The sequence below is a fragment of the Selenomonas timonae genome, assembly GCF_014250475.1.
Classification (GTDB): domain Bacteria; phylum Bacillota; class Negativicutes; order Selenomonadales; family Selenomonadaceae; genus Centipeda; species Centipeda timonae.
The window spans coordinates 115,344-173,014 of sequence record NZ_CP060204.1 but is presented as its reverse complement, the minus strand read 5'-3'; the positions used below and the strand labels follow the sequence as shown (position 1 = coordinate 173,014).

57 protein-coding genes and 1 pseudogene (2 of these 58 cut by a window edge) are annotated in these 57,671 nt (G+C 53.5%); 50 read left to right on the top strand and 8 right to left on the bottom strand.

Annotation, left to right across the window (positions count from 1 at the left end):
- Nucleotides 1-885: the 5' portion of an FAD-dependent oxidoreductase gene (locus tag H1B31_RS00775; RefSeq protein WP_185980513.1), read on the bottom strand. Its footprint begins 480 nt before the window's first position; only the first 885 of its 1,365 coding nucleotides appear in the window; the start codon lies at nt 883-885; its stop codon lies beyond the left edge, outside the window.
- 164 nt (nt 886-1,049) lie between these two features.
- Here H1B31_RS00775 and H1B31_RS00770 point away from each other — a divergent pair, with 164 nt between their 5' ends.
- The gene (locus H1B31_RS00770) at nt 1,050-1,745 is read left to right on the top strand and encodes a Crp/Fnr family transcriptional regulator (RefSeq protein WP_185980512.1); all 696 of its coding nucleotides are present in this window, start codon (nt 1,050-1,052) and stop codon (nt 1,743-1,745) included.
- A 79-nt stretch (nt 1,746-1,824) separates the two neighbouring features.
- Here the strand turns inward: H1B31_RS00770 and fumC are convergent, their stop codons facing one another.
- The 4 genes from fumC to H1B31_RS00750 form a co-directional block, all read right to left on the bottom strand.
- Nucleotides 1,825-3,189, bottom strand: a complete 1,365-nt coding sequence (fumC, locus tag H1B31_RS00765) for a class II fumarate hydratase (protein ID WP_185980511.1) — start codon at nt 3,187-3,189, stop codon at nt 1,825-1,827.
- Nucleotides 3,190-3,271: 82 nt separating this feature from the next.
- Nucleotides 3,272-3,760 carry a Gx transporter family protein gene (locus tag H1B31_RS00760; RefSeq protein ID WP_185980510.1) on the bottom strand — a complete coding sequence of 163 codons (489 nt, stop codon included), beginning with the start codon at nt 3,758-3,760 and terminating at the stop codon, nt 3,272-3,274.
- A 1-nt stretch (nt 3,761) separates the two neighbouring features.
- Nucleotides 3,762-4,100 (bottom strand): NusG domain II-containing protein, encoded by a 339-nt coding sequence (locus H1B31_RS00755; protein ID WP_185980509.1) that lies wholly within the window; start codon nt 4,098-4,100, stop codon nt 3,762-3,764.
- Between the two features lie 48 nt (nt 4,101-4,148).
- Nucleotides 4,149-4,637, bottom strand: coding sequence for a hypothetical protein (locus H1B31_RS00750; RefSeq protein ID WP_185980508.1), 489 nt, complete (start codon nt 4,635-4,637; stop codon nt 4,149-4,151).
- Between the two features lie 98 nt (nt 4,638-4,735).
- On the opposite strand from H1B31_RS00750, the gene H1B31_RS00745 reads away from it, so the two are divergent.
- The 8 genes from H1B31_RS00745 (at nt 4,736) to H1B31_RS00710 (ending at nt 12,281) form a co-directional block, all read left to right on the top strand.
- Nucleotides 4,736-5,569 carry a Cof-type HAD-IIB family hydrolase gene (locus H1B31_RS00745; RefSeq protein WP_185980507.1) on the top strand — a complete coding sequence of 278 codons (834 nt, stop codon included), beginning with the start codon at nt 4,736-4,738 and terminating at the stop codon, nt 5,567-5,569.
- A 3-nt stretch (nt 5,570-5,572) separates the two neighbouring features.
- Nucleotides 5,573-6,367 carry an HAD family hydrolase gene (locus tag H1B31_RS00740; protein WP_185980506.1) on the top strand — a complete coding sequence of 265 codons (795 nt, stop codon included), beginning with the start codon at nt 5,573-5,575 and terminating at the stop codon, nt 6,365-6,367.
- Nucleotides 6,368-6,376: 9 nt separating this feature from the next.
- On the top strand, nt 6,377-7,288 hold the full coding sequence (gene rapZ, locus H1B31_RS00735) for an RNase adapter RapZ (RefSeq protein ID WP_185980505.1): 912 nt from the start codon (nt 6,377-6,379) through the stop codon (nt 7,286-7,288).
- A 3-nt stretch (nt 7,289-7,291) separates the two neighbouring features.
- The gene (locus H1B31_RS00730; protein ID WP_185980504.1) at nt 7,292-8,587 is read left to right on the top strand and encodes a gluconeogenesis factor YvcK family protein; all 1,296 of its coding nucleotides are present in this window, start codon (nt 7,292-7,294) and stop codon (nt 8,585-8,587) included.
- Between the two features lies 1 nt (nt 8,588).
- Nucleotides 8,589-9,512 (top strand): DNA-binding protein WhiA, encoded by a 924-nt coding sequence (gene whiA, locus H1B31_RS00725; RefSeq protein WP_185980503.1) that lies wholly within the window; start codon nt 8,589-8,591, stop codon nt 9,510-9,512.
- 40 nt (nt 9,513-9,552) lie between these two features.
- A complete protein-coding gene (locus H1B31_RS00720; RefSeq protein ID WP_185981187.1) occupies nt 9,553-10,380 on the top strand; it encodes a polysaccharide deacetylase family protein in 828 nt (275 codons plus the stop codon).
- 26 nt (nt 10,381-10,406) lie between these two features.
- Nucleotides 10,407-11,636, top strand: coding sequence for a copper amine oxidase (locus H1B31_RS00715; protein WP_185980502.1), 1,230 nt, complete (start codon nt 10,407-10,409; stop codon nt 11,634-11,636).
- A 120-nt stretch (nt 11,637-11,756) separates the two neighbouring features.
- On the top strand, nt 11,757-12,281 hold the full coding sequence (locus H1B31_RS00710) for a methyl-accepting chemotaxis protein (protein ID WP_009439893.1): 525 nt from the start codon (nt 11,757-11,759) through the stop codon (nt 12,279-12,281).
- A 50-nt stretch (nt 12,282-12,331) separates the two neighbouring features.
- Here the strand turns inward: H1B31_RS00710 and H1B31_RS00705 are convergent, their stop codons facing one another.
- A complete protein-coding gene (locus H1B31_RS00705) occupies nt 12,332-12,784 on the bottom strand; it encodes a nitrous oxide-stimulated promoter family protein (RefSeq protein ID WP_009439892.1) in 453 nt (150 codons plus the stop codon).
- Nucleotides 12,785-12,943: 159 nt separating this feature from the next.
- Between H1B31_RS00705 and H1B31_RS00700 the strand changes: the two genes are divergently transcribed.
- The 28 genes and pseudogenes from H1B31_RS00700 to H1B31_RS00565 all read left to right on the top strand — a co-directional run bounded on the left by H1B31_RS00700 (nt 12,944) and on the right by H1B31_RS00565 (nt 41,886).
- A complete protein-coding gene (locus H1B31_RS00700; RefSeq protein WP_009439891.1) occupies nt 12,944-14,209 on the top strand; it encodes a sensor histidine kinase in 1,266 nt (421 codons plus the stop codon).
- Nucleotides 14,206-15,672, top strand: coding sequence for an aminotransferase class I/II-fold pyridoxal phosphate-dependent enzyme (locus H1B31_RS00695; RefSeq protein ID WP_185980501.1), 1,467 nt, complete (start codon nt 14,206-14,208; stop codon nt 15,670-15,672). Before H1B31_RS00700 ends, H1B31_RS00695 begins: the two co-directional genes overlap by 4 nt.
- Nucleotides 15,659-16,330, top strand: coding sequence for a dTMP kinase (locus H1B31_RS00690; RefSeq protein WP_185980500.1), 672 nt, complete (start codon nt 15,659-15,661; stop codon nt 16,328-16,330). The genes H1B31_RS00695 and H1B31_RS00690 overlap by 14 nt, the downstream gene beginning before the upstream one ends.
- On the top strand, nt 16,327-16,866 hold the full coding sequence (gene rnmV / locus H1B31_RS00685; protein ID WP_185980499.1) for a ribonuclease M5: 540 nt from the start codon (nt 16,327-16,329) through the stop codon (nt 16,864-16,866). The genes H1B31_RS00690 and rnmV overlap by 4 nt, the downstream gene beginning before the upstream one ends.
- Nucleotides 16,863-17,741, top strand: a complete 879-nt coding sequence (rsmA, locus tag H1B31_RS00680) for a 16S rRNA (adenine(1518)-N(6)/adenine(1519)-N(6))-dimethyltransferase RsmA (protein WP_185980498.1) — start codon at nt 16,863-16,865, stop codon at nt 17,739-17,741. The genes rnmV and rsmA overlap by 4 nt, the downstream gene beginning before the upstream one ends.
- A complete protein-coding gene (locus tag H1B31_RS00675) occupies nt 17,738-18,526 on the top strand; it encodes a histidinol-phosphatase HisJ family protein (RefSeq protein WP_185980497.1) in 789 nt (262 codons plus the stop codon). Before rsmA ends, H1B31_RS00675 begins: the two co-directional genes overlap by 4 nt.
- A 66-nt stretch (nt 18,527-18,592) precedes the next feature.
- Nucleotides 18,593-19,534, top strand: coding sequence for an AEC family transporter (locus H1B31_RS00670; protein WP_185980496.1), 942 nt, complete (start codon nt 18,593-18,595; stop codon nt 19,532-19,534).
- 80 nt (nt 19,535-19,614) lie between these two features.
- Nucleotides 19,615-20,397: a polysaccharide biosynthesis/export family protein gene (locus H1B31_RS00665; RefSeq protein ID WP_185980495.1), complete on the top strand. Its 783-nt coding sequence runs from the start codon at nt 19,615-19,617 to the stop codon at nt 20,395-20,397.
- Between the two features lie 16 nt (nt 20,398-20,413).
- Nucleotides 20,414-21,760 carry a GumC family protein gene (locus tag H1B31_RS00660; protein ID WP_185980494.1) on the top strand — a complete coding sequence of 449 codons (1,347 nt, stop codon included), beginning with the start codon at nt 20,414-20,416 and terminating at the stop codon, nt 21,758-21,760.
- A gap of 25 nt (nt 21,761-21,785) precedes the next feature.
- A complete protein-coding gene (gene wbaP / locus H1B31_RS00655) occupies nt 21,786-23,225 on the top strand; it encodes an undecaprenyl-phosphate galactose phosphotransferase WbaP (RefSeq protein ID WP_185980493.1) in 1,440 nt (479 codons plus the stop codon).
- Nucleotides 23,226-23,249: 24 nt separating this feature from the next.
- Nucleotides 23,250-24,347, top strand: a complete 1,098-nt coding sequence (locus tag H1B31_RS00650) for a glycosyltransferase family 4 protein (RefSeq protein WP_185980492.1) — start codon at nt 23,250-23,252, stop codon at nt 24,345-24,347.
- A 4-nt stretch (nt 24,348-24,351) separates the two neighbouring features.
- On the top strand, nt 24,352-25,410 hold the full coding sequence (locus tag H1B31_RS00645; RefSeq protein ID WP_185980491.1) for a glycosyltransferase family 2 protein: 1,059 nt from the start codon (nt 24,352-24,354) through the stop codon (nt 25,408-25,410).
- Nucleotides 25,411-25,809: 399 nt separating this feature from the next.
- Nucleotides 25,810-25,974 (top strand): annotated as a pseudogene (locus H1B31_RS11315) (acetyltransferase); the annotation flags it as partial.
- 54 nt (nt 25,975-26,028) lie between these two features.
- Complete coding sequence (locus H1B31_RS00635) at nt 26,029-26,997, top strand: DUF6625 family protein (RefSeq protein WP_185980489.1); 969 nt, start codon at nt 26,029-26,031, stop codon at nt 26,995-26,997.
- Nucleotides 26,998-27,012: 15 nt separating this feature from the next.
- Complete coding sequence (locus H1B31_RS00630) at nt 27,013-28,137, top strand: glycosyltransferase (RefSeq protein ID WP_185980488.1); 1,125 nt, start codon at nt 27,013-27,015, stop codon at nt 28,135-28,137.
- A gap of 2 nt (nt 28,138-28,139) precedes the next feature.
- A complete protein-coding gene (locus H1B31_RS00625) occupies nt 28,140-29,240 on the top strand; it encodes a hypothetical protein (protein ID WP_185980487.1) in 1,101 nt (366 codons plus the stop codon).
- 15 nt (nt 29,241-29,255) lie between these two features.
- Nucleotides 29,256-30,341: an O-fucosyltransferase family protein gene (locus tag H1B31_RS00620; protein ID WP_226372112.1), complete on the top strand. Its 1,086-nt coding sequence runs from the start codon at nt 29,256-29,258 to the stop codon at nt 30,339-30,341.
- Between the two features lie 3 nt (nt 30,342-30,344).
- Nucleotides 30,345-31,889 carry a lipopolysaccharide biosynthesis protein gene (locus tag H1B31_RS00615; protein ID WP_185980486.1) on the top strand — a complete coding sequence of 515 codons (1,545 nt, stop codon included), beginning with the start codon at nt 30,345-30,347 and terminating at the stop codon, nt 31,887-31,889.
- On the top strand, nt 31,886-32,917 hold the full coding sequence (gene gmd / locus H1B31_RS00610; protein ID WP_185980485.1) for a GDP-mannose 4,6-dehydratase: 1,032 nt from the start codon (nt 31,886-31,888) through the stop codon (nt 32,915-32,917). Before H1B31_RS00615 ends, gmd begins: the two co-directional genes overlap by 4 nt.
- A 16-nt stretch (nt 32,918-32,933) precedes the next feature.
- The gene (locus tag H1B31_RS00605) at nt 32,934-33,878 is read left to right on the top strand and encodes a transketolase family protein (protein WP_185980484.1); all 945 of its coding nucleotides are present in this window, start codon (nt 32,934-32,936) and stop codon (nt 33,876-33,878) included.
- The gene (locus H1B31_RS00600) at nt 33,871-34,701 is read left to right on the top strand and encodes a transketolase (RefSeq protein ID WP_185980483.1); all 831 of its coding nucleotides are present in this window, start codon (nt 33,871-33,873) and stop codon (nt 34,699-34,701) included. The genes H1B31_RS00605 and H1B31_RS00600 overlap by 8 nt, the downstream gene beginning before the upstream one ends.
- 19 nt (nt 34,702-34,720) lie before the next feature.
- Entirely contained in the window at nt 34,721-35,782 is a 1,062-nt protein-coding gene (locus H1B31_RS00595; RefSeq protein ID WP_185980482.1) for an NAD-dependent epimerase/dehydratase family protein, read from the top strand.
- 47 nt (nt 35,783-35,829) lie between these two features.
- On the top strand, nt 35,830-36,762 hold the full coding sequence (locus H1B31_RS00590; protein WP_185980481.1) for a GDP-L-fucose synthase family protein: 933 nt from the start codon (nt 35,830-35,832) through the stop codon (nt 36,760-36,762).
- Between the two features lie 410 nt (nt 36,763-37,172).
- On the top strand, nt 37,173-37,493 hold the full coding sequence (locus H1B31_RS00585) for a hypothetical protein (RefSeq protein WP_185980480.1): 321 nt from the start codon (nt 37,173-37,175) through the stop codon (nt 37,491-37,493).
- 26 nt (nt 37,494-37,519) lie between these two features.
- Entirely contained in the window at nt 37,520-38,716 is a 1,197-nt protein-coding gene (locus tag H1B31_RS00580) for a DegT/DnrJ/EryC1/StrS family aminotransferase (protein ID WP_185980479.1), read from the top strand.
- Between the two features lie 101 nt (nt 38,717-38,817).
- Complete coding sequence (locus H1B31_RS00575; protein WP_185981185.1) at nt 38,818-40,134, top strand: sugar phosphate nucleotidyltransferase; 1,317 nt, start codon at nt 38,818-38,820, stop codon at nt 40,132-40,134.
- 335 nt (nt 40,135-40,469) lie between these two features.
- Nucleotides 40,470-41,069 carry a hypothetical protein gene (locus H1B31_RS00570; protein WP_221933446.1) on the top strand — a complete coding sequence of 200 codons (600 nt, stop codon included), beginning with the start codon at nt 40,470-40,472 and terminating at the stop codon, nt 41,067-41,069.
- Entirely contained in the window at nt 41,062-41,886 is an 825-nt protein-coding gene (locus H1B31_RS00565; protein ID WP_185980478.1) for a macro domain-containing protein, read from the top strand. The genes H1B31_RS00570 and H1B31_RS00565 overlap by 8 nt, the downstream gene beginning before the upstream one ends.
- Nucleotides 41,887-41,938: 52 nt before the next feature.
- Here H1B31_RS00565 and H1B31_RS00560 read toward each other — a convergent pair whose 3' ends face one another.
- Complete coding sequence (locus tag H1B31_RS00560; RefSeq protein ID WP_226372170.1) at nt 41,939-42,397, bottom strand: IS30 family transposase; 459 nt, start codon at nt 42,395-42,397, stop codon at nt 41,939-41,941.
- Nucleotides 42,398-42,487: 90 nt separating this feature from the next.
- Here H1B31_RS00560 and H1B31_RS00555 point away from each other — a divergent pair, with 90 nt between their 5' ends.
- The 3 genes from H1B31_RS00555 to H1B31_RS00545 all read left to right on the top strand — a co-directional run bounded on the left by H1B31_RS00555 (nt 42,488) and on the right by H1B31_RS00545 (nt 44,847).
- Entirely contained in the window at nt 42,488-42,874 is a 387-nt protein-coding gene (locus tag H1B31_RS00555) for an RpnC/YadD family protein (protein WP_185980476.1), read from the top strand.
- A 137-nt stretch (nt 42,875-43,011) separates the two neighbouring features.
- Entirely contained in the window at nt 43,012-43,986 is a 975-nt protein-coding gene (locus H1B31_RS00550; RefSeq protein ID WP_185980475.1) for an SDR family oxidoreductase, read from the top strand.
- Between the two features lie 141 nt (nt 43,987-44,127).
- A complete protein-coding gene (locus H1B31_RS00545; RefSeq protein ID WP_185980474.1) occupies nt 44,128-44,847 on the top strand; it encodes an HI0074 family nucleotidyltransferase substrate-binding subunit in 720 nt (239 codons plus the stop codon).
- A 72-nt stretch (nt 44,848-44,919) separates the two neighbouring features.
- Here H1B31_RS00545 and mtnA read toward each other — a convergent pair whose 3' ends face one another.
- Nucleotides 44,920-45,975, bottom strand: a complete 1,056-nt coding sequence (gene mtnA / locus H1B31_RS00540; protein WP_185980473.1) for an S-methyl-5-thioribose-1-phosphate isomerase — start codon at nt 45,973-45,975, stop codon at nt 44,920-44,922.
- A gap of 239 nt (nt 45,976-46,214) precedes the next feature.
- On the opposite strand from mtnA, the gene gap reads away from it, so the two are divergent.
- From gap to secG, 10 genes are all read left to right on the top strand, one after another.
- Nucleotides 46,215-47,228, top strand: coding sequence for a type I glyceraldehyde-3-phosphate dehydrogenase (gap, locus tag H1B31_RS00535; RefSeq protein WP_185980472.1), 1,014 nt, complete (start codon nt 46,215-46,217; stop codon nt 47,226-47,228).
- A gap of 132 nt (nt 47,229-47,360) precedes the next feature.
- Complete coding sequence (locus H1B31_RS00530; RefSeq protein WP_185980471.1) at nt 47,361-48,554, top strand: phosphoglycerate kinase; 1,194 nt, start codon at nt 47,361-47,363, stop codon at nt 48,552-48,554.
- Between the two features lie 27 nt (nt 48,555-48,581).
- Nucleotides 48,582-49,331, top strand: a complete 750-nt coding sequence (gene tpiA, locus H1B31_RS00525; RefSeq protein ID WP_185980470.1) for a triose-phosphate isomerase — start codon at nt 48,582-48,584, stop codon at nt 49,329-49,331.
- A gap of 107 nt (nt 49,332-49,438) precedes the next feature.
- Nucleotides 49,439-50,995 carry a 2,3-bisphosphoglycerate-independent phosphoglycerate mutase gene (gene gpmI / locus H1B31_RS00520; RefSeq protein WP_185980469.1) on the top strand — a complete coding sequence of 519 codons (1,557 nt, stop codon included), beginning with the start codon at nt 49,439-49,441 and terminating at the stop codon, nt 50,993-50,995.
- Between the two features lie 123 nt (nt 50,996-51,118).
- Nucleotides 51,119-51,478, top strand: coding sequence for a YkvA family protein (locus H1B31_RS00515; RefSeq protein ID WP_185980468.1), 360 nt, complete (start codon nt 51,119-51,121; stop codon nt 51,476-51,478).
- Complete coding sequence (locus H1B31_RS00510) at nt 51,475-53,607, top strand: DNA topoisomerase III (protein ID WP_185980467.1); 2,133 nt, start codon at nt 51,475-51,477, stop codon at nt 53,605-53,607. Before H1B31_RS00515 ends, H1B31_RS00510 begins: the two co-directional genes overlap by 4 nt.
- Nucleotide 53,608: 1 nt before the next feature.
- A complete protein-coding gene (locus tag H1B31_RS00505) occupies nt 53,609-54,712 on the top strand; it encodes a DEAD/DEAH box helicase (RefSeq protein WP_185980466.1) in 1,104 nt (367 codons plus the stop codon).
- 45 nt (nt 54,713-54,757) lie between these two features.
- The gene (locus tag H1B31_RS00500; RefSeq protein ID WP_185980465.1) at nt 54,758-56,101 is read left to right on the top strand and encodes a hemolysin family protein; all 1,344 of its coding nucleotides are present in this window, start codon (nt 54,758-54,760) and stop codon (nt 56,099-56,101) included.
- A gap of 2 nt (nt 56,102-56,103) precedes the next feature.
- The gene (locus tag H1B31_RS00495; RefSeq protein WP_185980464.1) at nt 56,104-57,396 is read left to right on the top strand and encodes a hexokinase family protein; all 1,293 of its coding nucleotides are present in this window, start codon (nt 56,104-56,106) and stop codon (nt 57,394-57,396) included.
- 91 nt (nt 57,397-57,487) lie between these two features.
- Nucleotides 57,488-57,671, top strand: the 5' portion of a protein-coding gene (gene secG / locus H1B31_RS00490) for a preprotein translocase subunit SecG (RefSeq protein WP_185981183.1). The gene runs 29 nt beyond the window's last position; the window shows 184 of its 213 coding nt (coding positions 1-184); it begins with the start codon at nt 57,488-57,490; the stop codon falls past the right edge of the window.

The following is a 57,671-nucleotide window of genomic DNA, read 5'->3' as shown; positions in this document are numbered from 1 at the left end:
GTGTTCATCGACCTCCACCGCGCCGCGCGCCGTCTGCCGTACACCTGCCGCCGCGAGGTTCAGCGCTTCCGTGTTCGGGCGGCGTCCCGTGGCGATGAGGATAGCGTTTGCCGCAAGCGTCTTTTCACCGTCCGCCGCCTGGATGACGACGTTTGCGCCCGCAGCGCCGTCCTCGATGCGCATGATCTTTGCGCCCGTCAGGACGTGGATGCCGCGGTCGTTCATCTGCTGCAGGACGCGTGCGGAAATCTCTGCATCTTCACGCGGGATAAAGACATCGCCGTCCTGCACCACTGCGACGGAGGAGCCGAAGTTCTCGTAGTAGGAAGCGAATTCCAGCCCAATGTAGCCGCCGCCGATGATGACAAGTTTCTCCGGCAGTTCGTCCAACTCCATCATGGTCTCGCTCGTGTGGACGTGTGTGCTCTCTGCCGCTCCTGGGATCGGCGGGACGAAGGGGACTGCGCCCGTGTTGATAAAGATGCGCTCCGCTGTGATCCGCTGCTCCCCGTCTGCCGTCGTCACAGAGACCGTGTGCGCATCGACAAAGTGTGCCTCTCCGTCGATGACGACAGCACCTGTGCCCGTTACCTTCGCGTAGTTCTTCTCGCGCAGCATTGCAGTGAGGCGGCGCTTCTCCGAGATGGCGGCGCGATAGCGTTCCGCTTTTGCAGCAAAGCCTCCGCCGATCTCGGCCGAGAGACGCGCGCTGTATTCGAGGGATTTCGACGGGATGCAGGCAACGTTGATGCAGGTGCCGCCGTAACGCGCCTTTGACCGCTCGACGAGGGCGACCGTCTCGCCTTTCTTTGCGAGGAAGCCCGCGAGTGTCTTGCCCGCCTTGCCAAAACCGATGATGAGATTTTGATATGATGTGTTCTGCATGGTATGCTCCATTTCTGTTGAACGTTGTATGACTGCTGCCATTATAGCATTTTTTGACACAATGAAGAGAAATATTGTGGAAAAAATGTGCGTCTCATTTACAAATTCGTGGATTCCTCCTATAATGATAGAGAATTATTCTCTGTCATGGAAAGGAGCGGACTATGCTGACGCATGAAATACTGGCACCGCACACGGAACTCCTGCTGCAGCACGATCTGTTTGAGGGAATCCCCGCAGAAGCTCTGCCGGAACTTCTGAATGCGCTTGGCGGTGAGATGAAGCGTTATGCGGCAGGCACGGATATCATGCGCATGGGGCGCGCGCCGATTGTGACGGGGATTATCCTCACGGGTGCGATTGAGGTGTCCTTTCTCAATGAGAATGCCGACCAGATCGACATGAATATCTTTGAGGCGGGCAAGAGTTTCGGCGAGACGATGGAGGGGGCGAATCTCGCGGCAAGCCGTATGTTCGTCAAGGCACTCAGCGATACGCTGATCCTGCGCCTGCAGTTCCGACAGCTCTACGAGCGTACCGCGTGCAGCGACCCGCATCTCTGGCGGTTCACGCTGAATATGCTGCGCAGAATTTCGCAGAAGGGAACCTTTTATCAGCACAAGATCCGCATCATGGGGCAGAAGAGCATCCGCGCAAAGCTCAGCGTCTACCTGCAGGCAATCCCCGTGGAGGGGGATGGTACTGCCGTGCGTGAGCTGAACCAGACGCAGCTTGCGCGCTATCTCGGCGTGGAGCGCAGTGCGCTCAGCCGCGAGATGAGCCATATGCGCGACGAGGGGATCATCGACTACGACCGTAAGACGCTCCGCGTGCTCAATCCGGATTTTTTGGCGATTTAGGGGGGCGCAAAAATGGGCCGTTGCACGAAGCTGGAAAACTTCGTGTGACAGCCCATTTTCTCATGAGGAAACGTAAATTTTACACCATCTCTTCGGGATGGAAGACCTCATCGAATTTCTCAGCGGTGAGGAAACCGAGGGCGACGCACGCCTCCTTGAGGCTGATGTTCTCGTCGAATGCCTTGTGCGCGGTCTTTGCAGCGTTCTCGTAGCCGATGTATGGGTTCAGCGCCGTGACGAGCATGAGCGAGCGATGCAGGTTCTCGTGCATCTTCTCGCGGTTCGCCGTGATGCCCGTGACGCAGCGGTCATTGAACGACTTGAGGGAGTCGGTGAGCAGCCGCGCGGACTGGAGGAAGTCGTAGATCATGACGGGCATGAAGACGTTCAGTTCGAAATTGCCCTGCGAGGCGGCAATGCCGATGGCGGCATCGTTGCCCATGACCTGTACGGCGACCATCGTGACGGATTCGCACTGGGTTGGGTTGACCTTGCCCGGCATGATGGAGCTGCCCGGCTCGTTCGCGGGGATCGTGATCTCGCCGAGACCGCAGCGCGGACCTGCGGCGAGCCAGCGGATGTCGTTTGCAATCTTCATCATGTTTGCCGCGAGCCCCTTGAGTCCGCCGTGTGCAAAGACGATCGCATCCTTGCTCGTGAGTGCGTGGAACTTGTTCGGCGCAGTGACGAAGTTCTTGCCCGTCAGTTCGCTCGCTGCCTTGGCAACGGCGACATCGAAGCCCTTCGGCGTGTTCAGCCCCGTGCCGACCGCTGTGCCGCCGAGCGCAAGCTCGTGGAGGAAGGGGAGCGCCGCCTGCAGCTGCTTCTTCGATTGCTCGAGCATGGCGAGCCAACCGCTGATCTCCTGCGTAAAGGAGATGGGCACGGCGTCCTGCAGATGGGTGCGCCCCGTCTTGACGATGCCCTCGTTTTCTTTCATCAGGCGGCGGAAGGTGTTCGCAAGGAGATCGATGCTCGGGAAGAGTCCGTCCTCGATCGCAATGACGGCGGCAATGTGCATGGCTGTCGGGAAGGTGTCGTTCGAGCTCTGCGACATATTGGAGTGATCGTTCGGATGGAGGATCTTCTCGCCCGCGATCTCGTTGCCGCGGTTCGCGATGACCTCGTTGACGTTCATGTTCGACTGAGTGCCGCTGCCCGTCTGCCAGACCGCAAGCGGGAAATGCTCTGCGAGTTTGCCCGCGATGATCTCATCGCATGCCGCCTTGATGGCATCGAGGCGCTTCTCGTCGAGCTTGCCGAGCTTGTTGTTTGCAATCGCGGCGGATTTCTTCAGAATGCCGAATGCGTGGATGATCTCGGCGGGCATCTTCTCAATGCCGATGGGGAAGTTCTCGAAGCTGCGCTCCGTCTGCGCCGCCCAATACTTGTCTGCGGGCACCTTGACTTCGCCGAGGGAATCATGTTCGATGCGATACTCCATTTGGATTGTCCTCCTTAAATTCATAGTAGAGAGAAAAATCTGCTAATGACAGTATAGCATAAAACGATGAAAATAAGAATATTTATCTTGATGTTTTCTGTAAAATTCCGCGTGCGGTGATGCCGATGAGTATGCCCGTGAGTATGCCGACGATGCCAAGCATGGGCGCATAGACGAAGAGTGCCGTGGTTTCCAAGACTGCGGCGGCGACAAGCAGCTGCGCCATATTGTGTAGGAAGCCACCCGCCGCACTGATGCTGACGATGGAGAGCTGCGTGTATCGTTTCAGCAGCACCATCGCTGCAAAGCTCGCCGCACCGCCTGCGAGACTGTAGAGCATGGGGGCAAGTCCGCCGCCGAAGGCGGAGGCGAGGATGATGCGCAGTGTGAGCATGAGTGCCGCGTCGCGTGCTGGCAGCATATAGAGTGCAATCAGTGTGACAATGGCGGCAAGTCCGAGCTTTGCACCCGGGACGGGAAGCGGCAGAGGGAGGAAGCCCTCGAGGATAAAGAGAATGAGCGAGAGCGCCGTGAGCAGCGCAATGCGTGTGATCCGTTGAAGTCCGTTCATATCATTTCACTTCGATCAGGAGCTTGTGCGGCAGGCAGGCAATCACGTCGCCCTTTTTCGATGCCGCACCCGTATGCACACAGACGAGATCGGGGCAGTCGGCGTCAATGACAGCGATCGTCTCGCCCTCAATGCGGATGATATTCTCGCCGTCCTCGTCAGAGATGCGGATCTCCTCCGTGCCCGTATGTCCTGTGAGTGGGATGTCATAGAGCTCGACATTGTTCTGCGTAATGACGGCGTGGCGCGCCTCACTGTCCGCGTGCGTGAAAAAAAATATGGCGCCGATCCCGCAGAGGAGGAGCAGCGCGCCGATGAGTACGAGGTCGTTCTTCTTCATTGGAGTTCCCTGCCTTGACGAATGTTTTCAATAACAGTACAATAGCTTTTAGATGCCGCGTCCGAGTTCGCGCTGCCAATAGGCGAGGTCGGGTTCGTTCAGCGGCAGGTCTATGGTCTGGCCGTTGTCGTAGTAGAAGCGCACGCGGATGCCCGTCGCCTTGCTGATGGCGGGGAGGCTCGCGCGCGGCAGTTCGACGAAGAATTTGTTTTCGTTCTTGTATGGGCTGTCTGCATCGGGAACGGGACGCGGCGTGTATTTCGTGACTGCCTTCATCTCCCATGCGGCGCCGTCTGTGTAGAGGACGACGTCGGGCAGGAGTTTTGCCTCGTCGAAGCGATAGTCCCAGAGCGTGAGTGTCGCGCCCTCGAGCCGTCCCTCGCCCGTGTAGGATGCCTGAAAGTCGATGCGCGCGTATGCTGAGAGGCTGCGCGCGCTGCGGTGGTCGATCTGATAGGTGTAGGAGAGACCGAAGATGCCGACGAGGATGAGGAGCAGGGCGACGAGGATAAGGAATTTGCGGACGATGTTCTGCAAGGCGCGCCTCCTTTCGATGAATCGTTTCGGGGTATTATAACATAGGGGAAAGCTCTTTGTCAGCAGATAAAACACAGGGAATACAGGAGGGGGACGAAATGGCGGTCAAGCTGTTTGTATCGGATCTGGACGGGACGATGCTGCCGGACGGCAATGTGGTCTCGGCAGAGAATATTGCGGCGGTGCGCCGTGCGACGGAGGCGGGCGTCGTGGTGACGATTGCGACGGGGCGTATGTTCGAGGCGGCGCTGCCCGTTGCACAGGCGCTTGGCGTCGATGTGCCGATCATCTCGTACAACGGCGGGCTCATCAAGAGCCCGAGCGGGCGCGTCTATGAGGAGCATACGATTGACGCGGCGCTTGCGCATGACATCATCGCGTTCTGTCAGGAGCGCGACTGGTACATCCAGACATACAGCGGTGGCGTTCTGCGCTATGTCGAGGCGTGCGACGAGTCACGCTTCTATGAGAACTCACAGAAGCTCACAGGCGAGGCGGTCGGGTGGGACGGCATGTTTGCACATACGGCGGGCAACTGCAAGCTGCTCCTCGTGACCGAGGGACGCGATGTGACGCTCGTACGCTCGGAGGCGGTGCTTGCGGCATTCGGCGATCGGGTGGATGTGACGCGCTCGGCGGACTGCCTCATCGAGATCGTGCCGAAGGGGATCTCTAAAGCATCGGCACTGAGGTCGCTTGCGAACAAACTTGGCGTCGCGATCGAGGAGACGATGGCGATCGGCGATGCATACAATGATCTGCCCATGCTGAAGGCGGCGGGCAAGAGTGTTGCTATGGGCAACGCGTTCCCCGAGGTCAAAGCGGTGACGGACTACGAGACCCTCTCCTGCACGGAGAACGGGCTTGCGGCGGCGATCTATCACTATGTGCTCGGCATGGGGGCGGATGCGCCCGTGCCGATGAAGGGCTGAGTCATGGCAATCAAACTCATTGCGCTCGATCTGGACGGAACGCTCTTGACATCGGACAAGAAGATCACGACACGCATAAAGGACATTCTTGCTCGCGCAATGTCGCGCGGCGTCACTGTGACGATTGCGACGGGACGCATGCTGCGCTCGGCGCTCTACTTTGCGCGCTTGCTTGCCTCGGATGCGCCCGTTATCTGCTGCAACGGCGGCTATGTTGGAAAAGCGGAGGGGGCTCCCGTCTTTGCACGCTATTTCGATCCCGCTCTGACGCGCGAGTTTCTGACATTTGCCTACGAGCGTGACTGGTACGTGAACTGGTACATCGGCATGGAGATCTACGCACCGGAGTACCGTGAGGAATACTTTGCCGCCTATCGAACGACGGCGCATTTCGTGGTGAACGGTGTCGGGCGTGACTTTCTGCGCTATACGGAGAATGTCCCGCAATTCGTCCTGCGCGAGCTGGACGAGGGCATCGACTCCTATGTGCGTGCGGTGCAGGAGCGCTTCGGCGATCAGCTCGTGCCGCAGCAGAATACGGGCACGAGCGTCGACATCAACCCGCCTGGCGTGAATAAGGCGGTCGGTGTCAAGGCACTCGCGGATGCGATGGGGCTGACCCTCGATGAGGTGATGGTCGCGGGCGATGCGGACAATGACTATGAGATGCTCGAGATGGGCGCGTTCTCCGTCGTGCCCGAGAACGGGCTTCCGGGTGCAAAGGAGCGGGCGCGCTATATAACGGCGTCGAACGACGCGAACGGGATTGCGCTTGCGATTGAGAAATTCGTACTGTGAGGTGATACTATGGCAGACGTGAAACGTGCGGTGGAGAAGTTCCGCCCCGTGATCGTGACGGGGCTGTCTGGCGGCGGCAAATCGCTTGCCGCACGCTATATGGAGGATTTGGGATATTTCTGCGTCGACAATCTGCCCCCCGTCTTCATTCCGAAATTCATCGACCTCTGCCGCGAGACGCACGGGCAGATCAGCCGCGCGGCGATCGTTGTGGACACGCGCAGCCGCGAGTTCTTCGACGACTTTGTGCGCATTCTCGGTGAACTGGATGCGGGGGATGTTGCCTATGAGCTCCTCTTCATTGAGGCGTCCGACGACGTCATCATCCGCCGCTACAAGGAGACGCGCCGCCCCCACCCACTCGCACCGGATGCGCGCATCTCGGAGGGCGTGACGCGCGAGCGTGGACAGCTCGCAGAGATCCGTGCACGCGCGACGCAGCTGATCGACACCTCCCGTCTGCGCAAGGCTGAGCTGCGCGAGATCATCCGCCAGCACTACGATACGCCGGGCAAGGACGCGGAGATGAATGTCAATATCCTTTCCTTTGGCTTCAAGTATGGCATCCCGCTCGACGCCGACCTCGTCTTTGACGTGCGCTTCCTGCCGAATCCGTTCTATGTGGACTCACTGCGCAACAAGAGCGGCACGGTTCCGCAGGTCTCCTCCTACATCGAGTCGTGGGATGTGACGCAGAAATTCGAGCAGCAGCTCGACGGGATGATCGATTTCCTTCTGCCGCAGTACGTGAAGGAGGGCAAGAGCCAGCTCGTCATCGCCATCGGCTGTACGGGTGGCATGCACCGTAGCGTCTTTATCGCAAAGCACCTCTACGATCGGATCAAGGGGAGCTATGCGGCGCATCTCGAGCATCGCGACCTCATGAAGAATGAGGTGCATGAACACGTGAGCGAGGGCTAGTTCATGCATCTGATGAAATGGCTCTACCCCGGCATGGGCTTCAAGCGCTGGCTCTTCGTCTTTGCGATTGGAACGCTCTGCGTCGGCCTCGGGGTCGCCCTGATTTTCAACTACAAATACATCGACAGCATCGAGGAGGCGATCTTCCGCTTCGTCTATACGTGGCAGGGTAGCTATGACTACGGCTTCACGGCGATTGCGGGGACGGCGGTTGCACTTCTCGGCAGCGGGCTCATGCTGCTCGCGACGCGGCACATCATCCGCTCCGTCATCACGGCGCTGATGCCTGAGGGGACATCGGCGCGCCTCGTCGATCTCGTCTATGAAAAGACGCGCCTCAGCCGAGGTCCTGCGGTCACGGTAATCGGCGGCGGCCACGGACTCTCCGTGCTCCTGCGCGGAATCAAGGAACTGACGAGCAATGTGACGGCGGTGGTGACGGTCGCAGATGACGGCGGCTCATCAGGACGTCTGCGTGAGGAGCTGGGCATCATCCCTCCGGGCGATCTCAGGAACTGCCTCGTTGCGCTCGCCGACACCGAGCCGCTGATGGAAAAACTCTTTCAGCATCGCTTCGAGGGGCGGAGCAATCTCGCGGGTCACAGCTTTGGTAACCTCTTTCTCGCGGCGATGGCGGAGGTCACTGGCGATATGGAGACGGCGCTGCGCGAGTCCTCAAAGGTTCTCGCGGTCAAAGGGCGTGTGCTCCCCGCCTCGAAGCAGTCCGTGCGCCTCGATGCGATCCTCGAGGACGGCACCGTCGTCGAGGGCGAGTCCCACATCCCCGAGGTGCCGGGGCGCATTCGCCGCGTTCGTCTTCATCCGCAGGATGTTGCGCCCGTGCCGTCCGCACTCGAAGCGATCCGCACGGCGGATGCAATCATCCTCGGTCCCGGCAGTCTCTACACGAGCATCATGCCGAACCTTCTTGTGAACGGCGTGGCGGAGGAGCTCCGCAAGAGCCGCGCGCTCAAGATCTACATCTGCAATGTCATGACGCAGCCTGGCGAGACGGACGGCTATACGGCCTCCATGCACGCGGAGGCAATCATCAAGCATGCGGGGCGCGGCGCGATCGACTTTATGCTCGTCAACAGCGCACCGATCTCGGATGAACTGCGCGAAAAGTATGCGGCGGAGGGAATTGTGCCCGTCGCCGTGGACGAGGCGGCGATCAACGCGCTCGGCATCGGCTTTGTTGCGGCCGACATCATCAATCAGTCGGATGCTGTGCGGCATGACCCCGACAAGCTGAGCCGCAACGTCATGCGCATGATCTACGATTTTCGGGTGAGCTGAGATGCCCTCGTTTGCCTCGGATGTAAAGAATGAGCTCTCGCGTACGGATACTGAGCGTGAGTGCTGTCAGACGGCAGAGCTTGCCGCACTCCTGCGCATGGGCGCGTCGATGGTAACGGACGGGGAGCTCGGCCTCGGGCTGCGGTTCGAGGCGGCGAGTGCCGCCGTTGCACGCCGCGTGATCCGTCTCCTGCGCACCATGGACGCTGCGATCGAGACCTCGGTCGCAATGGAGCGCACACCACAGCTGCGACGGCGCACATACATCGTCAATATTGCAGCAGGAGAGGCTGTCACGCCGCTCCTCACCCGCCTCGGCTTCCTCGAGGCGGGGACGCTGCGCGCGGGTACGGATATGGAGCTGATCCGCAAGAAATGCTGCCGTGCGGCGTATCTGCGCGGTGCATTCCTCGGCGGCGGCAGCGTCAACCGTCCCGAGGCGAGCTGTCATCTCGAGATCACGGCGAAGAGTGCGACGATGGGGCGTGCGCTTCACACGCTCCTGCGGCGGTTGCATTTCCCCGTCGGCTTGACCGACCGGCGTGATACCTACGTGGTCTACCTCAAGGAAGGCGATGCCGTCATGGACTTCCTCGCGCTGATCGGTGCGGAGGAGGCGGCAGAGGAGATCGAGGTCGCACGCAACCTCAAGGAGGTGCGCGCGCAGGTGAACCGTCTCGTCAATGTGGAGACAGCGAATCTGCAGCGTGCCGTAGACGCTGCGGCGGGGCAGCTTGCGGCAATCGAGCGCCTTGCAGCAGCTGGACGTCTCGTATCGCTCTCCGAGGATCTACGCGAGACAGCAGAGATGCGGCGCGCACATCCGGAGATCACAATGGCGGAGCTCGCGGCGCTCTGCCACATCAGCAAGTCGGGTATGAGCCATCGTCTGCGGAAGATCTGCACGTTGGCGGAGGAGGTATAGCGTTTTGATCAGAGGAATCGCGCGGTTGCTTTCAAAGGGGATGCCGCTGCCCGTGCTCCTGTTCTTGGCATTTGTGGCGTGGGTGCTGACCGCAGAGCCGCCGGCGGGTTTTCCCATCCTCGAGTATCACATGGTTACAGAGAACCCGCGTCCCGGTGCAGAGAAGTACGTTGTGTCGCCCGCTGACTTTGCCGAGCAGCTCGACTACCTCGCGGCAGAGGGGTATACGACGATCACGCCGCAGGACTATGCACGTGCGCGCAAGGGCAAGCAGACGCTGCCGGAGAAGCCCATCATCCTCTCCTTTGATGATGGATACGAGGACAATCACCGTGTGATCCTGCCGATGCTCGAAGAGCGCGGCATGAAAGCGGTGTTCTATGTGGTGACGAATGATATCGGTCTCCCTGGCTATATGACATGGAACAATCTCTTTGACATGGAGCGGCGTGGTATGGAGATTGGCAGCCACACGGCGAACCACATTCCGCTGACGACACTGCCCCCCGAGAAACAGCGCGAGGAGCTGCGGCTCTCGAAGCTGATGCTCGAGTGGAAGGGGCTGAAAACCATCTATAGCTTCTCCTATCCGACGGGGGCGTATGATGCGGGGATTGTTGCGATGCTTGCCGAGGAGGACTACCTGACGGCGGTGACGGGCGAGGCGGGGCTGAACAATGTGGAGACGAATCCGTATCTCCTGCACCGCGTGAACATTCCGCCGCCGCATTTCGGGCTGACGGAGTTTCGTCTGCGGCTCATGAAGGCGGATATCGCCGCGCGTCTGGATGTGCGACTCGCGCAGCTGCCGGACGGCGTGCGTATGGGCATCGAGACATTGCGGGCAAAGCTGCGCGGAGATGAATGAAAACGAAGGGAATGCAACAGAGGGAAATGAATAAGGGAATGTTTCAGAAAATGGCGGCGCTGACGCTCGCCCTCGTCTGCACGGCGGGGCAGGCACTCGCTGCACAGCACGGGGAAGGTACAACGATCATGCGAGAGCGCGGTACGGCACAGGCGAATATCCGCGACCGTGTTGCGAGCATTCTCGGCTCGACGGAGCTGCCGCGCAACCGCATCTTCTCGCCGGGTACATCGCGCCTCATGCACAGATGGGACGTGGAGTCCTACGATACGGGTGGCACGCTGCTCTTCTCGGACAGCCCGGAGTACGTGAAGGAGGTCGGCATTCTCTACCGCGATACGGTGACGGGTGACGCGCGCGTGCTCTACTATCATCTGAACGATACCGCGCAGCCGAAGAAGGTTGCGGTCGTCCTCGAGACGGAGGCGGATCTCGCGACCGTCACGGTGACGCGTGGTGCGGCGGCAGCGCCGAGCTCGGACTATCTGCACGTCGGCAAGACGACGCAGATCGGATATTTTGACACGCGCGAGATGAACGAGCACATCTATGTGACGAAGGAGCGCCCGCGTCTGCTCGTGCCCGCGATGAATGAGACGGTGCTTGCGCCGGGGCAGCTCGTCTACGGCGTCTACGATTTCCACGCGAACGCGCCCGTGCGCGTCTCGGTCATCATGTACGGGGCGGATGTTGATCCCTTTGCCTTCCTGCGCATCGCACGCGTGCTGCCGCGTGATGAGATCGCACTGCGCGGGACGTTCCGCGGGATGAACCGCGTCATCACCTCGCAGAAAACCTACCGTCCGACGATGGACGGCGCGGTCTATTTCCCGATCGGCGACAATGTCCACGATGTCTACCGGCGCGGCATCGACGCGACGGACGGCTCGCCCGTTGTGAATTATGGCAACTACGGCATTCTCTATCAGATCAATATTCCGACGGCGGGTCGCGAGAATACGCGTTACTTACTGAGCCCGCTGGGCGGTGTCTATGCAGGCGCCGTGCGCGCAGAGAGCGGCGGCAAGCGAGCGCTCGTTCAGACGCCCGCAACGCGTGCCTATTTCGGCGATCAGACACTGCCCGAGACGGAACAGGTTGCACAGGCGCGTGAGGAGGGGCTGCTCTTCCTCACGCAGTATACGGAGCTCGCCGATCTCGGTACCTATACAAGCGCGCAGCCGGTGTCCTTCGAGTATTCACCGCCGGGTGCATCGAACCTTCCAGTGAACATCATTCTCATGCCTGAGAAATGAAGAATTTGCACAGATAAATTTTTCATCTGAGAAGGGTTTTTCTTATGTACGTTGAATAAAAACATAGCAAGCGTACAACGAAATCATTCATATCCGGGTGGATCAGGGAGGAAGCAAAACATGGCAGAAGAGACAAAGATTGACCACGAGCGCCTGCTCACCGCGATTGAGCAGATCGCAACCTCGACGCAGACGGTCTACGAGGCGATCGAGCAGGTCGCAAAGAGTGCGACGGAGCTGGCGAGTGCAGGACAGGAGTCCGTGAAGCAGGCGAAGTTCTTGCAGGAGCGCAACGCCGACACGATCAAGGTCATCGACTTCATCACGAATATCGCGGGTCAGACGAATCTGCTCGGACTGAACGCGGCCATCGAGGCGGCGCGCGCGGGCGAGCAGGGGCGCGGATTCGCAGTTGTCGCAGAGGAAGTGCGCAAGCTTGCCGAGCAGTCGCGTGAGGCGACGGAGCGCATTCAGGTGACGCTGAATGAGATGAACCGCGCCGTCGAAGATATCTCGAAGTCGATCGAGACGACCGGCTCCATCAGCGAGCAGCAGGCGGCATCGACGCAGGAGATCACGGCGAACCTCTCGCGCGTGACCCGTGCGGCGGACGAGCTGAAGGACTATATCAAGAATCTCGCCTGATACGGAACAAAAAAACCTCCCGCAATCGAACGGGAGGTTTTTCTATGCCCTTACTTCTTCTTCTCTTTTTCCTTTGCGCGCGCCTTTGCCGCCTTTTCCTTCGCCTTTGCCTTGTCGCTGACCTTCTTATCCTGCTGGTACTTCGCGTAGTCAACGCCCATGCTCGCCAGCTTGTGCTTGATCGTCATGATCGGGTGGCGCAGGAACATGCCGCGCGTGCCCTTCATGATCGTGAGGAAGTCCTGCGTCGCCTTTGCCCCGAAACACGGGCGGTCGCAGCGGTCGCAGATCGGCTTTGTGATGCCGTAGGGGCAGCGGTCGATCTTCGTGAAGACCGTGGCGAGGAGCGCCGTGCAGGAGGGGCAGAGCTTGCCGCCCTTCGGGCTGTGGTGCTTGCTGCAGTATACGCCGAAGGTCTTGCGGATGTTCTCCTTCTCCTTCGGGATGTTGTTCTTGAGTTCGGGCGGTTTGCGCTTCGGGAGGAAGCGTGAAAAGATGCTCATGCGATTCACCTGTGCTTTCGTCTTATCTATGTTTATGATGCGTTTCTCTCCAATTTGTCATTTTACCGATTTTTTAAGGAAAAAGCAAGGGAGAAGTCTGCGTGACTTTTGCGGGGAAATGGGGTACAATGCAAATATATGGGTGTTTAGGAGGGTACGATGCGGACAGATGAGAGACGGCGCGCACAGGGCTATCAGCGTGTGGATGACCAGCCCGTAGAGGGGCTCGAGGAGGGGCAGCTGCGCAGGCTGCTGACGAATACGATCGACACGATCGAGGACAATAAGACGCAGATCTTCGACATCTACCAGAATACGCGCAATGAGGTGGACGACGCGCGGCAGCGGCTCGCGGAGCTGAAGCAGCGCGTTGCGGAGAGCATCGAGCGCGTGGATGCGCTCGCGGCGGACGAGCAGCGGGCGAAGCAGAAGCTCGCCGAGGTGAGTCGGAATTTCGCGGAGCATACGGAGGATGAGATCCGCAAGACCTATGAGGCGGTGTCCATCATCCAGATTAATCTTGCGATCGAGCGCGAGAAGGAGCAGTCCATGCGCGTGGAGCGCGACAAGCTCGAGATCCGCCTGCGCTACCTGCACAATGTCGTGGCGCGCGCGGAGCATATGGCGCTCTCCATCGGCTCCGTGCTCAGCTATCTCAGCACACAGGTCAGCGGCGTGCTCTGGAAGATTGAGGCGGTGCAGAAGGACAAATTCGTCGGCGCGCGCATTATCAAGGCGACGGAGGAGGAGCGATACCGCATCTCCCGAGAGATACATGACGGCCCTGCGCAGGATCTCGCGAATGTGCTCTTCACAACGACGATCACAGAGCGTCTGATGGATCAGGATATGGCGGAAGCAAAGAAGACCCTCGTGGAGCTGCGCGAGGAGATTCGCAAATGCCTCACGGGCGTGCGTCAGATCATCTTTGATATGCGCCCGATGGCTCTTGATGATCTGGGGTTGCCTCAGGCGGTGGAGCAGCTCATCCGTCTCTTCGGCGAGCGCGGGAAGCTGCGCGGGACATTCAGCCTCGAGGGGACGCACTACACACTGCCGAAGCATGTGGAGATCGCGGTTTTCCGCATTGTGCAGGAGGCGCTGAACAACGTCGTTCACCACGCCAAGACGGACAAGGTGCGCGTGCGCATGCGCTATACGGAGCAGGCGCTGTCCGTGCTGATTGCCGATGACGGGGTCGGCTTTGATCCGGATCGTCTGCCCGAGGAACCTGAGCAGACAGATGAGATGGATGATGCACTCGATATGGAGACGCAGCGCCGTCTGCGCGGGCGTCATTTCGGTGTGATCGGCATGGAGGAGCGCGCAAAGCTCATCGGCGCGGCGATTCAGATCATCTCTGCGCCGAATCAGGGGACGAAGGTGCATCTGCGTGTCGAGAACCGCATGGTAGAGGGCGAGTGAGCGCGCCTCTGGCGGAGGCTGTGCTCCACTATGCGAGGCTTGGTGTTCTGCCGCTGCATACGCCGGGACATAAGGGCGGGCGCGGGGCGCATCCCATGCTGCAGTGCTTCTTTACGGAGGAGGGGCTGCGTGCCGACGTGTCGCTCTCGGCGGAGCTGGACGACCTGCATGCGCCGACGGGCTGTATCCGTGCGGCGGAGACTCTGGCGGCAGAGGCGTACGGTGCGGATGCGGCGTACTTCATGGTGAACGGGACGACGGGTGCGATTCACACGATGCTGATGGCGACGCTCGCACCGGGCGATGCCCTGCTCGTGCCGCGCAATGTGCACCGCTCCGTCGTGGGCGCGATGATCCTCACGGGCGTGCGCCCCGTCTACATGCAGCCTGAGATCGATACACGGCTCGGCATCGCGATGGGCGTATCTCTCGTTGCGGTGAAGCGCGCCGTGCGGGAGCACCCCGAGGCGCACGCGGCGCTCCTCGTCTATCCGACGTACTACGGTGTGGCGACGGAGCTGGCGGCAATTGCGGACTTCCTGCATGAGCAGGGCAAACTCCTCCTCGTGGATGCAGCGCACGGGCCGCACTTTGCGTTCTCCGACGAACTGCCGCCGTCCGCGATGGCGGCGGGGGCGGATCTCTCGGCAGAGAGCACACATAAGCTGCTCGGCTCGCTGACGCAGACCTCGATGCTCCTCGCACGCGGCGGGCGTGTGCCGACGGAGCGGATTCGTACGGCATCGGGCATTGTGCAGTCGACAAGTCCAAATGAGATCCTGCTCGCCTCGCTCGATCTGGCGCGCGCGCAGATGGCGGAGAGCGGCGCGGAACGTCTTGCCGCTGCAATTTCGTGTGCGCATGATCTGCGCCGCCGTATCAATAAGATCGAGGGGCTGTGGGTGTTCGGTGCAGAGCATATGGGCGCTCCTGGGATGATGGCGCTCGATCCGCTGAAGATCACCGTGCAGGTCTCGGGGCTTGGCCTTACGGGCTTTGCGGCGGAGGAGGAGCTGCGGCGGCGCGGTATTGCCGTGGAACTTGCCGACGCACGGAATGTGCTGCTCCTCCTCTCCTATGCGGACGGGGCGCGCGAGGCGGAGCAGCTGCTTGCGGCGCTGCGGGATATGGCGGCAACGTGCGCGCCCCTGTGCACGTCGCGCGGGGCGGCGGCGTTTCTCTCACTGCCGCCGATTCCTCGGATGGGGATGGAGCCGCGCGCGGCGTATTTCGCCCCGCATGCGTGCGTGCGTATGGAAGCGGCTGAGGGGCGGATTGCGGCGGAGACGATTGTTTTCTATCCGCCGGGGATTCCCGTGCTCGCGGCGGGCGATGTGATCGACGGCGCGACGCTCTCGTATCTCTCTGCGATGAAGGCGGTGGGCGCGCGCGTCGTCGGCGCGGCGGATGCGTCGCTCGGGACACTCTTGGTGATTGCGGAAGGTTCGTATGGCAAAGGGTAAACTATTTATCATCGAGGCGGGGGACGGCTCTGGCAAGGAGACGCAGACGCGGCTCCTCACGGAGCGGCTTGTGCGCGAGGGGAATCGCGTCGTGCCCGTTACATTTCCGGACTACGAGGCGGACTCCTCCATGCTCGTGCGGATGTACCTGCGCGGGGACTTTGGCGCGCACGCGGACGATGTGAACGCCTATGCGGCGTCTACGTTCTTTGCCGTCGACCGCTACGCCTCCTATCGCATGAAGTGGGGGCAGGACTATGAGGCGGGCGCGATTGTCCTCGCCGATCGCTATACGACCTCGAATATGGTGCATCAGGCGGTGAAGATTGCGGATGCGGCGGAGCGCGATGCCTATCTCGATTGGCTCTATGACCTTGAGTTTCGGAAGATGGGGCTGCCAGTACCAGACGCGGTCTTCTTCCTCGACATGGAGCCGTGTGCGGCAGAGCGGTTGATCGCGGCGCGTGCTGAGGAAAAGGGGGCCGCACCCGACATCCACGAGCGCGACGCCGCCTATCTCGCACGCGCCCACGATGCCTACGTCCTCCTCGCCGTGCGCTACGGTTGGGTGCGGATTCCGTCAAGCACGGATGGAGAGCCGCTGCCGATTGCGGAGATTCATGAGAGCCTGTATGGGGAAGTTGTGAAACGGCTGTGATTAAAGAAGTCATCATTGTCGAGGGGAAGATGGATGTGCGGGCGGTGCGGCGTGCGGCTGAGGCAGACTGCATCATCACGGATGGGTTTCGCCTGCGCAGTGCGGCGATTAAGAATATCCGCGCCGCGTACGAGAAGCGCGGCATCATCATCCTGACCGACCCCGATACCGTAGGCGAGCGTATCCGTGCACGCCTCACAGAGATGTTCCCCCACGCGCGCCACGCCTTTGTCCCCGCCGAGGAGGCAACGAATTTCAATGACGGCGACATCGGCATCGAACAGGCAAGCCCTGCGGCAATTCGTGCCGCACTCGAAAAGGTACGGACGCCGATGGAGCAGCCCGCAGAGATCTTTTCAATGAGCGATCTGGTGGTGCATGGGCTGACGGGCACAGAGGATGCCGCCCTTCGCCGTGCACGGCTCGGACGTCGCCTCGGACTCGGCTTTGCGAATGCGAAGACATTTCTTCGTCGTCTCAACACCTACGGTGTGACGCGCGAAGAGTTTACATCTGCCATAGAGGAGCTGCAATGAACGCAAGTACACCCATAATCGCCGACCCGAAGGTCACACGCCACATCCTCAGCGCCTTTCACCTGCGCGCGAGTAAGCGGCTCGGGCAGAACTTTCTCGTGGATCGGTCGGTCGTGCAGGGGATTGTGGATGCGGCGGAACTTTCACCTGCAGATATCGTGCTCGAGATCGGTCCCGGCATTGGGACTCTGACACAGGGGCTCGCAGAGACAGGAGCGCGCGTTGTCGCTGTCGAACTGGACAAGAAACTTCCTGCCGTGCTCGCAGAGACGCTGAAGGGCTACGACAATGTGCAGATCGTGCCGGGCGACATCCTGAAGCTGAATATCCCCGAGATATTGGAACTGCGCGCGGGCGAGCGCTTCAAGGTGGTCGCAAATCTTCCCTACTACATCACAACCCCGATCATTATGACCCTGCTCGAGCAGCGTCTGCCCATCGAGCGGCTCGTCACAATGGTGCAAAAGGAGGTCGCTGTCCGCATGACGGCGCGCCCCGGCTCGAAGGACTACGGTGCGCTCTCCATCGCCGTGCAGTATTTCACCGTGCCGCGCATGGTGATGGATGTGCCGCCGCGTGCATTCATGCCCGCGCCCGAGGTCACGAGTGCCGTCGTCGCCTGTCATGTGCAGGACGTACCCACGGTGCGCCCGCAGGATGAAAAACTCTTTTTCCGCCTCGTCAGTGCCGCGTTCGGACAGCGGCGCAAGACCCTCCTCAATGCTCTTACGGGCGCGGGGCTGACGAAGGAAGAGAGCCGCGCGGGACTTGCGGCGGCGGGCATCGCGGAGAATATGCGCGGTGAGCAGCTCTCACTTGTGGCTTTTGCGCGTCTGTCCGATGCTGTGGGCGATCTTGCAAAAGGGGCGGAATGATGATGTACTTTGACAGCCATATTCACACGGAGTTCTCCGCTGACTCGGAGATGAAGGCGGCAGAGGCGCTCAGAGAGGCGGAGAAGCAGGGGCTCGGGCTCGTCTTTACCGAGCATCTCGACTATGAATATCCTGCGGCGGGCGAGGAGGAGTTCATCTTTGACCCTGCGGCGTACTGGGCGACGTATGAACCGCTGCGCGCAGAGGGAAAACTCTCGCTCGGTGTCGAGATGGGGATGATGGCGAGCGCGCGCGAAAAGAACGCCGCATTCCTGCGGCGTGCTCCATTTGATTTTGTGCTCGGTTCGATTCATTTTCTGGACGTGAAGGATCTCTACTATCCCGAGACGTTCGAGGGGCGCGAGAAACGGGAGATGTATTACGAATACCTCACCGTCATGCGCGACGAGATCTATGCGCATCCGTTCATCAATGCGCTTGCACACATCGACTATATCGCACGAAATGCTACCTTTGACGATCCAGAGCTTTCTTATGGCGATTTCACCGACGACATCGACGCCGTGCTGCGCGCCCTCGTCGAGACGGATACCGTCATCGAGATCAATACGCGCCGCCTCGGTACCCCGCGTGGCATCAAGGACCTCGCCCCAATCTACCGCCGCTACCATGAACTCGGCGGACGATATGTTACCATCGGCTCCGACGCGCACGTTACGGCGGGGGTCGGCCGCCACTACGCGCGTGCGCACGAGCTTGCCCACGCGTTTGATTTGCAGGTTGTCACGTTCCGCGAACGAAAGATGCAGCTTTGTGAGACGTGAATCTATCCGTTGCCTCTCCCCCTCTTTCCTGATATAATACAGTCGAATGGGTGGGGAGGCTTTTTTGTGCTCAGCAATTTTTTTGTCGCACTCGGCGGCGTCGTTCCCCTCTTCTGTCTGATGGCGGTCGGCGTTTTCGTGAAACGTTCGCGTCTTCTCAGTGAGGAAGAACTTCGGCATATGAATCGCATGGTGTTCCGTGTGTTCTTCTTCTTTATGATGTTCTACAACATCTACATCTCCGATCCGGGGACGGCATTCCAACCCACGCTCATGCTCTTTGGTGCGGCCGGTGTGCTGCTCACGGCACTCGTCTTTACTGGCATTGTCTGCCGCATTGAGTCGGACAATGCCCGACGCGGTCCGATGATCCAGGCGGCCTTTCGCGGCAATTACGTCCTCATGGGCATTCCGCTCGTCAGCAACATCTTTGGCGATGCGGCGATTGCGATTCCGACCATGATGATTGCAGTCATCGTTCCCATCTACAATATACTCGGTGTGCTCGTACTTGAGACCTTTCGCGGCGGACGATTTGACCTCCTGCCGATCCTGCGCAGCGTTCTCATGAATCCCATGATCTTGGGAGCAATTACGGGGGCTCTGTGCCGTCTCGTAGAGCTGCCGATTCCTGCGCCTGTGCTGAAGCCCGTCGCGCAGATCGCGGCGGCGACCACGCCCGTTGCACTCATCATTCTCGGTGCATCCTTTCACGGTGGAAGCTATCACGCACATCTGCGTCAGCTCATCTTCTCGGTCGCCTCGCGGCTCATCATTGTGCCTGTCATCGTGCTTTCGCTTGCGATCATCCTTGGCTTTCGCGGTGTCGAGCTCGTGACGCTCATTGCCGTGTTTGCCACACCCTGCGCCGTCGCCGGCTTTGCCATGGCGCAGCAGATGCAGGCGGATGCGGAGCTTGCGGGCAACTGCGTTGTTTACAGCAGTGCGCTTTCTTGCTTTACCATCTTTGGATGGGTCTTTTTGCTCAAGACATTGGAATTATTTTGACGAAAGCCAACGGCTTGACAGTTTATTTTAATTTTGTATAATTAGGACTAGGTTCTCATAGGAAAAGGAGTCAGACGCTCATGATATGGAAGAAAAGTCTTGCAGCTATTAGTGCAGTTACGATTGCAGGCTGCGTTGGAATTATGGCGCCGTCTGTGTATGCGGCGGTGGACTCCTCTGAAAAAATGGATGTGCCGAGCAATATGCCTTATCGCGTCGTTGAAGGCGGCGACTTTCAGATCGCGACCCTGAAGGGCGATCGTCTCCTAGATACCTATCGTTTGACGAAATATGATGTGCTTGAGATTCAGATCGTCGGTTTCTCCAGTTTTGAGTCGAGCGATTCTGCAAAGACGAATGGGCTGAATAATGTTGTGATTGGCCCTGATGGCTATGTCCAGCTGCCCTATGCCGGTTCGGTCAAACTTGCCGGACTCACACTGGATGAGGCCAAAGAAGTTGTTTCTGAGAGGCTGCGCCAGTATCTGCGCTTTCCAGACTTGTCAATCCTCGTCAAGAGTTATGGTGAGCGTAAGATCTATGTGATGGGGGAGGTTCAACAGCCAGGAATACATGAGCTGAAGGTAGACACATTGAACGCCTATGCAGCAATCTCTTCGGCAGGTGGCTTTACAAAGCGTGGACGCAGTACAAAGGTGCAGGTGCTCCGCGTCGATGGCGATACCATGTATTATAAGCAGATCAACATCAAAAACTATATCAAGAAACATGATCTCACACAGAATGTCGCACTACAGGACGGCGACATTGTGTACGTACCACGCTCTGATGGGATCAAATTTAATGAAGATATCCTGCCGTATATCAATGTATGGGCGACGTATAAGGCGTTGACAGACTGAGGGAGAGGAATAGATCATGGAACACAATGAAGACACGATTGACCTCTCACGGCTCTTTCGGGTGATGGGCGACCACAAGACGGTTGTTTTCGGGATTGTGGGAGCCTGTACCCTTGTTGCTCTTGTGATTTCGCTTATTCTGCCGAAACAGTATGAGTCCACAACCCTCGTTCAGACCAGAACAGCTACAAAAGTTGATATTTCAGGCGCAGCTGCCGCGATGGCGGCACTTGGCTTTGGCGGAGGGAGCGTTTCCTCGCCAACGATGAACTACATGGAGTTGATGAAGTCCCGTACTGTTCTGGAACCAATTATTGACAGCTTGGACTTTGATTCAGATGAACGTCCGGATACAAAAAAATTTGCTAAGAAATATCTGGATATAAAAAACACAAAAGGAACAAATCTCATTGAGGTCACTGCACTTGGTGATACACCTGAGGAAGCACAGCGTATCTCACAAGCTGTGGTAGATAACTTCCTCCTCATGCAGACGGATAAGAATCAACAAACGCAGTCTTTGCTGATGCAGTTCCTCGATGACCGTATCAGTGGGACAAAGAAGGAAGCTGAGGAGGCGGAGGCGAAGCTTGCGGCGTTCAGTCGTGAGCACAAAGTCTATAGTCCAGACGATCAGGCAAAGGCTGCGATTGAACAGATGGCAGCCTTTGATAAAGCAATCAGTGAAGTCGTGGTGGAGGCAAAATCAGCGCAGGCATCCCTTGACGTTGCAAATGAAAAACTCGGCGAACAAAAATCTGCGAGCAGGGCGTATAGTATCTCTGACAATACAACCGTGCAAAAGATTCGCGACCAGATTGTTGCCAAGCGTGTCGAGATTGTAGGTCTCGAGCAGAAGTATACGGATCTACACCCCAGCGTTCAGCAGGCACGCAAGGAACTCGAACAGCTGCAGAGAAGCCTTGATGCAGAGGTGCTCGCGACAGTTGAGTCCAATGCGACGACATTGAATCCAACACAGTCACAGCTCCTCAGCAAGGGGGCGCTCGCTGCAGTCAATCTTGCCGTTGCCACGGCGAGTGAGAGCGCTCTGAAAGAACAGCAGGCGAAGAAGGAGGCGGAACTCGGCTCCTTCCCTGATGATGTCATGGATTACATGCGCCTCAGCCGTGACTCGAAGGTCAAAAATGAGGTATATCTGAACCTCGTCAAACAGTATGAACAGAATAAGATTCAGTCAGCGATGGAGAGCATGGACATTCAGATCATTGATCCGGCGAATCTGCCGGATATCGAGAAGCCCGTTGCTCCGCGCAAGAAGTTGATTACGGCGATTGGTTTTGTCGTCGGTGTCCTGCTTGCCATGGGATACAGTCTGCTTGCCTATCGACGTGAAGCATAATACAGAAAAGGAGGGGAGCATATTCATGCAAACGAGAACACGGATTCCCACGCGCATTCGTAGAATATGTGCACCTCTCCTTTTTATTGTTTTTGATTATCTCGCTATCCTCGTTGCGGAGAAGATGGCGTTTGGACTGCATGACCTCTACGGCCTCTTGATAGGGACATCCTATCACGTTCCCGATGCCTATCTCTACTTTTGGATTCCTCTTGTATTCATTGCATTCCTTGCCATCTCGCAGACCTACACAAAGATGCAGCCAATATTGGAGACAGTACGCCAGATCTTCTACGCCGTTCTGTATGCACTCATTACCTGTATCCTAGCTCTTTACTTTATGCAGGCAAGTGTGCTTGCCTCGCGTCTCTACGTCGTCTTGTTTGGCGTGCTCGCATTGTTCAATGTCTATGCTACTCGATACGCTCTGTTGAAGTTCCTTAAGGGAACGAACACGTTCATGAAACCTGTTATTCTCATTGGTGCAGGAAAAACGGCGGAGCAAGTCCTGCGTTCCTTTGAACGGGATCTGGGCTATCGGTATAAAGTGATCGGCATATTGGACGACAACCCCGTTTCGCAAACACTGCCGCAGAAATTTCTTCTGATGGGCACATTGGACAATGCGGCAGAAATTGTGCATGACTCTGGTGTTAAGACGGTCATTGTCACAGTGCCGGGGATGGAGAAGGAGAAACTGCAAGCACTCTTAGAACACATACAGCCTTATGTAAGGGATATTATTTTCGTTCCCGATCTCATCGGTGTTCCACTTTACAATGTAGAGGCGCAGACACTGTTCAATGAGCAGATTATGATGCTGTCCCTCCGAAACAATCTGGCACGTCGTAGGAATCGCATGTTCAAACGATTTTTTGACATCGCTGTCGGCGGTTTGCTGTGTGTTTCTATTCTTCCCATTCTGCTTGTTATTGCAATTTGTATTACCCTTGATTCGAAGGGGTCTGCGTTCTTCAACGCTCAACGAATCGGCAAGCATGGGAAAACATTTACCTGCTATAAGTTTCGCTCCATGCATACGAATGCCGGCGAGATTTTGAAAGAGTATCTTGCGGCGCATTCCGCAGCACAAGAAGAGTGGAATACATTTGCGAAACTTCGAGATTACGATCCCCGTGTGACGAAAGTTGGAAGATGGATTCGGAAGTACAGCTTAGACGAACTCCCGCAGATTCTGAATGTCATCAAGGGGGACATGAGCCTTGTCGGTCCTCGTCCCTATCTTCCGCGGGAAAAAGAGGATATCGGTGAATATCTTTCCACAATTACGCTCACCGTTCCTGGAGTCACAGGCTTTTGGCAGACCAGCGGACGAAATGATGTTAGCTTTGCGGGGCGTGTCGCCATGGATACATGGTATGTGCGTAACTGGTCGATCTGGCTTGATTTGATGTATCTGTTTAAGACGGCTAAGATTGTATTGACTGGAAAAGGTGCTTATTAAAATTTACATCGAGGTGGGAATGTATTGAAGGTATTGCATATTGGGGAGTACGTGAAAGGCGGAGTGGCGACCTATTTGCATACACTGTTTTCAGATGAAACATCAGCTGTAGATAATTATTTAGTGTTGAGTCGACCTATGTCAGATACAAATTGGGAATTGCCGTCATCAAAAGTTTATTACTATCCCTATATAAGAAAAATTTCGGATATTCCTCTGGCGATAATTCGCATTCAGAAATTGATTTATCGGATAGATCCTGATATATTGATGGTTCACAGCACGTGGGCAGGAGTTTTTGTTCGCTTTCCATATTTATTTATACCAAAAAAAAAGAAAAAAATTATATACAATGCTCATGGCTGGGCTTTTTTGAGAGATACATCTGCTATATACAAAAAAATATATGCGCTTATTGAAAGATTGCTCGCAAACGTGACGGATTGCATCATCAATGTTTCGGATTATGAACAAAATGCAGCTCTTATATACGGATTACCAAGAGAAAAGATGATGCGAATATATAATGGTGTGGATGCTCCGAAGTCGGGGGTGACTGCGATTGGCGGGTTTGATCCCAATAAGATCAACCTTCTTTTTGTAGGACGTTTTGATCGCCAAAAGGGACTAGACTGGCTACTGCAGCACTTCCAACATGATATAAAGAGAAGGGACGTTCATTTATATATCATTGGTGCATCAGTAATAGATAATCAGACCATATCTATATCCGATGAACGTGTTACGTTTTTGGGGTGGGTTGATCGCCAAAAGCTTGACGGATATTACAGGCTTTGTGATGCTCTTATTATGCCATCTCGTTGGGAGGCGTTTGGTCTCGTTGCAGTAGAAGCAATGCGTAATGGGATGCCTGTGATTGCAAGTAGGCAGGGGGCACTCCCGGAGATCGTTCGTCCCAATGAAAGCGGTTGGTTATTTGATATGGATTCGGATGGAAGTTCTTTGAATGAGGTTTTGTGTTCCTTAAACAAAAACAGCATGAGTGCCGTTGGAAAACAGGCAAGAAAGCTGTATGAGTTGAATTTTACCGGAATTGGAATGAGGCGTAATATTGTTTCTTTGTATGAGAGGCTTTATGTAACGACCTTAGAAAGAAAGTGAAAGATTGTCATATAAGGTGAGCATCGTCATTCCTGTCTATAATGTAAAGCAATACCTCCCGCGCTGTATGGAAAGTGTCTTTTCACAAACGTATACGAACTATGAAGTCATTCTTGTTGATGACGGGTCTACCGATGGCAGTGGGGAACTATGTGACAGCTATGCGCGAGAGCATGTATCTTGTTTGGCTATTCATCAGCAAAATGGTGGGCTTCCTGCTGCTCGAAATACTGGTCTCTCAAGAGCGAGGGGCGATTTGTTGATGTTTTTGGATTCTGACGATTGGTTGGATGGATCTTGTCTTGATATTTGTGTAGCGGCATTTAAAGAAAATAATGATACTGATTGCGTAATTTTTCCATATATAAGGGAGTTTGGGGATGTGATCCCAAAAACGTATATCTTAGGAGAAGAGGAGCGTGCTTTTTTAGACGAAGAGGTGAAAAATCTTCTTCATCGACGTTTTTTTGGGCTTACCAATAATGAAGTTTATAATCCTGTAGCCTTAGATGAATTGAATACTGCATGGGGAAAAATGTATTATGCTAGACTTGCAAAGGATCTGCGTTTTACAGATGTTGATGTAATTGGCTCAGCTGAGGACGCTTGGTTTAACGCGCAGCTTTTTGCACGCTTTTCGCGTGTAATCTATTTGCCGAATGTTTTTTATCACTACAACAAGCAGAACGCTACATCGATTGTTCATTCGTATAATGATAAACTTGTGCGAACAAGGAAAAACTTTCATAAATTCTTAGCGGACTATATCGTTGAACATGGTCTGGGGCAGGATTACGAAGAGGCACTTCGTAACCGCAAGGCGCTTACCTGCTTGAATTATGTGAGAAACATCCTGAACTCCTCGGAATCGTTGTTGAGGAAACATCAACTGATTGCGGAGCTGTTGGGAGATGATGAACTGCGAAGCGCACTTGCGCAGCTGCCATTATCACGATTGCAGATGAAGTGGCGTGTTTATTATGCACTCTGCAAATGGAGATGTGCGTTTGGTGTTATGGGGATGACATGGCTGGCAGAGCGGCTGAGAAAATATTTGCGATAAGGTGGAGGCGGCATGAAGGAGTTCCTTTTTTTTATCAAACGGCTCTACGTATGCAAGGTCGTTATGAAGTTCGTCTACATGTTTATCTTTGAATATCTGTCGAATCATATCGTTAATAAGATTCCCGTTCATCGACTGCGTTGGCTTTTTATACGGTATGTTCTGCGGCATAATATATCCTATCATACGTACATTCACATGAATGTATATATTTATCCGAATCTGTTTTCTCCAATTAAGATCGGTCGCAACACCGCAATCAACCGTCTCTGTGTCCTGGATGGCAGGGGAGGGCTTGTGATCGGGGACAATGTGAATATATCTGCCGAGGCAGCGCTCTATACGGGAGGGCATGAGATAGATTCACCGGATTTTGCGTTTTATTCCAAGCCTGTTTGCATTGGGAATCGCGTGTGGATTGGTACGCGTGCAATGATTATGCCGGGGGTGACCATCGGTGAAGGGGCAGTCATTTTGCCCGGCGCCGTGGTAGTAAAGGATGTAGCCCCCTATGCGATTGTTGGCGGTATGCCGGCTGAGCAGATTGGTAAACGCTCGTTTGATTTGAATTATGAATTGACATGGCGGACGATGTTCCTTTAGGAGGATTTTTTAGCTGTGAAAAAAGTTGCCTTCATCATCCCGTATTTTGGTCGATTTAATAATTATTTCCCGTTGTTCTTGGAATCCTGTGCGCATAATCCGGACTGTGATTGGCTGATTTTTACGGATGATCGCAGAGCTTTTTCTTGTCCACCTAATGTTATTATACATTACATGAGCTTTGCTGAAATGCAGGCAATGGTGCAGAGTAAATTTGATTTTCCGATTGCCTTGGAACGCCCCTATAAACTCTGCGACTTCAAACCTGCTTATGGATACATCTTTGAAGAATATCTCACTGGATATACTGCATGGGGGCACTGTGATACCGACCTTATTTTTGGGCGGATTCGCGATTTCATTTCGGAACAGGATATCCGAGACTACGATAAAATCGGCATTTTCGGACACTGTACGGTCTTTCGCAATGATGAGGAAAATAATCGTATCTTTCTGCAGCCTCTGAACGGTCACAGTCGATATCGTGAAGTCTATACAGATCGTAAGAATCACAGCTTTGATGAAGAATTCAAGGACAGTATCAATACAATCTTTGAATCGTGCGGAAAACGTATTCGTACAACAGAGTATCAGGCAAATATCTATACGAAGTCCTCGGATTTTCGCTTGACTTCTTGGGATCCTGTGGAGAGGTGCTATCATAATGAAAAGTTGAAGCGTGCGATTTTCGTGTGGGACGATGGTATTCTGTCACGTTATTGGATCGAACGGGGCGAATTGCAGAAGCAGGAATATCTGTATATCCACATGCAGGCTCGTCCAATGGATGTTCGCTTGGAAAAAATGGAGAATGTGCAGCGATTTAAGATTATTCCTAACACCTTCGAAGCCTTAGAAGTGGAAGAAATCTCCGTGGATAATTTTGCACATATTCGCAGCAAGTATTTTAACCTGCATTACTTCCGATTGCGCAGTAAGAATCTTTGGGTTAAGATCAAGAAAAAAGTTGGGCTTGCATATTGAGAGGAGTGATGGTTTGTGCGGATCGCGATTGTCACATCAATTCCACCCGATCGGGAGAATAGGGGAGGTCCCTCCGGTCTGATCTGGGAGATTGAGCAATTTTTGACAAACAGTACTGCCCATGATGTTACGACAATCATTGTGCCTGTGTCTGGAAATAAATATGTACGACAGCTTCATACATGGGGGCGGGCTTTGCGCTCTTTGGATATCCCCTTGGATGTGTATGATAAGATTTTGGTGTATCCGGATTTTTTGCTTGCGCGCTTACCAAAGAGATACTATAAAAAAATTACGGTGTTGGCTCCCGATGCAAGCAGCATGGTAGGAAGGCGAAAGTATAAGCAGTATCGAGGGGATGCGTCCGTTTCGTGGATCAAGATATGGTATCAGTATCTTTATGCGAAGAACTTTCTTTGTTTTGAAAAAGAGTATATTCCTGCCGTAGAGCATTATTTAGTTGTGGGTAAGAAGGATCGCCTGTGGCTTCGACGACATTTACGAGATTCGGATCGGGAGATTGTCAAATTCCTCTTGCATCCGCTCTTATCGCATTCCCTCCTGCCTCTTGATATAAGCTCTATGAAAAGACCGCATGGACGACGTTTTGTCTTTAGCGGTGATATGCGGTATTCTTACGTCGGTAAGAACATCATTGCGTTAGCACAGTATTTGAGTGAGGAAGATTCTTCCCTTGTGTCAAAACTTCATATCTTTATCGTGGGGAAAAACAACAAATGGCTTGCAGATTTATTCTCTAAGGAAACGAATGCACAGATTTCGTATGAAGCGTGGGTCGAGCGTTATCAGGATATCTGCGTTATGGGGCAGGACATTCACTGTGTCCCCTTAGTGGCAGGTGGTGGAACAAAGAACCGTGTCGTAACGGCACTGGCAAACGGAGTGGAGCTGATTTCTACATCGGTTGGGGTGGAGAATATTCCAACTTCTACGGGGCAGAATATATATGTATGTAACTCTATGCGAAATTTTGCGAAACAAATGATTATATCACAACAAGAGTCTGTGTGGGATGAGCAGACGATGGTATGTGCAATAGAAGAAGCCGAGCAATTTCGCCAACGTGTTACTTGTGGTTTTGCTGCTTTATGGCCACAAATATGGAATGAGGGAAATTAGCGATGGAGGTTGGCAGTATCTTTTTTTTAGCAATAACACTGTTGCTGGTGTTAGGAGGAATGCTTGAAAAGAATTCTAAGTTGTTGTTTCTTTTACAAGTAATATGGATGTATATACTGCTTGCAGGGAACACTTTCTCCATTGATATTACGGTAAATCAGGATATTTTTGATTGGGCGCAAACAGAGCAATTTACGTTATATGATTACATTTGCTATATTGCGGGTTCGTATCTGGGAATGAAATATCTGACCATGAATGCGTGGCTATGTCTATGTATTTTTACACTGTTAGCAATTCTATTGTGGAAATATACGACAAATCCATGCTTTATCTTAAGCTTGCTTTTTTGTTATCCCTTTGCAGATATGGTCATTCAAAAACGATGGTTCATTGCATCCGCTCTTGTGTTAGTAAGTTTTCTGTTTTTGTTGAAGGGAAATAAAAAGGGAACAATAATTTTTACTGTATTTGTACTGATCGCTGCTGAGATTCATGCAGCAGCTTTGGGGTACTTGGTGTTTTTAAGCCAGCCGCTCCTTCATCGTCTCCGTCATAAAAGAGTTCTTTTGGCAGTCTTCATTGGTTTGACAACTGTGATTATGCCGTACCTGCCAGCGCTGTTGGCTCAGATTCCGTCGATTGGCGAAGTGAAAGTCGCATTTTACTTTGAGGTATTACATGAAAAGATAAAGTACCCATTGCTAAATTTTTCCTTGTGGACGGGGTTTCATGTGTTATGGGTGCTTTTGTTCCGATTTGTCTATTTTCGAGCAAAAAAAAATATGAGCCAACCAACCTCTAAATCGTTGGATATATTATATGAGTTGAATCTTCTGTCTCTCGTCTTTATCCCCTTTTATTATTGGGAGCCAACCTTTTGGAGAATCCCGCGAAATTTACTGTTGTTGGATTATGTCTTTTTAGCAAAAATGCTGCCAGTGGGATATGTTTATACTCAAAAGGAATTTAGGGATTATATCCTGTATACCGGATACGCTGGTTTAGCCTTTTTTGTGATTTATTTTGGAGCAGGTGCCGGGTATGAGGCGCTTATACAGCCGATTTTGACGAACAATGTCCTTTTAGAACTTTTTTTCTAAGAAAGGGAATATGGGATGCTTGATTTGAAGCGAATGGGATATTTGAAATATCTATTGCAATCAAAAATTCGATGCTTTTTGGAGCGGAAACCAAAGTTAAATTATCTTCAACGAGTTATTCGCCACATCAATGATGATGCTTTTATCGATAAAGTCCTTTTGCTGGGCAATGATCCGAATGCCCTCTATATGAAATCATATGGAGAAAGAAACTCGGAGAAGAATATCCTTTTTATTGAGATCAATGCGATGATGGGATATGCATATCGTTATATTCTGTATGCTCTTTGGGAAGCCGAACGCCTCGGTTTTACCCCTGTCATACGTTTCAATGAGGAATGTGCATATTTAGAAGGTCATCCCGTCAATGGAACGAGAAATCCATTTGAATATTATTTTCAGCAACCAGCAGATATTTCTCTTGATGCGGTATATGAGAGTAAACGAGTATTTTTCTTCGAAATAGCCCATCTATACAGAATTGAAAAAGAGTTAGGAAATCTAAATCCAGAGACTCCCGTTGGCTATATCGTAACGGAAACTTATTTGAGCGATTTGGCGCAGGTTGCTCGTAAATATATACGATTGAATGCAGTAACAAAAAAAATGTTTGCAGAGAGTATGGAAAAGCTATTTCCTGTAGATTTTCGTACGAAGCGTATTTTAGGTGTGCATGTTCGTGGTACGGATTTTGCCCTAAATTGGAAGGATCATCCTAATATGGTAACGCCGGATGAGTTTTTTTCTGTTACAGATCATCTGCTCGATGGTGACGAGGCTTTTGATTATATTTTCCTTGCAACGGATGACAGTTCTCGCTTGAACACCTTCAAAGAGCGGTATGGGGAGAAACTTCTCTATTATGAAGATGTCCATCGCGAGGATGGGACACAGAATGTTGCTCTTAGCACGCTGGATCGTGAGAATACGCATTATCTGGACGGACTTGAAGCTTTGCGGGATATCTACACCTTGGCGGAATGTAATGGACTGATCGCAGGACTTTCTCAAATATCAATTGCATCGCGGATTGTCAGGTTGGCTGAGAAAGGGCCGTTTGCTTATATGAAGATTTTGGACAAGGGAATTTACCAGGGATAAACAATGCGAGTAGCTAATGTATTGCGCAACAGTATGTACTCCATGATGCTTTATGTTGTACTGGCTGTTCTCGGCATATTGATACGGCAGGCGTTCACACGAAATCTGCCCATTGAGCTCCTTGGCCTTGAGGGGCTGTTTACGAATGTGATATCCTTGCTGTCCATCGCTGAAATGGGCATCAGTACCGTGATCAGCTATGGACTCTATCGGGAAATTGCAAACAAGAACGAAGCCGAAGTCAATATGCTGATGAGTATCTATCGATATATTTATCTCATCATCGGTACAATGGTTGCTCTGATTGGCGTTATCCTGTTTTTCTTTTTGCCGTGGATTGTACGGGATAACAGTATCGCGTGGAGTTATGTTCAACTTGTTTATGTCATCCAGATTTGTACCGTACTTAGCACCTATTTTCTGGCATATCGGCGCACTTTGTTTGCAGCGGATCAGAAGGACTATATCTGCGTTCGTATCGATCTGGTCTGCACATTTGCGGCGAATCTCGTGAAGTTTGCTGCGATTGTTGTCTGGCAGAGCTATACGATGTATGCGCTCTCTGCGCTTGGGTTCAATATCTTGGCGAACTTGATCATCTCGCATCGCCTAGGGAAGGAGTATCCATTTCTCCATACTGTCAAGGTTACAGTACAAGATCTACGGCAGAGAAAATTTTTTGTGGATGTGAAAAATTTTCTAATTCATAAGCTCTCCTATGCCGTTTATTTCGGAACAGATGCGATTGTTATTTCGTCTATTCTTGGACTTAGAACAGCGGGCTTGGTAGCGAACTATGTCCTTCTTTGCGATGGTGTCTATAAACTCTTGTATAAAATGTTGCAGGGAATTATTCCCTCTGTCGCGAATCTTGTCTATACGGACGATAGGGAAAAGAGCTATCGCGTTTACCGCATGTTGGATTTTGCCTACTTCTTGATGGGAGGATATATTGCCTGTATCTATTTCATCGTGCTGCAGCCTTTTGTGGCATTGTTTTTTGGGACGGAATTCCTGCTTGACGACGCCTATGTGATGGCCTTGGCTGTAAATGTTTTTCTTGGTATGCAGTTTGAAAATGCATACAATTTCCGAAGCACACACGGTGTCTTTGAAAATGATCGCGGCTATATGGTTCTGTCTGCTGTGACGAATTTGATTCTATCGGTGATATTGGCTCAGTATCTTGGTGTTGTCGGCGTTATGATCGGTACGATTGCAGGGCTAGGGTTTATCGTATATGGTCGCGTTCAGTTTGTCTTTCGTGTGATCTTTCGACGAAGTATGAAGACTTACTGGTGGAATCATGCATGGTGGAGTATCGTGGTTTTGCTGGAAGTTCTGCTGATTGACCAGATATTAAGTGCTCCTTTTTTCTCATCGACGTATATGGGACTGATGATCAAGTGTTTCTGTGCGGCCGGTTTGATGCTTGGAATGCAAATTCTTGTGTTTCATCGGCGTGAGGAGTTTCGAAGCATGTGTGTGTACGCAGGCGAAGCACGGGCAGTTCTTATGAGTAAAATTCGGGGGAGGAAATCTCAGTGAAAAAAGCGTTGATTACAGGAATTACAGGACAGGATGGCTCGTATCTTACAGAATTGTTGTTGGAAAAGGGATATGAGGTACACGGTATCATTCGCAGACAGAGCAGTCAGAATACGGAGCGGATCGATCATATTTTAGGCGATCCGGTATTTGCTGATCGCGTTTTCCTGCACTATGGCGATATGACGGATTCAAGCAATGCACACCGCTTGATTCAGGAGATCCGGCCGGATGAAGTCTATAATCTTGCGGCGCAGTCCCATGTGGCAGTATCGTTTGAGGTGCCGGAGTATACGGCAGAGGCAACAGGTGTCGGTACGATTCGTCTGCTTGAGGCAGTACGCCAGAGCGGGCTGCCGATACGCTTCTATCAAGCATCGACTTCAGAACTTTTTGGGGGCTTGCCCGAGACGGCGCCTCAGAGCGAGGCAACTCCATTCTATCCGAAGAGTCCTTATGGGGCGGCAAAGCTCTATTCCTTTTGGATTACAAAGAACTACCGCGAGTCCTATGGAATGTTTGCGTGCAACGGAATCCTTTTCAACCATGAGTCACCGCGTCGCGGGGAGACATTTGTGACACGCAAGATTACGCTTGCAGTTGCTCGGATTACGAAGGGCTTGCAGGAGAAACTGACCCTTGGAAATCTTGAGGCGAAGCGCGATTGGGGCTTTGCGGGGGATTACGTAGAGGGGATGTGGCGGATACTTCAGCAGGAGCATCCGGAGGACTATGTACTTGCCACGAATGAGACCCATACTGTGCGTGAGTTTGTGGAGAAAGCTTTTGCTGAGACGGGCGTTTCGATTCGCTGGGAAGGTGAGGGCATCAATGAGAAAGGCTACGATGCCAAAACGGGAAAGCTTCTTGTCGATGTGGCAGAGCAGTTCTATCGTCCGGCAGAGGTCGAGCTTCTTTGGGGAGATTCGACGAAGGCAGAGAGAGAGCTAGGCTGGAAGCGCAAGATTGGATTTGCCGAGTTGGTCAAGATGATGGTCACAGCGGATTTGGCAAAAACGCACGCCTGAAAGGAGGGGGATGAGATTGCCGAGTGTAAGAGATGCGTTCTTTTCTGAAATCTATCGGATGACGGAACAGGGAGAAGATATCGTTATTGTATCTGCGGACTTAGGCGCGCCGAGTTTGGATGAATTTCGGCGTAAATTTCCGCACCGCTTTGTCAATGTTGGCATTGCAGAGCAGAACCTCCTCTCGGTTGCGACCGGTCTTGCGCTGAGTGGGAAGCATGTCATTGCTTTTGGTCTGAATCCTTTCCCTGTGACGCGTGCGTACGACCAGCTGCGCAATTTCTTGGGCGATCTTAGGATTCCGGTTACTGTTGCAGCGCTCAATACAGGGACATGCTCGGCAGAATGTGGATACACACATATGCCGCTCGAAGACTTTGCGATGGTTCGCATGATCCCTTCCATAAAGATGGTAAATCCATCCGATACTTCTATTGCACAAGTGGCAGCGCGTGAGTTGGTGATGTCCTCGTTGCCGACGTATATTCGATTTGATAAATTTTTAACGGAAGCGTATTATCAAGAGAGTGAGGTGGATTTCCAAAAGGGATTTTTTGAGATGCAAGCATCAGAACTATTTGCCGTCATTACGACCGGGAATTTTTCTTCTATGCTGAAAAATAGCATCAACACAATTAAGATTCAGGGCGAACCCCCGAGCCTTTTTGATTGCTATGCGTTCCCTCTGGATACGGATTTGCTAGCGGAACGATTGAAATCGTTTTCATGTATTGTGACACTTGAGGATCAGACGCCTTGTGCGGGGCTTGGTTCACTTATTATGGAAATTCTCTCTAAGCATGGGATCGTAAAGCCGATTCGGTCTTTGGGCATTGAACCGAAGCACTGGGAAGGGCGTATTATGAACCGCAATGAGATCTATGATGAAATGGGATATGATATAAAATCGCTTGAAAAAAGATTGCAAAAAACCTTTGAGGAGATGATGGATAATGGCTGAAGCACGTGAATTTGAATCGTTGTACGCATTGTCCTATCAGATGCGGAAGCGTTTTTTGGAAATCTTTACGCGACTCGGATTCGGTCACGTGACGACCGCTTTTTCGGCAACGGAAATTTTGGTAACACTCTATAAGGAAGTTTTATGTTACCAAGCAGAAAATCCGAACTGGGGAGGTAGGGATCGGTTCGTCCTGAGCAAGGGACATGGTGCGGGTATGCTTTTTCCGATCTTTGAGGAGATTGGCTATCTTTCCCCCGAACAGACCGATGACATGATCCGCATTGGAGGAGACTACGAGTATATTCGCAGCCTGTTTTTGCCCGGCTATGATTTTTATGGCGGTTCTCTCGGGCACGGCTTAGGGATTGCGGCAGGATTGGCACTTGGTGCACGTTTGAACCGAGAGAATTGGTACACATATTGCCTCGTTGGCGATGCGGAGTGTTGTGAAGGCTCTGTTTGGGAGGCGGCTATGTTTGCGGGGCATCAAGGTCTGAGCAACCTTGTTGCCATTGTAGATCGCAATGCACTTGGGTGTTCAGATTTTACTGAGCGCATGCTACGTATGGAACCTTTTGCTGAGAAATGGAGTGCTTGTAATTGGGATGTGCAGAAGGTCGATGGACATACGTATGAAGAGCTTGTTCCTGTGCTGAAAGCGAGTCATTCTCCTCGTAGATCCAGACCGCTTTGCATTATTGCTAATACCATTAAAGGGAAAGGGCTCGAATATCTTTATGACAAGCCCTTAATGCATGGTTATATGCCCAATAAACCAGAGGATGTCGAAAAGGCGTTTCGCGAACTCCAAAAGTATTGATATAGATATGGAGGTTGGCGTGTATTCCATTGATTTAGATGTCAGGAAAATCTATTCGGGGAAAATGCCCGTTCCTTACGAATTAAAAGGAAAGCGGATTTTGCTTCTTGGGGCGACAGGCGTGGTGTTGTCGTATGCGGCGCGGTTTCTGCTGGAGCTAAATCGTTTATATGGATTGAATATTCAAGTTGTTTGTCATGGGCGATCAAAAGATCGTCTTGAGAGCCTGTTTTCAGACTTGCTTCATGAAGAGTGTATTTGTTTTGAAGTTTTTGACTTGGAACAGGGGATTCCTGAACAGCTTAATGTGGATTTTGTCATTCATGGTGCGAGTCCCGCCAATGGCACCGCGTTTGTCAAACAGCCGGTGGAAACGATACTCCCTAATGTTATTGGAACGAAATCTGTTATGGAGTACGCGAAAAAACGGGAGGGGACGTGCGTTCTCTATATGAGCTCTGCGGCGGTTTATGGCGATGTACATATTTTAGGCAAGGCTCTTTTGACGGAACAAGATTATGGTATTGTGAATCCGTTGAATGATCGATCATCGTATGTGGAATCGAAACGATTAGGAGAACAAATGTGTTCAGCCTATGCACGGGAATATGGTGTTAGAACAATTATTGCCCGTATTCCGTATACATACGCCCCAACCTATTTGCTTGCCCATGATACGCGTTTTATTCCAAGGATATTGAACCGTATGTTGCATGAGGAAAATGTATCCATCAATCACGAAGAGGATACGATACAATATACTTACGCGGGTGATGTTGTCTCGGCAATGCTTCTTCTGTTGCTGAAAGGAGTTTCCGGAAACGCATATAATATATGCATTCGAGAGTCATATCCTGTAGAAATATTGCTTCAATATATGTATGAGGCGCTTTCTCCTGCGGGAACTTTTGAAATCCTGCACGCAAACAATTTGAATCCTGATTCGAAGGGGAATGTTACCACGAATCAAAAAATGGATCCTAGTGCGTTGGAAGCTTTGGGGTGGGAATGTCAGTTTTCTCTGCAAGAGGGAGCGAATGCAGTTATCCGAGGAATTAAATCTCTATATAGTACATCTTGATGAACTTCGAAAAAACGGATATGAAATATAATTCTCGGGAGGTAAGCATGGAAAATACGGATAAAATCTACGTTCCAGGGCATACAGGAATGGTTGGTTCTGCCATTGTCCGTTATCTGCAAAAGAGCGGGTATCATAACCTGCTGCTGAGAACGCATCGTGAACTTGATTTGACAGATCAGCAGGCGACAAAGATTTTTTTTGAGCGGGAACGGCCTGACTATGTATTTATCGCTGCGGCGAAGGTCGGTGGAATACAGGCGAACAGTTCTTTTCCCGCTGATTTTCTGTATGTCAACTTGATGATCAATGCGAATATTATTCATGCAGCACATGAAGTCGGTGTCAAAAAGCTTTTGGCTTTGGGGAGTTCCTGCATTTATCCGAAGTTTGCCGAACAGCCGATTCGAGAGGAAGCCCTTTTGGATGGGAAGCCTGAGCCTACAAATGAGGGGTATGCCATTGCGAAGATTTCGGCGCTGGAATTGGTGAAATTCTTCCACCGTCAATACAATGATCCATTTATCAGCTGTATGCCGACGAATATCTATGGTGAGAATGACAACTTTGATTTGCAGGGGTCACATGTTATCCCTGCAATGATTCGCAAGTTCCATACGGCAAAAGCAGAAGGCGCGGACTCTGTTACTCTCTGGGGGACGGGGAGCCCGAAGCGTGAGTTCCTCTATGTAGATGATCTTGCGGATGCTTGCGTTTTCCTTATGGAGAATTACGATGAAGAGGGGCATATCAACATCGGTAGTGGTGAGGAAGTGTCCATGAAGGAGCTGGCCGAGGAGATTGCATCCGTTGTCGGTTTTTATGGAAAGCTGATATATGATACGGAGAAGCCGGATGGAGCACCTCGCCGTCTTGTGGATTCTACCCGTATTCATGAACTTGGATGGCAGCATAAGGTGGCGTTGCGCGAGGGGATTGAGCGCTCGTATCAGTATTTCCTGAATAGCTGCGTAGACTAAGAGATTTCTTTCATGAAGTGGGTGTAATATATGGAGCGGTATCGAGATCCTGTTCATGGTTTTATCTAGGTACGACCACTGGAGAAGAAGATCACTGATTCTGCTCCATTTCAGCGTTTGCGCCATATCAAGCAGCTTGCCATGACAAATCTTGTGTTCCATGGGGCAGAGCATACACGTTTCGGACATTCGCTTGGTGTGATGCACTTTGAATATGCTTGAAAAATATGCATTCCTTATAGGAGATATTTGTAAGGATCATCAGACTGGCAAGAAGAAGCTGCAGAAGCTTATGTATCTGATTGAGCGAAAGGGTGTTCAATTAGACTTAAGATATTCGATTCACTTTTTTTGGTCCGTATAGTGCAAGGTTGGATCATGTTATCCGTATTCTCGAAAATGAGGAGTGGTTGGATATTGATACATCTGGACAGACACATTGGATTATCATGAAAGAATCGGCAAGCACTCAAATTGAAGAGGAAAGTGCACTTGCAGAAGAGGAAAGTGCGCTCGTTGACATGGTGCGCAGAGCTTTTTATGATAGAACTCCGATGGAGCTGGAGGCACTGACAACAATAGATTACGTTGCAAATACGTTACTGTCTGGAAAGGCTGTAAGAGAAGCTGTCATTAAACAGGTGCAGGTGATAAAAGGAAAGAAATTTTCTCGTGAGTATTTAGAAAAAGAGTATGATGTCCTGATTGAGCAAGGGTATCTTTCGGCATAAGAATATTTTAGGAGGAGAGCACGAATATGGAGAAGATCGGTGTAGGATATGCATATGTCAGTGATGCTGAGAAACGCTATGTCAATGAAGCATTGGATGCAGGACGTCTTTCGCAGGGGAAGATGGTTCATAAGTTTGAGAAAGAGTTCGCGCGGCTTCATGATCAGAAATATGGAGTTGCCTGTAATAGTGGAACATCTGCCTTGCATGTTTGCTTGGAGGCAATGAAAGAAGTCTATGGTTGGGAAGATGGCAGCGAAGTTCTCGTCCCGGCGATTACCTTCATTGCGACATCGAATGCTTGCATTCACGCGGGGTTGAAGCCTGTGTTTGTGGATGTGGATCCGATTTCTTATAACATGGATGCTTCTAAAATGGAAGAACGCATCACGGATCGGACGGTCGCAGCGATTCCAGTGCATACATTCGGACAGCCATGTGAGATGGATGCAATCATGGCTGTGGCAGAAAAACACAAGCTACGTATATTAGAGGACTGTGCAGAAGCTCATTTTGCAACATATAAGAACAAGAAGATCGGAAGCTTTGGCGATATGGCTGCGTTCAGTACCTATGTTGCGCATACGATTACCACAGGAATCGGTGGGGTTATCACGACGAATAATCTGGTGTTGACGGAAATTTCCCGCTCGCTTATCGCGCATGGACGTGCCTGTACCTGTGAGACATGCTTGGCGTCTGATCCCAGGCAGGTCTGTAAGCTGCGCATGCAGACGGAAATGGATAAGCGCTTTATGATGGTTCGTATGGGCTACAGCTACCGCATTGGCGAGCTGGAAGGTGCTCTGGGACTCGGTCAGCTGGAAAATCGCGATCTGATTATGAATACGCGCAAGGAAAATGCGCATTATCTTAGCGAGAAACTGAAGGGAACAGAGAAGTATTTACAGCTTCCTGAGTATCCGGATTATGTCGATCATTCGTTTATGATGTATCCGCTTGTTATAAAGAAAGATGCACCTTTTACGCGGGATGAGTTTACACATTTCTTGGAGAAGAATAATATCGAAACACGCCCGATGCTTCCGCTGTTGAACCAGCCCGTGTATAAAAAGTTGTTTGGTGACATCGAAAGCGACTACCCTGTTGCGGAGTGGTTGGATCACTATGGACTCTATGTCGGCTGTCATCATGGACTGAGCAAGGAGCAGCTGGATAAGGTTGTGGCGGCAATTAAAGAGTTCTTGCAGGATAAAGCGTAAAATGAAATACGGGAAGCCTTTGTAAAGGTTTCCCGTATTTCATACGTTATCTCGTCATGAGAATGACGAAAACTGATTGTAACAATGGAGTGGATACCAAGATGCAAATTGTATTACTCTCAGGTGGGGCAGGTAAGCGGCTATGGCCGCTCTCCAATGATCTATATTCTAAGCAATTTCTTCGTCTATTAAAGCGAGAAGATGGAGCACGGGAGTCGATGATTCAGCGTGTTTGCCGTCAGATACAAAATGCTGCCCCTGACGTTCCTATCACGGTTGCAACGGGACGGGAGCAGACTTCGCTGATTCGTCGGCAGCTTGGCAAGGATGTGAATATCTCCATCGAGCCGTGCAGACGGGACACCTTCCCTGCGATAGCCTTAGTTTCTGCATATTTGCATGAGGTGCGTGGTGTCCCTCTCGATGAGGCTGTGGCGATTTGTCCTGCCGACCCCTATGTCGATGAAGGATATTTTCGTGCCGTTGTGCAGTTGCTCGAGGAAGCTGAACGGGAAGGTTCTGCGAATCTTATCTTAATGGGCATCGAGCCGACGTATCCGAGTGAGAAGTATGGCTATATCATGCCTGTTTCGCAGGAAAAACAAAGTAAGGTGCAGGAGTTCAAAGAAAAACCGGATAAGGAAACCGCTGAGAAATACATTGCGCAGGGAGCATTATGGAACAGCGGCGTTTTTGCGTTCAAACTCGGCTATGCACTCGATAAGGCTCGTGAGCTGCTGGACTATACGGACTACGAGGATCTTTTCAATCGCTATGAGGAGTTGACTAAAATCAGCTTTGACTATGCGGTTGTTGAAAAGGAATCCAGTATTGTTGTGCAGCGTTATAGTGGCACTTGGCTCGATATAGGAACGTGGAATACGCTTGCCGAGGTGATGCCGGAGCATACGATCGGTCGCGTTACGATGGACGAAACTTGCAGGAATTCTCATGTTGTGAATACATTGCCGATGCCCATTCTTTGTATGGGTCTGAAGGATGTCGTCGTCGCAGCGAGCCCGGAGGGCATTCTTATTTCGGACAAGGAACGATCCAGTGCGATGAAACCATATGCGGAGCGTTTGCATACACCTGTGATGTATGCAGAAAAATCATGGGGCGAGTTCCGTATCATCGACGCAGAAACTGAGAGTCTCACGATCAAGATAACGCTGAGTCCCGGACACTCACTGACTTACCATCTGCATGAACGACGCGATGAAACGTGGACAGTGATCGAGGGGCGCGGTTGGGTGAAGCTCGACGGCAATGAGTTCGCAGTGGCCGAGGGGCAGACGGTGCGGATTCCGAGAGGTTCTTTCCATACGATCCGGGCTGAGACGCTGCTGAAGGTGATGGAGATTCAGACGGGGGAGGATATTGATGTGGAGGATAAGATTGTGTGGGGAAAGGCATAGTGGGAGGACTTTTCATGAGCATACGGCAGGGGGGAGCTACAAAATTATATTTTTCAAGCTGTGACGAATGCTTTTGATATGCGAAGGTTGAGTTTGGTTACGAAAAATACTTGATACATAGTCGCACTAAATCCTACAATTTGTCTATGCGAAGAAAAGTATATGCGCTAAAAGAACACATGCTTTCTTTAAATGCCTGTATCAAACAGCGAAGAACCACAAAAAATGACGATGCCGTGAAGAGGGATTCAAGGATGAAAATTTCTCGCTGAGAAAACCTTGTGCCTACGGGGATATTTGGAGAAAATTTAAGATTATATGGGAGAATAATAATAATGAGAGTTTATATTAGTGCTGATTATGCTGAAGATAGTGGTGATCGGCAGGTGGTTGATATTCTGAATGCTTGGGGAAAGGATGCTCTACATAAAGTTGAGTTTGTAGATACTGCAAAAGTTAAGTCGGGTAGTGTTTCAAAGAAGTCGGATTGTCGAATTTGTGATTTGAAGGCGGAGTTCAATCGACAAATTAATGTATCTTCGCATGTTATTATTGTGATTGGGGATAGAACGGCTCAACGAATGGCCGGGAGTAAATGCGAGCGCAATAAAAAGTGTCAACGAGATTGTTTCTGCACACCATATAAGCAGAATATCAATGGACTGTGTCAGTGTAAAGTATACGATACATGTCCCGCAGTTGACGATGTTGGATATATTAATAATTATTCTTATCTTCGGCATGAATTTGAGCAAGCTAAGAAAAAGAAAAAGAAGATGATAGTTGTATATAATTCTCTCTATAAAGAAACTTGTTGGTTGCCTGATTATATGAGTGAATATGCACCTCTGGCAGGACCGTTTTGGATAAAAAATGAAGCAGGAACGAAGATTGGTAATTATGGATTTATAAAGAGAGAATTAGGCTATGAATAAATTTGTAAAAATCTTCTTTAATAGGGGAAGTTCTCTTGCATATGCAATAATTACAGCAGTTTTTACTGTCGTGCCAGAAGGAGCATTTTCATCATTTAAGGTTTATGCTGATTGGTCCGATGTCATGAGCGGTATGGTTAATCGACTAATCGTTGGCGCATTTATCTTTTTTCTAGTGAATATTCTATATTGCGTTTATCGTGGAAAGCGGAGAAAGGTTTCCGTGAGAGGACATAATTTTTCTGTTAAAATTGAATACGGAGATATTTTTAATATAACTGGTGGTAAAAAAGTAATCGCATTTGATGAGTGCTTTACGGTTAAAATTGGCGATAGACCTGAAGATGTAAAGGAAAATTCTGTTTGTGGACAGTATTTGAGAAGATCTCCGATGTTGAATATTCAAGAATTGATTGATGCTGCGAAAATAAAACCTACAGAGAGCAAATCAGCATTTAATGGGAAAACAAGATACGGATTAGGAACACTAGTACCTAATGGTGAATTCCTTTTAATGGCATTTACTAAATTGGATGAAAATGGACGAGGCTATTTGACATATGAGGATTATTTAGGTTGCCTTGAGAAACTTTGGGAACAGATAGATATTTATCATGGGACAGATGATGTTTACATCACGATTCTCGGATCTAAAATAACGCGGTTTGATATGGAACTTACTCAGCAACAACTTTTGGATATAATGATTAGTTCTTACAGATTAAGCCCAAAGAAAATGCAAAGTCAATATACGTTACATATTATATGCAAAAAGTGTGAAGGCTTTTCTTTGAATAATATATTTGGTGCAGACTGAAAATAAATTTGATATTGGTAGATTGCAAGAATAAGTTGCACGGTAAAAAAGACTAGCAAATCGAAGCCTTACGACACTCATTCAGGAAACATTCCTGTGCCGTGTGGTAACCGAGTTTCTTGCGAGGCAGGTCTCTGAGCCATTGTTGTATCGCAATGATCTCATTTTCCGTGCAATCCTCCAAACGCTTTCCCTTTGGGATAAAACGTCGTATGATGCGATTCATGTTCTCGATCATCCCTTTGTCACTCGGACAATATGGATGCGCGTAGTAGATGCGAAGATTACAACCTTCCTCAAGTTCTGGAAGCCGCGAAAACTCCGTCCCATGATCCGTTGTAATCGTCTCAAAAAGTTCTTCGAAAGAGCCACCAAACTCTTCTTGGATGGCTCGCAGTGCCTCCATGATCGAACTGCTCTTTTTGTCCTTCACCTTGCGCAAACATGGAAATCGGCTTTTGCGTTCCGCAATGGACAGAAGTGCTTCCTTTCCCCTGCTTCCACCAAGCATGAGGTCGGGTTTGATATTGTCAAGAACAGTTGACAAATTTCTCACAAGGGAACGAACGTTTAAGTGGTTGCGGCAATGGAGGCGATCGCGATGAGTGAGACGGCAATCAACACGGCGTGGGACAGGATCGAAGCATTCATGCGGGACGCGGGACAGAGGCGCAAGTATGAACTGAGAGAAAAGTATGAGCATGACTATGTGAGTGATATGGAAGGTTCGTGGAAGCGGGGGAGATTGGAGGGCGTAGAGCAAGGTATAAAGCAAGGGCTGCAGCGAGGGATCAGGCAGGGACGCCGTGAAGGTCTGGTTGAAGGGCGTGCTGAAGGGCGTGCTGAAGGGCGTCAACTTGGAATTGCGCAGATGGCGATGAACATGGTTCGTGCGGGAACACCGATTGCGACAGTGGCACAGATGGCAGAACTTCCGGAGTCTGTTATTCGACAGATGGCAGAGGAACACGGGATTCGGCTTCCATAGAGACGAGGGGCAGAAAGGCTTCTGTTAAGCGGACGTGAGGTTTTAAGGAATTATTGATAGAATAGACATTTAGGGAAGCGAGGATGATTTAGAGCGAAATTCAGAACAAATCGTTTTATTGTTATGTGGGAGGCATTATGAACTATCATACCATTCAATTTCCAAACAACAGTTTATTTCTTGTCACAGGAGGCGCGGGCTTTATCGGCTCAAATCTAGCCGAAGCGCTGCTCAATATGGGGCATAGGGTTCGCGTGCTCGATAATCTGTCGACGGGGTATTCGAAGAATATTGCAGGATTTCGGGAGAATCCGAAGTTTGAGTTCGTGGAGGGGGATATCAGGGATGCGGAGCTCTGCAATCGTGTGTGCGAGGGCGTGGACTATGTGCTGCATCAGGCGGCGGCGGTGAGTGTGCCGGAGAGTATCGAGCAGCCGGTGGAGTATACGCTGACGAATATTGTGGGTACGGTCAACATGATGGAGGCGGCGGCGAAAAATGGCGTGAAGAAGTTCACCTACGCATCAAGCGCTGCGGTCTACGGCGATGACGAGACGATGCCGAAGCAGGAGGAGACTGTCGGCAATCGTCTCTCGACGTATGCGGTGACGAAGTTTGTAGCGGAGGAGTACGCGCATCAGTACACGATGCACTACGGCCTCGACTGCTATGGAATGCGGTACTTCAATGTCTACGGACGACGTCAGGATCCGAATGGTGCGTATGCGGCGGTGATTCCGAAGTTCATCGAGTGTCTGCTGCGCGATGAGCCGCCAACGATCAACGGCGACGGGGAGCAGTCGCGTGATTTCGTCTATGTGGAGGATGTTGTTCAGGCGAATCTCCTCGCGTGCGTTGCATCGCATGAGGCAGCGGGCGAGGCCTATAATGTCGCGGCGGGCAAGCGCTCGAGTCTGAACGAGATGTATGCGGTGCTCAGTGACTTGTTCGGCAAAGATCTAAAGCCGATCTTCGGTCCGGAGCGCAAGGGAGATATTCGCCACAGCGGGGCGGACATCTCGAAGATCTGTAAGAATCTCGGCTATGCGCCGGAGTATGATTTCGAGAAGGGGATCAAGGAAGCGATCCAGTGGTATAAAGAGAATCTGTAAACTAAATGGCAGTACCGTATTCTACCTCACACTAGAATACGGTACTGTCGTTTTTGCTTGGCATGCTTCTGTGGAGAAGGTGATTTGTTTTACAGAGAGAATATATACAATACTGAAATTGTCCGATTGGAGTGATAAGATGTGTATGGATTAACGAGTGCACAATGGAAGCAAATCTATCATATCTTAGATCGGCATCGCGATCAGATCCACCAGGTTAGGCTTTTTGGTTCAAGGGCACGTGGAGATTACCGTGTGACATCCGATGTCGATTTAGCGATAGAAAACGATCAAGACATAAGAAGCACCTTGTTAGAGGAATTTGAGCAGAGCAATTTACCCTATACATTCGATATTGTTTTTTACGATCACCAAACGAATGAAAAGCTGCGAGATGCAATTGATCGAGGGGGAAAACTCCTTTTTTGTGTGGAGGCAGGGAGAAGTGTTATGACAGTGGAGCGGATTCGCCTGAAAGCGGAAGATTATCATCGGGCATTATTGCGATTGCAGACAGCGCTGAAAAAAGAAGCCGATCTGGATGATATGTATTTGGATGCAACGATTCAGCGTTTTGAATTTTGTTTTGAGCTTGCGTGGAAGTTGATGAAGGCAGTTTTGGAGTATGAAGGTATCGAGGCAAACAGTCCGCGCAGCAGCATCCGAGAAGGATGGAAGCAGGGGCTGATTTCGGATGCTGAAGAGTGGCTGGATATGATGGAGAAGCGTAATCTATCATCGCATACCTATGATGAGAATGTGGCGCGGGATATTTATCATGAGGTGAGGGAACGGTATGCTGATCTCTTGGAAGTGCTGGATCGAAGGATAAATCAGTGGCTTATGGATGTGAATGTGTAAAAAAGCATAACAGAGCTGTTGCACGAGTTAAAAAGACTTCCCACAATAGCTCTTTGCAAATCAAAGTAACGGCTAGATTTTGTTGGAGGTAAGGTGTTCGAGATCGCTCACGACTCCCTCCTCCGTCACAATCGCCGTAATCAGCTCATGATCTGTGACATCAAACGCGGGGTTGTAGACGTTCACGTCCTTCGGCGCCATGCGCTCCTTGTACCACATGTCGGTGACTTCCTTCGGTGCGCGCTGTTCGATGTGGATGTCCTTGCCGGTTGGGGTGTTCATGTCGATGGTGGAACTGGGAGCACAGACGTAGAAGGGAATGCCGTAGTGTTTGGCGAGGATGGCGACACCTGAGGTGCCGATTTTGTTGGCGACGTCGCCGTTGGCGGCAACGCGGTCGCAGCCGACGAATACGGCGTCAATCCAGCCGTTTTTCATGACAGTTGATGCCATGTTGTCACAGATGAGGGTGACGTCCATGCCGGCGGCGCTGAGTTCGTATGCGGTGAGACGTGCGCCCTGCAGGAGGGGGCGTGTTTCGTCGGCGTAGATTTTGAAGTTGTAGCCTTTTTGGTGACCGAGGTACATGACGGCGGTTGCGGTGCCGTATTTGGCTGTGGCGAGCTGTCCTGCGTTGCAGTGGGTGAGCAGGCCGTATCCGGGCTTGACGAGGGTGAGCGCATGCTCGCCTATTTTTTTGCAGATGTCGATGTCTTCCTGCTTGATGCGCAGCGCCTCGTTGCGCAGGAGACTGCGAATCTCGGGGATGGATTTGCCTGCTGCGTTCTTGACGACGGCTTCCATACGGTTCAGCGCCCATGAGAGGTTGACGGCGGTGGGGCGGGAGGAGTTGAGGTAGTCGGCGGTGGCGTGGAAGCGGCGTGCAAATTCATCGTAGTCGTCGGTGTCGATCTCGAGCGCGGCGAGGTAGATGCCGATGGCAGCGGCGTCGCCGATGGCGGGCGCACCGCGCACTTGGAGCTCACGGATTGCCGTCCAGATTTCGCCCTGTGTTTTGAGATGCAGGTATTCGGCTCTATTCGGGAGTTTGGTCTGGTCGATGATGACAAGGGCACGCTCCTCTTCGTCGAGGGCGAGGGTTTCCATGTCGAGGATGTTGGTGCTCATGCGATGCCTCTTTCCGTAGAAAATACAGACGGTTCAACTGATGTTTCTATTTTAACGAAAATTTGCGCGCTGTGGCAAGCGATTTTTACATTTGGATAAAATGTTGCGTGAAAAGCACTCTGTGCAAGATAAATGATTTGACTTTTATTGGGAATGGTTTATAATATAAATCGTATGAAGAGCGCGGCGGCAAAAGGCATGCGGCGCCAATAATTAGGGACTCAACAGGGGGTATTTCAATGGCAGTAAAAGTTGCTATCAATGGTTTTGGCCGTATCGGTCGTCTCGCGTTCCGTCAGATGTTCGATGCTCCCGGCTATGAGGTCGTCGCGATCAACGATCTGACGAGCCCGACGATGCTCGCTCATCTCCTGAAGTATGACTCCACGCAGGGGCGTTATAAGTATGCGGATTCGGTCACGGCGGGTGACGATTCCATCACGGTCAACGGCAAGAAGATCAATATCTACGCACAGGCGGATGCATCGCAGATCCCCTGGGGCAAGCATGATGTCGATGTCGTGCTCGAGTGCACGGGCTTCTACACGGCAAAGGCAAAGGCTGAGGCACATCTGAAGGCCGGCGCAAAGAAGGTTGTTATCTCCGCTCCTGCGGGCAATGACCTCCCGACGATTGTCTACAACGTCAACCACAAGAACCTCACGAAGGACGACAAGGTTATCTCGGCTGCTTCCTGCACGACGAACTGCCTTGCTCCGATGGCGAAGGCGCTGAATGATCTCGCTCCGATCAAGAGCGGCATCATGGCGACGATCCATGCGTATACGGGTGATCAGATGCCTCTCGACGGCCCGCAGCGCAAGGGCGATCTGCGCCGCAGCCGTGCAGCAGCACTCAACATCGTTCCGAACTCCACGGGCGCAGCGAAGGCAATCGGTCTCGTCATCCCCGAGCTGAACGGCAAGCTCATCGGCTCGGCACAGCGCGTTCCGACCCCGACGGGCTCCACGACGCTCCTCTATGCAGTGGTCGATGGCAAGGTCACGGTCGATCAGGTCAACGCGCAGATGAAGAAGGAAGCAACGGAGTCGTTCGCATACAACACGGACGAGATCGTCTCCAGCGACATCATCGGTACGACGTACGGTTCGATCTTCGACGCGACGCAGACGATGGTCAGCGACACGGGCGACGGCAACACGCTCGTTCAGGTGGTCTCCTGGTATGACAACGAGAACAGCTACACGAGCCAGATGGTTCGCACGATCAAGTACTTTGCGGAACTCGGCTGACAAGTAAACAGAGATATATGGGACGTGGATGCGGATAGCTAGCGTTTGCTCCATGGTACCGTATGCATACGATCTTTCACGAGGTCCGGCCGACGTTTGGGCCGGATCTCGTTTCTTTATGGAGGGGACAATATGAACAAAAAGACAATGCTTCACATTGAGCCGCACGGGAAAAAGGTATTTGTCCGCGTGGACTTCAACGTGCCGATGGATGAGAATCAGCACATTACGAACGACACGCGCATCCGCGCGACGCTCCCGACGATTCAGCATCTCCTGAATGCGGGTGCAGCGGTCATCCTTGCCTGCCATGTCGGCCGTCCGACGGAGGCACGCGAGCCGCAGTTCTCGACACGTCCGATTGTGGCGCGCCTTGAGGAGTGCCTCGGACAGCCTGTAAAATGGGCGCCTGACTGTGTGGGTCCTGAGGCGGAGAAGGCTGCTGCCGATCTGAAGCCGGGCGAGGTGCTGCTCCTCGAGAACCTGCGCTATCACAAGGCAGAGAAGAAGAACGATCCTGAGTTTGCAAAGCAGCTGGCTTCGCTTGCAGACATTGCTGTGGACGATGCCTTCGGTGTTGCACACCGCGCGCATGCCTCGAACGTCGGCATCACGGCGTATCTCGAGACGGTCGCGGGCTTCCTCATGGAGAAGGAGATCAACTACATCGGCAAGACGCTCGAGAACCCGAAGCGTCCGTTTGTCGCCATCATCGGCGGCGCGAAGGTCTCGGACAAGATCGGCGTCATCGAGAACATGATCGACAAGGTCGACACGATCATCATCGGCGGCGGTATGGCGCATACCTTTGACGCATCGAAGGGCTATCCGGTCGGCGACTCTCTCGTCGAGCGCGATAAGATCGACCTCGCGAAGGAGCTGCTCGAGAAGGCGGAGAAGAAGGGCGTGAAGGTCGTTCTGCCCGTCGATCTCGTCATTGCGGACAAGTTCGCGGCGGATGCCAATACGAAGATTGTCGATGTGGACAAGGTGCCCGACGGCTGGCAGGCGCTTGACAGCGGCCCGAAGACCTCCCAGGAGTACGTCAATGCACTGAAGGGCGCAAAGACGGTCATCTGGAACGGTCCCATGGGCGTGTTCGAGTTTGATGCTTTTGCAAAGGGCACGGAGGCGGTTGCACGCGCTGTGGCGCAGGCGACGAAGGAGGGCGCAATCTCCATCGTCGGCGGCGGCGACTCCATCGCGGCGCTGAAGAAGACGGGGCTCTCGGAGAAGATCTCGCACATCTCGACGGGCGGCGGCGCAACGCTGGAGCTGCTCGAGGGCAAGGTGCTCCCGGGCATTGCGGCACTCGCGGACGAATAAGACGAACGATAGAGGAGAATCATACATATGGCAAGAACACCGATCATTGCAGGCAACTGGAAGATGAACAACACTGTTGCGGCGGGCGTCGCGCTTGTGAAGGAGCTCGCTCCGCTCGTCAAGGACGCAAAGGCGACGGTCGTCGTCTGCCCAACGGCAACGGCTCTCGCGGGTGTCACCGAGGCGGTCAAGGGGACGAACATCGCAGTCGGCGCACAGAATGTGCACTGGGAGAAGAGCGGCGCGTATACGGGCGAGATCTCGACGGATATGCTCACGGAGCTCGGTGTCTCCTACTGCGTGCTCGGCCACAGCGAGCGTCGCGACTACTTCGGCGAGACGAACGAGGGCGTGAACAAGCGTGCCCATGCGGCGTATGCGGCGGGTATCACACCGATCATCTGCTGCGGCGAGTCACTCGAGATCCGCGAGGCGGGCACGTACCTTGCCTACGTCGCCTATCAGATCGAGGCTGCACTTGCGGGTTTCGAGGCGGCAGACGTGGCGAAGCTCGTCATTGCCTACGAGCCGATCTGGGCGATCGGGACGGGCAAGACGGCGACGTTCGAGCAGGCGGAGGAGGTCTGCGCCCACATCCGCAAGACCATCGAGGCAAAGTACGGCGCGGCGGCAGCCGAGGGCGTACGCATCCAGTACGGCGGCAGCGTGAAGCCCGCAACGATCGCAGGCCTCATGGAGAAGCCGAATGTCGACGGCGCGCTCGTCGGCGGTGCGGCACTCAAGGCGCAGGATTTCGCAGCGATCGTCAATTTCTGATTTCAAAAAGGTTTATACACTTGCTTGGTTGGCGCGGATGCTTCGTTTTGCGGAGAATCTGCGCCTCCTGAGTATTGAGCGAAAGCTCTTAGAAAGAATCAAATATTATGGCAAAACTTAAGAATGCACCGGTCGCTCTTATCATCATGGACGGCTTCGGCAACGGCGACCCGAACGATATGAAGTACAACGCCATCGCCATGGCGAATACACCGATCCTTGACGGGCTGAAGAAAACATACAAATACAATCAGATCTTTGCCTCGGGTGAGTATGTCGGGCTGCCGGATGGGCAGATGGGCAACTCCGAGGTCGGTCACACGAACATCGGCGCAGGCCGCATCGTCTATCAGCAGCTTACGCGCATCACGCGCGACATCAAGAACGGCGACTTCTTCAAGAACGAGGCGCTGCTCACGATCGTGCGCGGCGTGCGTGAGCGCGGTGGGGCACTGCACGTCATGGGGCTCGTCTCTCCGGGCGGCGTGCACAGCCATGACGATCATCTCTTCGGCGTGCTCGAGCTGGCGAAGCGCGAGGGGCTGACCGAGGTCTGGATTCATGCGTTCCTCGACGGCCGTGACGTGCCGCCCAAGAGCGCGCAGGAATATCTCGAGGCAGTTGAAAAGAAGGCGGCGGAGATCGGCGTCGGCAAGATTGCAACGGTCAGCGGACGCTACTACGCGATGGATCGCGACCACCGCTGGGAGCGCGAGCAGCTCGCCTATGAGGCGATTGCACACGCCAAGGCAAAGACTGTGGCAAAGACGGCGGTCGACGGCGTGCTCGCCTCCTACGCCGATACGAGCGAGAAGCCCGAGGGCGTGACGGATGAGTTCGTCGTCCCGTTCGTGGTCGAGGGATACCCCGGCATGAAGAACGGTGACGGCGCGATCTTCTACAACTTCCGTCCCGACCGTGCGCGCCAGCTCACACACGCATTCGTCGATGAGAAGTTTGACGGCTTCCGGCGTGACGAGTCGCTGAAGATCCCATTTGCGACGTTCTCGCAGTACGAGGCGGGGATGAACGCGCTCGTGGCGTTCCCGCCCGAGGAGATCGACAACACGTTCGGTCAGTATGTGCAGGATCTCGGCTACACGCAGCTGCGCATCGCCGAGACGGAGAAATACGCACACGTCACGTTCTTCTTCAACGGCGGCGTCGAGGAACCGTACAAGGGCGAGGATCGCATCCTCGTGCACTCCCCGAAGGTTGCGACCTACGATCTGCAGCCCGAGATGAGCGCGATCGAGGTCACGGACAAGGTGGTCGAGGCGATCAAGTCGAAGAAGTATGACTTCATCATCCTCAACTATGCGAACTGCGACATGGTCGGTCATACGGGTGTCGTCCCTGCGGTTGTGAAGGCGGTTGAGACGGTCGACACCTGCGTTGGGCGTTTTGTCGACGCCATCCGCGAGGTCGGCGGCGAGGTCTGCATCACGGCGGATCACGGCAACGCCGACAAGATGTGGGACTACGAGACGAATCAGCCGTTCACGAAACACACGACAAACCCCGTGCCGTTCATCGTGGTCTCCGACCGCGTGAAGGAAGTGCATACGGGTGCACTCTGCGACATCGCACCGACGCTTCTGACGCTCGCAGGGCTTCCCATTCCGAAGGAGATGACGGGCAAGCCGCTCATTACGCTTGCGTAAAAATCTTTGAACCTATCCAAAAGGGCAGATGCCGTTGCGCGTCTGCCCTTTTCATTTCCATTTGAAAGAGGGCGGGCGGAATGGTATACTGAGCATAATGATATGAAATGATCGGAGGTTTCTATGCTGCGATTCTTGGTGCTGCTGCGTGCATTGCGGCGCGATATCGCCGTGCTGCTCTTTGCGATGGTGCGGCGCGATACGCCGCGTGCGGTGAAGTTTCTCTTCCCGCTTGCACTGCTCTACCTTGTCAGCCCGATTGACATCATACCCGATACGATTCCGCTGCTCGGTGCGGTGGATGATATGGTGATCCTGCCGGCAGCGACGGAGCTGCTCGTGCGGATGCTGCCCCCCGACGCGCGTGCGGAGGGCGAGCGGCGCGTGGCGCGCTACGGGACGCTCATACTCGTTGTGGCATCCATTGTCGTGATTCTCTGGTTTGTCCTCCTCATCTGGGCGCTCTCGAAGGTGTTTGCATGAGGCTCTACATCGCGGAGAAGCCGAGCGTCGGGCGTGCACTTGCCGCGTGTCTGCCGCAGCCGCATCGCAAGGGACAGGGATGGATCGAGACGGGCGGCGGCGTGGTGACGTGGCTCTTCGGTCACGTCCTGCGGCAGGCGGAGCCGGAGGAATACGATCCGAAACTAAAGCGCTGGCGCGCGGAGGATCTGCCGATCCTGCCCACCGAGTGGCGGCTCGTCGTGAACGAGAGCGCAGCGCAGCAGTTCGCCGTGGTCAAGGGGCTGATCGAGCGTGCGGATGAGATCGTGCACGGCGGTGACCCCGACCGCGAGGGGCAGCTGCTTGTAGATGAGGTACTGGACTATCTTGGCAACGAGAAGCCCGTGCGCCGCATCCTCATCAACGCGCTCGACGATAAGAGCATCCACGATGCGCTCGGCGATCTGCGCGACAATCGGGACTTCCTGCCGCTCAAGCGCTCGGCGCTCGCGCGTGCGCGTGCGGACTGGCTCATCGGGATGAATCTCTCGCGCGCCTATACGCTTGCGGCGCGGCGTGCGGGGCATGACCGGCTCGTGCTTCCCATCGGGCGGGTTAAGACGCCGACGCTCGCCCTCGTTGTGCGACGCGAGCGCGAGATCGAGAACTTTAAGCCCGCAACCTACTATCTGCTCGACGCTGTATTTCGTCATGAGAAGATGGGCGAATCGTTTCGTGCACGGTGGAAGCCGTCGGAGGAGCGCACGACGCTCGATCCCGAGGGACGGCTTGTAGACGAGAGCGCCGCACGCGCTGCGTTGGAGGCGTTCGGCGGCGATCCGCAGGACGCGAAGATCACGCGCTATGAGCGCAAGAAGAAGGAGGAGCCGCCGCCGCTCCCATTTTCTCTCTCGGCATTGCAGGTGCTCGCGGGCAAGCGATACGGCTACGAGCCGCAGCAGGTGCTCGATACGGCGCAGAAGCTCTATGAGGAGAAGTTGACGAGCTACCCGCGCTCGGATGCGGAGTATCTGCCCGTGAATCAGCACAAGGACGCGCCAAAGATCCTCGGCAATCTCGCTGCGCTCGCGGACACGCCGCTCGGTGCATGGGCGCGTGAGGCGGATGCAAAGCAGAAATCGCGCGCGTGGAACGATGCGAAGATCTCGGCGCATCACGCGATCATTCCGACGACCGTGCCCGTGAACCTCGCGCGACTGAGTGCGGTGGAGCGCAATATCTACGAGCTGATTGCACGCGCCTACATTGCGCAGTTTCATCCGAACTATGTCTACGATCAGACGAAGGTCGAGGTCACCTATCACGGAGAGCTGTTCTCGGTGAGCGGGCGCACGGAGCGCGCGGCGGGGTGGCGTGCGATGTATCGTACGGCGAAAAACGAGGAGGATGCGGAGAAAGAGGACGAAGAAAGTGCCGTCCTGCCGCCGATGAAAAAGGGCGACGCGGCGGACTATATGTCCGTAGAGCTCGGCACGCGCCAGACGAAGCCGCCCACACGCTTTACGCCCGCGACTCTCCTGCAGGGTATGAAGGAGATCCACAAATACGTCAAGGACGAAGCTGCGAAGAAGATGCTGCGCGATGTCTCCGGCATCGGCACAGAGGCGACGCGTGCGAGCATCATCGAGGATCTGATTCGGCGGAAGTTCCTAAATGCGGCGGGCAAGAAAAAGGTGCTGACGCCGACGGAGGCGGCGTATCTCCTCATTGACGCCCTGCCCGACACGATGACCTATCCGGACGCAACGGCGGTCTGGGAGGATCGTCTGCACTCGATGGCGGAGGGCGAGGGGACGCCCGAGGAATTCCTTGCGGGACAGGCGGCGTTTGCGCGCGAGCTCTGCAATGCTGCATTGTCAGCGAAGATTGCGGGCGGCGGGGGCATTCCCTGTCCTGCGTGCGGGCGCGGCGTCATGCAGAAGCGCAAGGGAAAACACGGCGATTTTTGGGGCTGTTCCGCATTCCCTCGGTGCCGCATGACGGCAAATGATGTGGACGGCAAGCCTGATTTTGCGGGGCGGCGCATTCCACGTGCATTGGGCGCACAGGAGGGCGGCGCACCTGCCGCAGCAATGACGGGGCGGCGCAGCTATACGCCGACAGCGGACGAGCAGGCGGAGATGGATGCAATCTTTTTTGGAGAATAACATGACAACATTTACATCTCTCGGCGTGCCCGAGAGCTTTGCGGCGGCGCTCGAGAAACGCGGCATTACGGTGCCGACCGAGATACAGGCGGCGTTCATCCCCGCCGCATGCGCGGGGGAGAACCTCATCGGCACGGCACCGACGGGCACGGGCAAGACGCTCGCCTATCTCCTGCCGCTCCTCACGCGCATCGACCCTGCCGAGCGTACAGCACAGGCACTCATCCTCGCACCGACGCACGAGCTTGCCATGCAGATTGCGACCGTTGCGCGCGAACTCGTACAGGCGGCTGGACTCGCGTTCGGCGTACAGGCGCTCATCGGCGGCGCGAATGTCAAGCGGCAGATCGAAGCGCTCAAGAAGAAGCCCGCCGTCATCGTCGGTTCTGCACCGCGCATTGCAGAGATGCACCGCCTCGGCAAGCTGAAGCTCGCGGGCGTAAAGTTGCTCGTTTTGGACGAGTTCGATCACCTCTTCGGCAAGCAGCAGCTGGACGAGGTGCGCGCCGTCGTCCGCCTCCTGCCGCCCGAGCGTCAGGCGCTCCTACTCTCGGCGACAGCGGGCACGGCGGCGGTGCGCATGGCGGAGAGCCTCTTTGCGCCGCGCCTCATCCGCGCGGAGAGCACGAACGGGGGCTATGAAAACTACTATCATATTGTATCGTTTCGTGATAAAATAAAGGCAGTACAGAAGCTGACACGCCGTCTGCCGGTGAGGCGCGGACTTGTCTTCGTCGGGCGCAGCTTCGATGCGGCGCACGCGCTCGAAAAGCTGCGCTACGAGGGCATCAAGGCGGTCGCGCTCCTCGGACAGGAGCGGCGCGATCAGCGGCGCGCGGCACTGGACGCGATTCGTGCGGGGCGCGCCGAGCTGCTGATTTCCACCGATCTCGCCGCGCGCGGACTTGACATCGAGAATGTGGACTATGTCATCCACCTCGATCTGCCCGAGGACGTGCGCACCTACCGCCACCGCGCGGGGCGCACGGCACGCGCGGGCAAGGCGGGCGCGGTCATCTCGCTCGTGGATGAGAAGGAGATGGACAAACTGAAGGCGCTCGCTGCGCGCATGGAGATTGAACTCTCCCGTCTGCCGCGCGCCTGATGACATGCTCCGATTTCCACCGTTTTCCAAAGGAGGCCTCCGTTCGTGGACATCGTGCCCACATTATTGGATATACTGCTTGTAGCCTTTCTGATCTTCATGAACGGCTTCTTTGTTGCGGCGGAGTTCTGCTGCGTGAAGATCCGCACCTCGCGCCTTGAGACCCTCATTGCGGAGGGCAGCAGCCGCGCAAAATACGCCAAGCAGCTCACGGAGCATCTCGACTACTCCCTTTCGGTGACACAGTTCGGCATCACGCTCGCCTCGCTCGGCCTCGGCTGGGTGGGTGAACCGGCACTCGCAACGCTGATCCTTCCAGTGACGCGCGCCGTCGGGCTGCCCGATGAGGTCGGGCATACGGTCGCGCTCGCAGTCGCCTTCACGATCATCACCTCGCTGCACATCGTGCTCGGCGAGCTCACGCCGAAGTCGATGGCGATTGCAAATGTCGAGAACATCATGCTCTCCATCGCGTTTCCAATGGTGCTCTTTGGACGTGTCATGCGACCGTTTGTCTGGATCCTGAACACAGTTGCAAATGCAATTAGCCGTCGCTTTGGCTACGATGTAAAGGGGGAGAATGAGGACGCGCACACAGAGGAGGAGATCCGCCTCCTGATGAAGGAAAGCTATCGGCAGGGACTCATCAACAGCACCGAGGCGGACTTCGTGGACAATGTATTCTCGTTCACGGAGCTGAATGCGCGCGAGATCATGGTGCCGCGCACGGATATGATCTGCCTCTACCTCGACGACACGCCCACCGAGCGCATCAAGACGATCCTCGAGGAGCAGCAGACGCGCTATCCCGTCTGCTACGAGGACAAGGATCACATCATCGGCTTTATCCATGTCAAGGATCTCCTGCCGCCGCTCGTCCGAGGGGAGCGGCTGAACCTGCGCCGCTACATCCGCAAGGCGCTTGTTGTGCCCGAGAGCATGGACGGCAGTGTCCTCCTGCGCACGATGCAGGAGCAAGGGTCGCAGCTTGCGATCGTGGTCGACGAATACGGCGGCACGGCGGGGATGGTAACGGTCGAAGACATCATCGAACAGATCGTCGGCGATATCCGCGACGAGTTCGATGAGGAGCGCGAGAGTGTCGAGTGGCGCGCAGGCGCTGTCTGCTCGATTGACGCAAAGCTGCTGCTCGAAGAGGTCGCCGATCTCCTCGGCGTGCGCATCGAGGACGAGGATGTGGACAGCATCGGCGGTTGGCTCTACGACCAGCTGGGCGAGGCTCCGCGCATCGGGCAGATGGCGGCGCACGCAGGGACACTGTTTTACGTCGAGGAGGTCGACGGCGTGCGCATCACGCGCGTGCTCGTCCATCTCCTGCATACGGTATTGGAGGCGCAGGGGGAGATCGCGCCGCATGAGGAGGAGTAAAAATGGCATTCGATCCCGTGCTTTACGATGAAATCATCGCTGCGTTTACGGTGGATGCGGAGCATCTGCACGAGGCGGCGGCAAACTTCCGTCAGGATATGCGCCTTGGCCTCTCCGGTTCCCCCGACTCCTCGCTGCGCATGTTGCCCTCCTATCTCGGACTGCCGACGGGAAAAGAGCGCGGCGACTATCTCGCGCTCGACTTCGGCGGGACGAATGTGCGCGTCCTGCTCTATCGTCTCGAGGGCAATGGGAAATACGAGATACTCTCCCACGTCGCAAAGCCGCTCAAGGTCGACGGCGTCTATGACTTCATCGGCGCGGAGGCGACGGGCGAGCAGATGTTTGACTTCATCGCGGCGCTCGTCGACGAGGCAGTCGGCGGCGACCATGAGACGCCGTACCTCCTCGGACACACCTTCTCCTTCCCGTCCGCGCAGACGAATATCAGCGACGCGCGGCTCATCATCTGGACGAAGGAATTCGCAGCGCGCGGTGTTGAGGGCGAGGTTGTCAACGATCTCCTGCGTGCGGCACTCGTGCGGCAGGGGCTGACGAATGTCACGCCGAACTCCGTCATCAACGACACGGTTGCCGTGCTCCTCGCTGCCGCCTACATCCACGGCGAGACCGCCATCGGCGCAATCTACGCGACGGGGCACAACACCTGCTACCTCGAGCCGTATACGGGTATGGCGCAGCCACCGATGATCCTCAACATGGAGTCGGGCGGCTTCTCCAAGCTCGTGCCGAACCGCTTCGACGTGGCGCTCGACGCAGCGTCTGAGAAAAAGGGGGAGCAGCGCCTCGAAAAGATGGTCTCGGGTCGCTACATGGGAGAGCTCTTCGAGATGGCGCTTGCCGAGCTCCTTGGTGCAGCGGGTAGCAAATACGGCTTTACGAGCGTTGATCTCAGCCGCATGCTCGAGGATGTGAGCGAGGATGCGACATCGGCGGCGACCCTTGTCGAGGTGCTGACGGGACAGCGGCTTACGGCTGAGGATGCCTTGCGCGCGCGCGGCCTTGCGCGCGCCATCGTTGTACGCTCCGCGCGCCTCATTGCGGCGACATTTGTCGGGACACTCTGGCAGGTGACGGGCAGCGGGGAGATACGTGCGCAGCACATCGCCGTCGACGGCTCGGTCTATGAGAAGATGCCGCTCGTCAAGGAGCAGATGGCGAACGTCTTTGCGGAACTCCTCGGCGCGGATGCGGGCAAGGTTGACACCATTCTCGCGAGCGGCGGATCGGGACTCGGTGCGGCGCTCGCGGCGGCAATGGCGGAGCGCGGATGAAAACTGCTTGCCACTGCGGCGCGGTCTGTGCTATGATAGACGAATATAATATCTTGCAGAAGGAAGGGGCTTTTTCTTGCTCACGCTTTTAATGGTACTTGATGCAATCGTTGCAATCATCCTAATCGCATCCGTGCTCGGGCAGGAGGCAAAGTCCGCCGGCATGGGCGGGCTCGACGGCGGCGGCGATACGGTCTTTTCGGGCAAGGCACGCGGAATGGACGCGCTGCTTGCGCGCGTGACGATCATATTTGCGATTTTGTTCGGTGTGATTA

Bases quoted from the DNA above. Each gene is read 5' to 3' on its own strand.
- H1B31_RS00770 (WP_185980512.1), top strand. From the start codon at position 1,050: ATGCTGACGCATGAAATACTGGCACCGCACACGGAACTCCTGCTGCAG.
- fumC (WP_185980511.1), bottom strand. From the start codon at position 3,189: ATGGAGTATCGCATCGAACATGATTCCCTCGGCGAAGTCAAGGTGCCC.
- H1B31_RS00760 (WP_185980510.1), bottom strand. From the start codon at position 3,760: ATGAACGGACTTCAACGGATCACACGCATTGCGCTGCTCACGGCGCTC.
- H1B31_RS00755 (WP_185980509.1), bottom strand. From the start codon at position 4,100: ATGAAGAAGAACGACCTCGTACTCATCGGCGCGCTGCTCCTCCTCTGC.
- H1B31_RS00745 (WP_185980507.1), top strand. From the start codon at position 4,736: ATGGCGGTCAAGCTGTTTGTATCGGATCTGGACGGGACGATGCTGCCG.
- H1B31_RS00740 (WP_185980506.1), top strand. From the start codon at position 5,573: ATGGCAATCAAACTCATTGCGCTCGATCTGGACGGAACGCTCTTGACA.
- rapZ (WP_185980505.1), top strand. From the start codon at position 6,377: ATGGCAGACGTGAAACGTGCGGTGGAGAAGTTCCGCCCCGTGATCGTG.
- H1B31_RS00730 (WP_185980504.1), top strand. From the start codon at position 7,292: ATGCATCTGATGAAATGGCTCTACCCCGGCATGGGCTTCAAGCGCTGG.
- whiA (WP_185980503.1), top strand. From the start codon at position 8,589: ATGCCCTCGTTTGCCTCGGATGTAAAGAATGAGCTCTCGCGTACGGAT.
- H1B31_RS00720 (WP_185981187.1), top strand. From the start codon at position 9,553: ATGCCGCTGCCCGTGCTCCTGTTCTTGGCATTTGTGGCGTGGGTGCTG.
- H1B31_RS00715 (WP_185980502.1), top strand. From the start codon at position 10,407: ATGAATAAGGGAATGTTTCAGAAAATGGCGGCGCTGACGCTCGCCCTC.
- H1B31_RS00710 (WP_009439893.1), top strand. From the start codon at position 11,757: ATGGCAGAAGAGACAAAGATTGACCACGAGCGCCTGCTCACCGCGATT.
- H1B31_RS00705 (WP_009439892.1), bottom strand. From the start codon at position 12,784: ATGAGCATCTTTTCACGCTTCCTCCCGAAGCGCAAACCGCCCGAACTC.
- H1B31_RS00700 (WP_009439891.1), top strand. From the start codon at position 12,944: ATGCGGACAGATGAGAGACGGCGCGCACAGGGCTATCAGCGTGTGGAT.
- H1B31_RS00690 (WP_185980500.1), top strand. From the start codon at position 15,659: ATGGCAAAGGGTAAACTATTTATCATCGAGGCGGGGGACGGCTCTGGC.
- rsmA (WP_185980498.1), top strand. From the start codon at position 16,863: ATGAACGCAAGTACACCCATAATCGCCGACCCGAAGGTCACACGCCAC.
- H1B31_RS00675 (WP_185980497.1), top strand. From the start codon at position 17,738: ATGATGATGTACTTTGACAGCCATATTCACACGGAGTTCTCCGCTGAC.
- H1B31_RS00665 (WP_185980495.1), top strand. From the start codon at position 19,615: ATGATATGGAAGAAAAGTCTTGCAGCTATTAGTGCAGTTACGATTGCA.
- H1B31_RS00660 (WP_185980494.1), top strand. From the start codon at position 20,414: ATGGAACACAATGAAGACACGATTGACCTCTCACGGCTCTTTCGGGTG.
- wbaP (WP_185980493.1), top strand. From the start codon at position 21,786: ATGCAAACGAGAACACGGATTCCCACGCGCATTCGTAGAATATGTGCA.
- H1B31_RS00625 (WP_185980487.1), top strand. From the start codon at position 28,140: ATGGAGGTTGGCAGTATCTTTTTTTTAGCAATAACACTGTTGCTGGTG.
- H1B31_RS00620 (WP_226372112.1), top strand. From the start codon at position 29,256: ATGCTTGATTTGAAGCGAATGGGATATTTGAAATATCTATTGCAATCA.
- H1B31_RS00615 (WP_185980486.1), top strand. From the start codon at position 30,345: ATGCGAGTAGCTAATGTATTGCGCAACAGTATGTACTCCATGATGCTT.
- H1B31_RS00600 (WP_185980483.1), top strand. From the start codon at position 33,871: ATGGCTGAAGCACGTGAATTTGAATCGTTGTACGCATTGTCCTATCAG.
- H1B31_RS00590 (WP_185980481.1), top strand. From the start codon at position 35,830: ATGGAAAATACGGATAAAATCTACGTTCCAGGGCATACAGGAATGGTT.
- H1B31_RS00580 (WP_185980479.1), top strand. From the start codon at position 37,520: ATGGAGAAGATCGGTGTAGGATATGCATATGTCAGTGATGCTGAGAAA.
- H1B31_RS00575 (WP_185981185.1), top strand. From the start codon at position 38,818: ATGCAAATTGTATTACTCTCAGGTGGGGCAGGTAAGCGGCTATGGCCG.
- H1B31_RS00570 (WP_221933446.1), top strand. From the start codon at position 40,470: ATGAGAGTTTATATTAGTGCTGATTATGCTGAAGATAGTGGTGATCGG.
- H1B31_RS00565 (WP_185980478.1), top strand. From the start codon at position 41,062: ATGAATAAATTTGTAAAAATCTTCTTTAATAGGGGAAGTTCTCTTGCA.
- H1B31_RS00560 (WP_226372170.1), bottom strand. From the start codon at position 42,397: ATGCTTGGTGGAAGCAGGGGAAAGGAAGCACTTCTGTCCATTGCGGAA.
- H1B31_RS00555 (WP_185980476.1), top strand. From the start codon at position 42,488: ATGAGTGAGACGGCAATCAACACGGCGTGGGACAGGATCGAAGCATTC.
- H1B31_RS00550 (WP_185980475.1), top strand. From the start codon at position 43,012: ATGAACTATCATACCATTCAATTTCCAAACAACAGTTTATTTCTTGTC.
- mtnA (WP_185980473.1), bottom strand. From the start codon at position 45,975: ATGAGCACCAACATCCTCGACATGGAAACCCTCGCCCTCGACGAAGAG.
- gap (WP_185980472.1), top strand. From the start codon at position 46,215: ATGGCAGTAAAAGTTGCTATCAATGGTTTTGGCCGTATCGGTCGTCTC.
- H1B31_RS00530 (WP_185980471.1), top strand. From the start codon at position 47,361: ATGAACAAAAAGACAATGCTTCACATTGAGCCGCACGGGAAAAAGGTA.
- tpiA (WP_185980470.1), top strand. From the start codon at position 48,582: ATGGCAAGAACACCGATCATTGCAGGCAACTGGAAGATGAACAACACT.
- gpmI (WP_185980469.1), top strand. From the start codon at position 49,439: ATGGCAAAACTTAAGAATGCACCGGTCGCTCTTATCATCATGGACGGC.
- H1B31_RS00515 (WP_185980468.1), top strand. From the start codon at position 51,119: ATGCTGCGATTCTTGGTGCTGCTGCGTGCATTGCGGCGCGATATCGCC.
- H1B31_RS00510 (WP_185980467.1), top strand. From the start codon at position 51,475: ATGAGGCTCTACATCGCGGAGAAGCCGAGCGTCGGGCGTGCACTTGCC.
- H1B31_RS00505 (WP_185980466.1), top strand. From the start codon at position 53,609: ATGACAACATTTACATCTCTCGGCGTGCCCGAGAGCTTTGCGGCGGCG.
- H1B31_RS00495 (WP_185980464.1), top strand. From the start codon at position 56,104: ATGGCATTCGATCCCGTGCTTTACGATGAAATCATCGCTGCGTTTACG.